Here is a 43,524-nt window from a genome sequence, read left to right on the forward strand (position 1 = left end):
ACGGCCACGGGCGTGCCCGGCCGGCTGGTGGTGACCAACCTGTTCCGCACCCTGATGCCGATCCTGCGGTACCCGACCGGCGACCGCGCCGAGTGGGTCGACGTCGAGCGCCGGCGGTTCCGGCTGGTCGGCCGGTCGGCCGAGGGCGCCCGGGTCGGGACGGTCGCGATGCCGACCGAGGAGATCCGCGCGGTGCTGATCACCGCCGACCCGGAGCACCACATCTCCGGCATGCAGCTGGTGCAGCGCCGCTGGGACGGACGGGACGGCCTGATCCTGCGCCTCGGGTACGTCGAGGAGCCGCCCGCCGGCCTGGGCGAGCGGCTGGTCGAGGCCGTCTACACCGCCCGCCCGCTCTACCCGGCCGAGGTGGAGCTCGGCGCGATCCACCACCTCACCGTCGAGTGGGTGCCGCGCTCCGAGCTGGTCACCAACCCGCGCACCGGCAAGCTCCAGCAGGTACTGGACGAACGCCCGCCCGCCTGACCGGCCGGCCCGGCCCGGGATCTCCCGCCGCGCCCCGGGCCGGGGCCCGGCGACACGCCGGGGCGGCGATCCCGGACGGGACGGGACACCCGCGCGGTGCGCGGCTAACGTGACGGCCATGGCCGGCGAACGAGATCTTCAGAAGCTGCTCAGCGGGATGCGCCCCGTCCTCAACCCCGGGCGGTACGTGTACTGCACACTTTCCGGCAGAGTCCCGGCCGGGCTGCGGCCGGTGGTGACGGTCGCGGAGGCGGAGGGCCCGACCGTGGTGGTGGCGCAGGAGGAGGCGGATTCGCTGGGCCTGCCCTACGAGTACGTGGCCGCCTGGATCACCCTGGAGATCCACTCGGCCCTGGAGGCGGTCGGCCTCACCGCCGCCGTGGCCGGCTGCCTCGCCGAGGTCGGCATCAGCTGCAACGTGGTGGCCGGTTTCCACCACGACCACCTCTTCGTCGCGGCCGAGCACGCGGAGCCGGCCCTGGCGGCGCTCCAGAAGCTGGCGGCCGACCAGCCCTGACCGGAGCCCGCACCGAGAGCGCTCAGCGGCAGCGGCGCGCGACTGTCACCGCTGCGCAGCCTGGCCCTCGCGCCGTCGGCGGGCGGGGGGAGGACCGTGCGTTGGCTCGTGCGTAGGGCCGGGGACAGGGCCGGCCCGCGCAGGGCGGGCGGCCGGGTCGCTCGTACGGAGGTTCGACGGTGGGCACCTTCCGAAACCGCTGATTTTCGGCCTCCACACGACCTTCACGAACTCGTCGTGTACACGACTGGTTACCCAAGGTAGTGTCAGCCTCTGCCAACTCGGAGGGGAATCCGATGGACCGCGAGAAGATCCCGAGAACAATCGCCGGCACCAGCACCTTCGTCACCGATCCCGAGGACGACGAGGACGACTGCCCCCGGCCCTGCTGCCGCGAGGTGGAGAGCCCCACGCACTGGGGCCAGTGGCTCCGGCCCGAATGAACCACCGCGCGGGCGGCCCGTACCGAGCACGCCTACGGACCGCACCGCCCGGCTCGGTGGCACCCCGGTGCCCCGCCGCCCCACCCGCCTCCCCGCGCGGTGCGGCAGGGCGCCCCGCTGCGGCCCGGACCAGCCGGCCCGGGCCGCAGCTGTCAGACCCCGGGTCCATGCTGGACACCGTGAAGATGCCCAGGACGACATGCGGCACCTGTCGGCGGACGATCGCCGCCCTGCCGGGCGGCGGCCCCGGCCAGTGGCGGCTGAGCCGCCACGACGCCCCGCACGACGGCGCCCGCCGCGCCGAACTGGTCTCCTGCTCGGCGAGCCTGCGCCCGGTGGAGCTGGAGGCACTCGACTTCCAACTGCCGCTCCCCCAGGACGAGTCCGAGCCGGCCGAGCCGATCCTGCTGTTCTGACACCCGGCACACCGCGAACCGCCCTGCTCAGCCCGTTGCGGGTCCTGAAGACGCGGAGCCTGTGCCCGCCGCACCCGCCGCCGTCGGCGGCAGCAGACAGGGCGTGCTGACGGTGAGCAGGAGCCGGTCGGGGCCACCGGCGGTCTCCGCGCTGACCAGGTACCTGCTCGTCGGCTCACGGGCGTCCAGCAGCGCGTCGATCCCGTCGGCGGCGGTCTCCCGGTAGCTGCCGACCTCGAAGCCCCGCTCCTTGAGCAGATCCCGGATGCGCCGGACGGCATCCGGGTGCTGCGCCAGCGGGACGGAGCCGGAGACGGAGTAACTCAGGCTGTAGCGGCCGTCGTTCGCGAGTTCGTCGCGCCTGCCGACGCACGGACTGAAGTGCGGGTTGACCGAGGACTCGGTGAGCCGGAAGCCGGCCCGCTGAGCCATGTACGCGGTCATGTGCTGCGCCCAGTCCTGCGCGGCGCTCTTCGCCATGACGGGCAGAGGCGCGTTCTCGGCGGAGTGGGACATGCAGCCTCCAAGGAGCAGGACGGCAGCCAGGACGGTACCGGCACGCCGGTGGCGCCCGGTTCCGCCGGACGCGGGGCACGGTCGCGGCGAGGCGCCGAGGCGGGCTTGGTCCATCGGGCGGGCTCCTCGGCCGGACTCGTCGGGCGGGCTCGTCGGGTGGACAGGACAGGCGGGGTGGATGAGGCCGATGGAGCGGGCGGACGGACGGGCGTCAGTGGGACGGCGCGGAACCGGGCCCCGGTATCCGCGCGACGGTGCCGGGCCGTTTGCCGACGATGATCCGCGCCTGGTTCCGCAGGCTCTCGCTCCCCGGGTCCCAGTAGCCGCTGTGGCCGTGGGTGTCCACCTCGACGGCGGTACCCCCGAAGCCGTCCAGCGACGGGCTCGGACCCAGGGTCAGCCCGCTCGCGTAGTCGGCGACCGGGTCGTCACCGGCCGCCTCGACCCAGACGTGACCGGGGTCGATGTTCAGGTCCCGGGCGTGTTCGCTGCCCATGCCGGGGCTTCCCACCGCGATGATGTCGTCCGCCCGCAGTCCGCCGCCGCGGGCGGCCACCCCGACGGCCGTCGATCCGTAACTGTGGCCCACGACCGTCAGATGGCCGTGGCGGCCGCCCTGCGCGACCCGGGTGCCGTCCACGAACCTGCGCAGGTCCTCGGCCCCGCCCTCGGCCCGGCCGGTGGTGGCCACACTCGGCGCGATCTCCGGTGCGTCGTAGCCCAGCCAGCAGACGACCGCCACCCGCTGACCCGGGTCGGCCCTGTCCAGGGCGGCGTTCTGGATGCTCCCGATCCGCTCGATCTGGCCCGGCATGCTCGCGAGGGTCGTCCCCGTGCCCGGCACCAGGATCGCGGTGTGGTCGGCGGTGTCGGGGTCGCCCACCGCGACGACGGCCCGGCCCTTGCCCTTCGCCGGATCGAGCCCGAGCAGGAGCAGCCGCCGCGAGCCGTCCCGCCCGTCCGCCCGGTCGAGCCGCTCGCTCAGTGCGCGCAGGGCGTTCTCGCGGACGCTGTACTCCTCGGCGGTCAACCCGGACCCGGTCGGCGTCCCGGCGTGCAGGGCGTCGAGCTGCTGGTCCAGGGTCAGCCGGTTGGCCTGGTCGCGGACGGTGGCGGGGAGCCCGTCGAGCATGCCGATCCGGCCGGGGTGGAGCGTCAGGTAGTCCTCCTGCCGCTCGGGGGTGAGGGACTTCCACCACTCGGCGTTCCTCCCCGGATCCCCGTTGTCCGGGATGTACGGCTCCGCCAGGCCGAGCGCCCGCTGCGCGTTCGCGGCGTCCCGGACGGACTCGGCGGCCGCGCCGAAGGCGCGGGGCCGGGTGAGGACGCTCGACCGCAGGTCACCCAGGGCGTTCCGGCCCTCGTCGCTCGCCTCCTGGGCCGCCGCGACCGCCGCGTCGATCCGGTCCTGCGCGGCGCGCCGCACGGCCCGGACGGCGTCGGCCGCCGCCCGGGCGTCCGGGTCGTGCCGGTCTGCCGCCGGCGGCACCGGTCCGGCCACCAGCCCCTCGCCGGAGACCTGGAGGCCGTTGGACTCGGCGAAAAGGACCGCGTTGCCGAGGTTGGTCCGCGCCTGGGACATCCGGTCGGCCACCGTGTCGAGCACCAGCGCGACGGCCTCGACCTCGACCCGGACCACGTCGTACTGCTGCTCGTCGCGGTCCAGCGAGGCGAACGCCGCATCGGCGTCGGTTCCCCGCCAGTCCGCCTGCCGCAGCGGCCCGTTGACCTTCGACCGGTGCTGGGCGAGGGTCTCCTCCAGCTGGCGCGACAGCGCGCGCCAGGACTTCGCCGCCGCGTGCAGCTCCTCCGGGTCGAGCGCCAGCAGGAGCGAGTAGCGCGAACTCACCGGGCGGCCGTGCCCGTCATGAGTTCCGCCACCGAGTGGTCGGTCCACTCGTGCCCCTGCGCGGCGGCCTCCAGACTGGCGGCCGTGTCGGCCAACCGGGCGCGCAGAGCGGCCAGCGCGGGCGCCCAGTCGGCACCGATCCGTTCGAGGGCCGGGCCGATCGACCAGCCCGCGAGCCGGGCCGTGGCAACGGAGTTGTCCCGCAGCGCGGCGTCGACCGGACCACCGAGCTCCTCACCGGCCGTCCGGGCGAACCCGGCCGACGCCCGCAGTTCGGCCGCATCGACCCTGAGCCCGCCACCCACCGGCACCCCCTGGACAGCCCGCCCGGCCCACCCCGACGGGCAGGCCCCTGAACGGGTACGGAGACAGCAGGGTATCCGAACCATTCCGGCTCCCCGGGCCCCTGGCACGCACCTGTCGCCCGTTCAGGTGACCCCGTGCCCGGAAGTTCCCGAACGGACGGACCGGCCGACGGGGTGTCGACCCCGCAGGGCGCGACCGCCTCACCGGGCGGCCGCGCACGTGCCCGGGCGGCACCTAGCCGGCCGAGGGCGGCGACAGCCGGTCAGGCGACCGTCGCCTTCTCGATCACCACCGGCTCGGTCGGCACGTCCTGCTGCCCGCCGCGCGAACCGGTACGGACGGCCTTGATCCGGTCGACGACGTCCTGGCCCTCGGTGACCCGGCCGAAGACCGCGTAGCCCCAGCCGGACAGGCTCTTCGCCGTGAAGTCGAGGAACCCGTTGTCCGAGACGTTGACGAAGAACTGCGCCGTCGCCGACTGCGGGTCGTTCGTCCGGGCCATCGCCACGGTGTAGGCGGTGTTCTTCAGCCCGTTGTCGGCCTCGTTCTCGACGGGCGCCTGGGTCGGCTTCTGCGCCATCTCCGGCGTGAAGCCGCCGCCCTGGATCATGAAGCCGTTGATCACCCGGTGGAAGACCGTCCCGTCGTAGTGCCCGCTGCGCACGTACGACAGGAAGTTCTCCACCGTCTTGGGCGCCTTGGCGTCTTCGAGCTCGATGACGATGTCGCCGAAGTTGGTGCTCAGCTGTACCGAGGTCATGGTGCTTCCTATTTCTACGGGGTGGATATGAGCCAGGCACAGCCTGCCAGGCCCCCTCGACGGCCCGAAGCACATTCCCCAGCGCGCCACCGGCCGGTGGCCGGCTCCCGGAAGGACGAGCGGGCCCTCTCCGAGCGGACCCGATGTGCGTACGCCGCTACCGTCGGCCGGCACCGCCCGCACCCGGGTGCGGTCGCTGGTCAGGAGCGCGCCACCGCCACACGACCGCCGCAGGGCACCCGGAATCGGACCGGAAAGGCCCGAACGAGTGGGAGTCCGTATGCCCTCCGGAGGACACAGAAAAGGCCCCCTGGCCTGCAGTTACGCTGGCCAGGGGGCCTTCCTTCGGATAGCCGACGGACGAGTCGGCCTGTACGCCGGGTTCTGTCTCCCGGGGCGCTTGCGCGGCCCGGGGAGGCGGTCATCCATCTAGGGCTGCCGTTGCCGACAGCCTCGTGCGGTCTACCCGCGGACTCGGGCGAGCAGCCCTCGGTCATCCGCGCACGGTGCCCGAGGGCACCGATCTTGACCTTGCTCCGGGTGGGGTTTACCTAGCCGGCCGAGTCACCTCGGTCGCTGGTGGTCTCTTACACCACCGTTTCACCCTTACCTGTGGCCGGAGCCGCAGGCGGTCTGTTCTCTGTGGCACTGTCCCGCGGGTCACCCCGGGTGGGCGTTACCCACCACCCTGCTCTGTGGAGCCCGGACGTTCCTCGGCGGGCCCCGAAAGGGACCCGACGCGACCGCCCGGCCGGCTCGTCCGCCGTACTGGTCATCGTAGCCGCTCGCCGGGGCCACTCCGTACTCCCGGCGGTTACGGGGCGGCGGTTACGGGGCCCCGCGCTCCGGGTCGAGCCGGAGGGCGACCTCGGCGGCCGTCCGGGCGGCCCACGGAGTGGTGGTGGCCAGGCCGAGCAGCGCGATGACCGCGCCGAGGCCGGTCACGATCCACCAGCCGACGTGGCTGGCTGCCGCGAAGCCGGTGGCGAACGGACCGGCGACGGCGGTGGTGACCACGGTGCCGATCACCGCGACGCCGAGCGACTGGCCGACCTGACGGCTCGTCGAGGCCACCGCGGCGGCGACTCCCGCCTGCGCCCTGGGCATGCCCGAGACGGCGGAGTTGGTGATGGGTGCGTTGACCATCCCGAAACCGACGCCGAACAGCGCGTACGCCAGGAGCAGCAGCGCCGCCGGGGAGTCCGCGGTGAGCCGGGTGAGCACCAGCCCGCTCGCCCCCAGCGCCGTGCCGGCGACCAGGAGCGGCAGCCGTGGCCCCCGGCGGCCGACGATCCGGCCGGAGAGCGGCGCGAAGACCAGCGTCATGGCGGCCATCGGCAGGGTCCACAGCCCGGCCACCACCGGGGTGTAGTGCCGGACGTCCTGGAGGTAGAGGGTGTTCAGGAAGAGGAACCCGCCGAGCGCCGAGAATGCGCAGACGGCCGTGACGGTGGCGCCGCCGAACGGGACGCTGCGGAAGAACCGCAGGTCGATCAGGGGCTCGGCGACCCGGCGCTCCCACCAGGGCAGCAGTAGGAGGGCGAGCAGCGCGAGGGAGCCGAGCAGCAGGATCACCGGCGAGGTCCAGCCGTGCCCCGGCCCTTCGATGATCACGGCGGTGCCCGCGCCGAGCAGGACCACCACCAGCAGTTGCCCGACCGGGTCCAGCCGCCGCGGCCTGGGCGCCCGCGACTCGGGTACGTAGCGGTAGGTCAGCGCACAGGCGGCCAGGCCGACCGGGACGTTTATCAGAAAGATCGACGGCCAGCCGGCCGCGTCCACCAGGAATCCGCCGATCAGCGGGCCCAGCGCCATGCTGAGACCGATCACGCCGCCCCAGACGCCGATCGCCTGGGCCCGTTCGCGCGGCTCGGTGAAGGTGTTGGTGATGATCGACATCGCGACGGGGTTCAGCATCGACCCGCCCACCGCCTGCAGGGCCCGGAAGGCGATCAGCAGCTCCAGGTCGGGCGCCAGGCTGCAGAGCAGCGAGCCGAGGACGAAGAGCAGCAGGCCGGCCTGGAACACCCGGCGGCGGCCGAGCCGGTCGGCGACCGACCCCGAGAGCATCAGCAGGGAGGCGAGCACCAGGGTGTAGGCGTCGATGGTCCACTGGAGGCCGGAGGCCGGGGCGTGCAGGTCGCGCTGGATCGACGGCAGTGCGATGTTCACCACCGTGTTGTCGAGCCCGACGATGAACAGGCTGAGACAGCAGATCGCCAGGATCAGCAGACGCCGACGGCGGCCCGGCGGGGCCTGTGCCTCCTGGCTGAGAACGGATACCACCACGTTTGCACCTTACTTCGCGCTTCTCGGGGACGGCGGCCGACTCCGGGCGGCTGAACTCCTGCGCCCGTTCGGCCCCGGGGCGGCCGCAGGAGTGCGGCCACCGGGGATACAGGTGGAACTGAGTACTCGACAGAGGTCCAGCGGCAGGCCGGTGGACCGCACAACAGAAAAAGGGGCCAGCCCATGCAAGGAGCGAAGGTCCTCCGCTCCGGCGGTGTCGTCCTCACCGCCGTCGTCCTCGGCGTCGTCCTGATCGCGGCGGCCGCCGTCACGGCGTTCTTCGTCACGCCGAGGTACGTGGCCCGGCTGCCGAGCGACACCGACGCCCAGCGCTCCTACGCCGGCGCGTTCCGGACTCTGCTCGACCCGCTGGCGGTGGCCAAGGGCGATCTGGTGGGCGCGCTGAAGCACAACGTGCCGATGTCCGTCGACCGACGCGTACGGGTGGAGCAGACCTCGGGGAACACCGCCCTGACCAGCGACGCCCGGACCACCAGTGCGGCCGGGGCCACGGTCGAGAAGACCACCTGGGAGTACGCGCTCGACCGGCGCAGCCTGGAGCCGGTGACGAAGCATCCGGGCGGCTGGTCCGTGGTCGACGCCCAGGGACTGACGGTGAGCTGGCCCTTCGGTGCGAAGAAGCAGAACTACACCGGTTGGGTGCCGGAGACGGCGAGCACCACACCGGTGACGTACTCCCGGTCGGAGACCCACGCCGGACTTTACACCTACGTGTACGAGGTGAAGGCGGGCCCCGCCCCGATCGCCGACGCACAGGTGCTGGCCGGGCTGCCCAAGGCGCTCCCGCAGAGCCTGCTGAAGCTCCTCGTCCAGCTCGGCCCGCTGACCCCCGCCGCGAAGCTGCAACTCGGCGCGCTGCTCCCGGCGCTGGGCGACCCGGTGCCGCTCTCGTACACCCAGCAGGGGAACGACACCTTCTGGGTGGAACCGGAGACGGGCGTGGTGGTCGACGTCGACCGCTCCCAGCAGCGCACGGCCGGGATCAAGAACCCGAACGGCGGGGCGTTCATCGAGCTGCTGCCGGTGAGCGACGTCGGCTACCAGCAGACTCCGCAGGCCGTACGGGACGCGGTGCACGACGCCCAGAAGGGCCGGAAGGCGATCGAGCTCTACAGCACCACCCTGCCCGGGATCGCTGCGCTGCTGGGCATCGTCCTGATCGCCGGCGGCGTGCTGCTCGGGCGCCGGAAACGAGTGGCGCAGCCCGGGGGCACCGAGGAGTCCTGACCGGGGCTCCCGCGACAGGCGGGCACCGGGTGCGCGGCCGCCCTGCGGCCGCGCGGCCGGTGCCCGTAGGTGTGCCGGTGCCCGTAGGTGTGCCGGAGGCCGTAGGTGTGCCGGAGGCCGTAGGTGTGCCGGAGGCCGTACGTACGCAGGCGCGAGCGCGCGGACGGGTGACCGGGCGGGTGAGTAAGGTGGCAGGGTCCAATGCCACAAAGTGTTGAGGAGTGCCGCTGTGCTGGTCCTGTTGCCGCCGTCGGAGGGGAAGGCTGCTTCCGAGGCCGGGGTGCCGCTGGCGCTCGACGAGCTCTCACTGCCCGGGCTGTCCGGGGCACGGGCCGCGGTGCTGGACGCGCTGGTCGAGCTCTGCTCGGCGGACACGGACACGGCGCAGCAGGTGCTCGGGCTGAGCCAGGGGCTGCGTGGCGAGATCGCCCGGAACACCGGGCTGCGGGCGGCGGGGGCCCGGCCGGCCGGCGAGGTCTACACCGGGGTGCTGTTCGACGCGCTGGGGCTGGCCAAGCTGGACGAGGCGGCCTACGCGCGGGCGGAGCGCTCGCTGCTGGTGTTCTCGGGGCTGTGGGGCGCGCTGCGGGTCGGGGACCGGATTCCGCCGTACCGCTGCTCGATGGGGGTGAAGCTGCCGCCGCTGGGCGCACTGGGCGCCTACTGGCGGCGGGAGATGGCCCAGGTGCTGCCGGACATCGCGGACGGACTGGTGCTCGACCTGCGCAGTGCCGCGTACGCGGCGGCCTGGAAGCCTGCGGGCGAGGTCGCAGCGCGGACGGCCGGCGTGCGGGTGCTGCAGGAGCGCGAGGTGGACGGGGTGCTGAAGCGCTCGGTGGTGAGCCACTTCAACAAGGCCACCAAGGGGCGGCTGGTGCGCGACCTGCTGGTCGCGGGTCTGGAGCCGGCTTCGCCGGGCGAGCTGGTGGACGCGCTGCGGGAGCTGAACTACCGCGTCGAGGTCTCGGCGGAGGGGTCGGCACGCAAGCCGTGGCTGTTGGATGTCGTGGTGACGGAGATCCACTGACTGGGATCCGCTGACGGGGATCCACTGACGGGTGCCCAGCGACGGATATCAGACATCAGGTATCAGATGACAGAATCTGAAATCTGTCATCTGATACCTGATGTCCGTCGACCGATACCGAGCAGCTGTCGTCGGTCAGCCGGCCGACAACAGCCGACGGCGGGCCGGTGAGTCCACCGGCCCGCCGTCGGCTGCGCGCTCCCCCGCCACCCGTCAGCGCAGGTGGCTCGTGTCGTTGAGCAACCGCACCGAGGCGTTCCCGTCCGCGTAGTACTGGACCGCGCAGAAGGACGCAGCCGACAGCTCCATCCGGTACAGCGAGTCCGGCGGGGCGCCCAGCGCCAGGCGGACCAGCGTCTTGATCGGGCTGACGTGCGAGACCACCAGCACCGTCTTGCCCGAGTACCGGGCGAGGAGCTTGTCGCGGGCGACCCCGACCCGGTGCGTGAGGGTGGTGAAGCTCTCGCTGCCGCCCGTCGGCTTGGCCTTCGCCGAGCCCAGCCAGGCGGCCAGGTCCTCCGGGTGGCGCTCCTGCGTCTCGGCGAAGGTGAGCCCCTCCCAGTCGCCGAAGTCCAGCTCGCGCAGGCCCTCCTCGATCCGTACGTCGAACCCGAGCCGCGTCGCGACCGCTTCGGCGGTCTGCCGGGTCCGCTGCATCGGCGAGCTGACGATCGCCTGGATGGTGCCGCGTGCGGCCAGCTCCTCGGCGGCCCGGGCCGCCTGCCAGAGCCCCTTCTCGGAGAGGGCCGGGTCGCTGCCGCCGCTCCCGGAGAAGCGCTTCTCCGGCGTGAGCGGCGTCTCCCCGTGCCGGAGCAGCACGAAGGTGGTGGGCGTCCCCAGGTCCGCGGGCCCGGCCCAGCCCGCCTTGGGCGCGGCCGGTGCGGGCAGCGCTTCTTCCGGCACGGGAGCGGACACGGCGGCGGCGCGTACCTTGGGCTCCCACTGGCGGCCCAGCCTGCCCGCGTCCATCGCCTCGTTGGCCAGCCGGTCCGCGTCCTTGTTCCGCTCGCGCGGGATCCAGGTGTAGGTGACCTGGGAGCGCGGCAGGACGGTCCGGGCCTCGGCGGCCAGCGGCTGCATGTCGGGGTGCTTGATCTTCCAGCGCCCGGACATCTGCTCGACGACCAGTTTGGAGTCCATCCGGACGTCGACACCGGTGTCCGGGTCCAGCTCGCGGGCGGCCCGCAGGCCTGCGATCAGGCCCTTGTACTCCGCCACGTTGTTGGTGGCGTGCCCGATGAACTCGGCGGTCTCGGCGATGATCTGTCCGGTGTCGCTGTCCCGGACGACCGCGCCGTAGCCGGCCGGGCCCGGGTTGCCCCGGGAGCCGCCGTCCGCCTCGACGATGAACCTCCGACCGGCCATCGGGTCAGGCGCCCGACTCGGCGGTGCGGACCAGGATGCGACCGCAGTTGTCGCAGCGCACGACCTCGTCCTTGGGCTCGGCCTTGATGGCGTTCAGGTCGGAGACGGCGAACTCGACCCGGCAGCCCTCGCAGCGCCGCTGGTACAGGCGGGCCGCGCCGACACCGCCCTGCTGCTCGCGCAGGCGGAGGTAGAGCTTCAGCAGGTCGGCCGGGATGACGGCGGCGACGGCCTCGCGGTCGCGCTTGACCTTCTCGGCGTCGGCGTCGATCTCGGCGAAGGCGGCCTCGCGGCGCGCCTCGGCCTCCTGGAGGACGACGGTGGAGTGGTCCAGACGGGCCGTCAGCTCGGTGACCCGGGTCTGCGAGGACTCCATCCGCTCCATGATCTCCAGGACCACGTCCTCCAGGTCGCCCTGGCGCTTGGAGAGCGAGCCGATCTCGTGCTGGAGGTTCTCCAGGTCGCGGGGTGAGCCGACCGCGCCGGAGTCCATCCGCTGCTGGTTGCGGGCGGCCCGGGCGACGACCTGCTCGACGTCGCCCTCGGCCTTGGCCAGCTCACGGGTGGTGTCGCTGAGCTGGGCCTGGGCGGCCACCACCAGCGAGGTCAGGGCGGTGTGGTCGGCGTTGGCCTTGTCGATCTCGGCGTGCTCGGGCAGGCTGCGGCGCCGGTGGGCCAGCTGGTCGAGGCGGGAGTCGATGGCCTGCAGGTCGAGCAGGCGGATCTGGTCGGCGGGCGCGGCGTTCAAGCGGAGAGCTCCTGTGAATCGGTCAGTTCAGGTCGGGTTCGAGGGGTGCGCGGTGACGACGGCGCACGGCGTCAGATCATCTGGGCGTCATCTGAGCGGCGGTACGTCCTCACCACGCGGGCCGTCACCGGCCACGGGGGTACTGCTGGTCACGGGTGCACCGGTCGCGGTCGCAGCCGCTTCGGTCGCAACGCCACCGGTCGCAAGGGCATCGGCCGCAACGGCGTCGGCGGCGGAGGTGCCCGCCAGCGGGATGCGGGTCATCGGCGCGACGGCCGTCCACGGGTCGGTGACCCGGTGCGAGATCCGCGTCTCCAGCTGCCAGCCGTGCTTGTCCGCCGCCGCGCCGAGCCCGGCGGCGGCGAGCTTCAGCCACGGCCACTCGGTGGCCCAGTGCGCGGCGTCCAGCAGCGCGACGGGAGCCGTCTCGGTGGCCTCGGAGGCCGGGTGGTGGCGCAGGTCGGCGGTGACGTAGGCGTCGACGCCGGCCGCCCGGACCTCCGCGAAGAAGCTGTCGCCCGAGCCGCCGCAGACCGCGACCCGGCTGATCAGCCGGTCGGCGTCGCCGGCCACCCGGACGCCCGCAGCGGTGGCGGGCAGCCCCGCGGCGACCTGGGCGGCGAACGCGGAGAGCGTCAGCGGCGGCTCCAGGACACCGATCCGGCCGGTGCCCCGGCGGCCCGACGGGTCGGTCGGGTCGGCGATCAGCGGCCCGAGGACCCGCAGGCCCACCGCCTCGGCGAGGGCGTCGGAGACGCCCGGGTCGGCGTGGTCGGCGTTGGTGTGCGCGACGTGCAGGGCGATCCCGGCGCGGATCAGACCGTGCACCACCCGGCCCTTGAAGCCGGTCGCGGCGACGCTGGTGGTGCCGCGCAGATAGAGGGGGTGGTGCGTGACCACCAGGTCGGCGCCCCACTCCACGGCCTCGTCGACCACCGTCTGGACCGGGTCGACGGCGAACAGGACCCGGCTGACCTGGGCCTCGGGATCCCCGCAGACCAGGCCGACGGCATCCCAGGATTCCGCCCACCGCGGTGGGTAGAGCTCTTCGAGCGCGCTGATGACGTCGGACAGATTCGGCACCTGCTGAGACTACCGCGCGCAGCGGGCCGGACGGGCCTCGGCGATCCGCCGCCGGACCGGGCCAGGGCCGCGCCGGGGCCGCGCCGGGATCGCGCCGACGTCGTACGGGGGGTCGCACCGGAGCCGCACGGAAGCCACGCGGCGGCCGTGCCGGGGTGCCGCGCCGACGCCCCGTACAGCTGCGCGTCAACCGGCACGCGGAGCCGCGCGGAGCCCGACGGAGCCGGACGGCGGGCTGCGCAGGCCCTCGGTCGGCAGGCCCGCCATGGGGCTCCTGCCCACACCGGACGGGTCCCGCGCATTCGAAAACGAAGCCAGATCACCCTTACGAGTGAAGTGACCGGCTGGGCGTTGAGCAACACCCGTCCCGAAAGTAACTTCAGTGGTGCGAACGAGAGTTGCCCGGACCAGGGGGGTCGGGAAGGCACTCCGCCGAGCTTCATCCGTCCGGGCCCCGGGCGCTGCGCCGATCACGCGGAGCGCCGGTCGAGGGCCCGACCGGCGGACGTGCCCGGGGCGGCTCCCGTACTTCCGAAGACCGATCCAGCCGGGTGTCCGCGCAGCGGGCAGCACCGGCGACGCGACGAAGGGGTGTGAAGCAGATGGGGGCGGGCACACCGCTGCGCATGGCTGGGGGGCCGGGATCGGTGGCCGACGCGCCGGATGCGGACGGCACGTTGGTGGAGGTGGCGTGGGCGGCCGTGGCCGGTGCCGGGACCGGGGAGGTCGACGGGTGGGGGTTCACCGTCGAAGGCTTCTGGTGCACGGTGCGGCCGTCCACACCCGAGACGGCGCCGGGCCCGGCGCCACAGCCGCCGGCACCCGAGCAGGGCTGGAAGCTGCACGTCAGTGCGGCCTCCGCGGCGGCCTCGAAGGTGCTCGCGGCGGTCGCCGGCGTCCTCGCCGCCGACCCGTGCCCCTTCAAGTTCACCGCCGACCGGGAGAAGCTCCACGAGATCAACTCCCGGAACAGCGAACGCGGCTCGGCGGGGAAGTTCATCACCGTCTACCCGGCGGACGAAGCGCAGTTCCGGCGGATCGCCGAACGGCTGCACCTCGCCACCGAGGGCCTGCCCGGCCCCACCGTGCTCTCCGACCGGGCGTACGCGCCGGGCAGCCGGGTGCACTACCGCTACGGAGCCTTCACCGGCCGCGCCGAACTCGGCAACGACGGCGCCTACCGCTCGATGCTGACCGGACCGGACGGCACCAGGGCCGAGGACGTCCGCTCCGCGAGCTACCGCTGTCCGCCGTGGGCGGTCGACCCCGTCGAGGGGAGGGGGTCGACCGGCTCCGGCGCGGTACCGAGGGCCCGGACGGCCGGTGTGCTGCTGGGGGGCCGGTACGCGCTGACCGCCGCCGTGCGGCACAGCACCAAGGGCGGCGTCTTCCTCGGCCGGGACACCGTGAACGAGACGGAGGTCGTGGTCAAGCAGGCCCGCGCACACATCGAGGTGGACCGCTCCGGCACCGAGGCCCGGACCGCGCTGCGGCACGAGGCCGCGCTGCTGGCCCGGCTCGACGGGCAGCAGCTGGCACCGCACCCCGTCGAACTGGTGGAGCAGGGCGACTCGCTCTTCCTCGTGCAGGAACGGATACCCGGCCAACCGCTGGGCACCTGGGTCGCGTCCCGGCTGCGCCGTGACGGCACACCGGACGTGGACTGGGCCGAGGCCGGCCCGATGGCGCTGGCACTGGTCGACCTGGTCGAACGGGTGCACGCACAGGGGCTGGTGCTGCGCGACCTGTCCCCCGGCAACGTGATGGTCCGGCCGGACGGCGGACTCCGGCTGGTCGACCTGGAGCTGGCCGCCCCGGCGGGCGGCACGGCGGGTTCGGCCGGTACGCCCGGCTACCGGGCCCCCGAGCAGGGCCCGGCCAGCACCTCCACCACCGCCGCGTACAGCGCGGACCTGTACGCACTGGGCGGGCTGCTGTTCCTGCTCGCCACCGGACACGACCCGCTGCTGCCCGACGACCTCCCGGCGGCCCGCCCGGTCGCCGAACGCCTGGGCCGCTGGCTGGAGCTCGCCGCCCGCAGCGGCGGGACGGCGCAACGGCTGGCGCCGCTCGTCCTCGCCCTGCGCGCCGAGCAGCCCGAACACCGCTGGAGCCTCACCCAGGTCCGGGACGCGCTGGCCGACCCCGCTGCCGTACCGACCGCCTCCGGTGCCGTACGGACCGCAGACGACACCGCACCACCTGCCACCGGCACCACCCCGGCGGAGCGCGGAACCCCGGCCGAGGACGTGGTCGGCCGCCTGATCCGCGACGGCCTGCGGCACCTCGCCGCAGGCGCGACGCCCGAGCGGTCCGACCGGCTCTGGCCGGTCGTGCCGGCGGGACAGCTCACCGATCCGTGCAACGTCCAGCACGGCGCGGCCGGGGTGCTCGCCCTGCTGGCCCGCGCCGCCGTCACCCCCGCTCTCCCCGAGCCCGAGCGTGAACTCGCCCGGTCGGCGGCCCGGTCGGCCGCCGAGTGGATCGAACGGCGCTGCGCCGCCGAACCCGTGGTGCTGCCCGGGCTGCACTTCGGCCGGTCCGGCACCGCCTGGTCGCTGCTCGACGCCGCCGAGGCGCTGGCGGAGCAGGAACTGGCCGACCGGGCCGTCACGATGGCCCGCCGGGTGCCGCTGCACTGGCCCAACCCCGACATCTGCCACGGCGCGGCAGGCAGCGGCCTGCTCCAGCTGCGGCTGTACCGCGCGACCGGGTCGGCGCAGTACCTCGACCGGGCGGTCGAGTGCGCCCGGGGCCTGCTGGACGCAGCGCAGCGCGAGCCGTACGGCGTGGTCTGGCCCGTGCCGAAGACCTTCGACTCCGGTCTCGCCGGTGCGACCCACCTCGGCCACGGCCACGGGGTGGCGGGCGTCAGCGCCTTCCTGCTCGCCGTCCACGATGCCCTGCCGGGCAGCGAATCCGTGCTCAGCGATACCCCGCTCGGCGACACCAGGATCAGCGACACCAAGCTCCGCGACACCCTGCTCGCCGCTGCCCGGGAGGGCGCCGCGACGCTGGCCGCGACCGTCCGGTACGACGGCGCGGGTGCCTGGTGGCCGCAGAGCGCCGACGATCCGGCGGCCGTCAAGTTGGCGCACTGGTGCAGTGGTTCGTCCGGCATCGGCAGCTTCCTGATCCGGCTCTGGCGGTCGACCGGCGACGGTGACGCCCACGGGCTGGCGCTCGCCGCCGGGCAGGCGGTGCTCGACGGCCGGTGGCACAGCGGGGTCTGCGCCTGCCACGGCCTGGCGGGCAACGGCGAGTACCTGCTGGACCTGGCGGAGGCCACCGGCGAGAGCCGGTTCCGGGACGGCGCCGAGCAGCTCGCGGAGCTGGTCACGGCTCGGGCGGCGCTCCGGGACGGGCTGCTCGTCCTCCCGGACGAGACGGGCACCGGCTGCGCACCGGCCTACGGCACCGGCACCTCCGGCCCGCTCGCCTTCCTGCTCCGGCTCCGCCACGGCGGCCCCCGGCTCTGGCTCGACCCGCTCTCGGCGCCGGTACCGCTGCCGGTACCGCTGCCGGTACCGGACCGGCGATGACCCCGGGGCATCCAGCCCCCTCGTCCCCGTACCCCGTCCCTTCCACCACCCGACTCCCAGGAGGTGAGCCCACGATGAGCATCGCCACCCGCACCACCACAGCCCAGGCGCTGCGCCGGCTGAGCTTCACCTTCGCCTCCGACGGCTCGCACGCCGCCTGCCTGGCGGCAGGCGCCGACGGCGGCTGGTACGTGGAGAGTTGGCGGCTGCCCGCCGACGGACCGGCCCGGCCGACGGCACTGCCGCTGCCCGGCAACCGTTCGGAGAGCCTCCGCTCGCAGCTGGTCTCGCTGCCGGACGGGCGGGTGCTGGTCTGCCGCCACGACGGCGACCGGCACGACCTGGTCCTGCTGACCGGGGCCCCCGGCAACGTCCCTGGCAACCCCGACGGCGGAGCTGCGCCCGGCGCCGAGCAGCTGCTGGCCACCCTCCGGATGCCCGGGCTGCGGCTGCTGCCGATGCCCGGTGCCGGCCGGGCCGGCAACCTCCCGATCGCCCTCGCACTCGGCACCGACACCCAGCCGGTCACCACGGCCTGGCTGGTCTACGCCGACGGCTCGGAGCCCCGGCAGATCGCCGAGCTGCCCGGACTGCACGGGGGCGGCGTCTGGCTCGACCACACCGGACGGCTGCTCGCGCTGGACCGGGTCGCCTCGGGGGTGGTCAAGTCCGTCGCCTTCGACCTGGACCTCGGCCGGGTGACGCCGCTGCTGGAGATCGCCGAGCGCAGCAACGACCGGCTGGTGCTCTTCGATCCCGACACCCGGCTCGCCATGGTCCGCAGCGACGCCCCCGGCGCGGACCGGCTCGGCTGGGGTGTGCTGGGCGGCGCGGAGCCACTGCGCTTCCCGGAGTGCCTGCACGTGCCGGGGATGTTCCTGCGGCCGGTCGCCCTCGGGCCGGCCACCGGAACCGCTGCGGCGCCGTCGGGAGCAGGTGCGGTGCCCGGAATCAGCGCGGTGCGCGGGGCCGGTGCGGTGCCCGAGGCGCTCCGGGTGGTCCTCCAGATCGACCACGGCGCCGCCTCGGCGCTCGCGGTCTGGAGCCCCGCCGGGCACCGGCTCGACCCGCTGCCGGTGCCGCCGGGCCGGCTCGGTGCGGTCGGCCACTGGTCGGACACCGGCCTGCGGATGCCCTACTCCGCGCCCGACCACCCGGCGGCGCTCGCGACCCTCGACGTGGACACCCTGCTCGCCCTCGGCCCGGCCTGGGCCGGCGCGAGCGGCCCGGTCCCGCTGCGGCTCGCGCCGCTCGGACCGCTCGGGCCCGTCCGTACGGACGACCCGGTCGGCGGGCCCGGCGGCGGCCCGGCCGTCCGGTCCGGTGGTGAGCCCCAGGCCGGACCGGTCCGCCATGCACCACCCGGCTGGCGGCTGGACGGTAGCGCCGCCCCGGCCGACGGCAGCCGCTGGCACCCCGCCCGGAGCCTGGACCTGTCCGGCCCGGCGGGTCCGATCGAGGCCGTGGTGTACGGCGGCGAAGCCTGGCTGAGCGCCCGGCACCTGGTGCTCGCCCTGCACGGCGGCCCGGCGGACGCCTGGCGGCTGGAGTTCGACCCGGCGTTGCAGCGGATGGCGGCCGAGGGCCTGGCGGTGCTCGCGCCCAATCAGCGCGGCAGCACCGGGTACGGCGTCGAGCACGCGATGGCCATTCGCGGTGCCTGGGGCGGGCCCGACCTCGCAGACATCCTGCATCTTCTCGACGACCTGTCAGGTCAGCGTGCAGCGCTGGGACTTGAACCACCGTCGCTGTTCGGCGTGAGCTACGGCGCGTTCCTCGCCCTGCTCGCCGCCGCGCACGCGCCGGTCGGGCAGGTCAGCCGCTGCGCCGTGGTGGCACCGTTCCTGTCCGGCGCCCGGCTGCTGGCCGAGGCCGCACCGCCGGTCCGGGCACTGACCACCCGGCTGGGCGGAGCCGAGCCGATCGAGGACGCCCTCGGCCCACGGGACGCACTGCAACTCGCGTACCTGCTGAACGCACCGCTGCTGGTCCTGCACGGCGACCGGGACGAGGTGGTGCCGGTGAGCCAGTCCCGTTCACTGCGGCACGAGTTGCTGCGCCTGGGGCGGGCCGAGGGCGCCGACTTCCGCTACGTGGAGGCCGCCGGAGCCGGGCACGAGGTGCTGGCCGAGGAAGGGGCGGCCGTGCTCCACGAAGTGCTGGCCGCCTTCCTCCGCACCGGACGGCCCACCTGAGACTTCCCGGCCGGACGGCAGCCGCTGACGCTGCCACCGGGCCCGGGAGCAAGACCTGCGGTGGAGGGGTTCCGCCGCAGCCGCCACTCCTGAGTGGCATCACCACCGTCGGCCGCACCGTGCGGCCGGCGGACAACAAGGGGAGGACCCAATCATGCAGAACATCATGGACTTCGAGACCGACCTCGCCGCGCTGCAGGACCTGCCGGAGACCGAGTCCGTCGAGCTGACCGGCCAGGGCGGCGGCTGCCAGTACACCTGTCTGATCCTGACCTGCCTGATCTTCACCATCAGCTAGTAGCCGCAGGCAGGCAGACCGGCACCTCGGGCCGTGCCACACACCCTCGCCATGGGTGGGTGGCACGGCCCCGGCGCAACACCACCCGCTACCACCCGCCACACACCCAGCACCGCCCGCTCAGCACCGCCCGCCGTGCAGCACCCGGCGAAGCGCAACCCACCTCGACTCGACAACACTCGACAACAAAAAGGGGATACGTCATGCGCGGCTGGCCCCTGGTACTCACCCTGGCCGTTCCCGCCGAGGCCGCCGCCACGCTCGCCCTGCCGGGTACCGTCGCGGGCGCGGTCGACGCCTCGCTCGGCGGTGAGGCGACCGGGCCCGCCGTGCTGCTGGGCGCCGTCCTGCTGGCCGGTGCGGCGGCCGGGGCACTGGCCGCGGCGGCCGGCCCCGCCTGCACCGCCGACGCCACGGTGGCGCTCCGCAGCCGGCTGCTGCAGCACGTGCTGGCGGTCGGGCCCGCCCCGCACGGCCTGCCGAGCGGGGACCTGACCTCCCGCCTGGTCGGTTCGGCGGCGGACGCGGGCGGCGCCTTCCCGGCCCGGCTCGGCACGTTCACCGCCCTGCTGACCTCGCTCGGCGCCGTCGTCGGGCTCGGGGTGCTCTCGCCCTGGCTGGCACTGGCCTTCTTCGCCGGGGTGCTGCCCGGCATCGTGCTGATCCGGCTCTTCCTCCGGCAGGCCGGGCAGGTCTTCACCCGGTACCAGGAGGTCCAGTCCGAGCTCGCCGCCCGGCTGACCGGCGCGCTCGGCGGCCTGCGGAGCATCCACGCGGCCGGCGCCGAGGAGCGGGAGGCCGCCCAGGTGCTCGGCCCGCTGCCCGAACTCTCGGCCGCCGGGCACGCGTTGTGGTCCACCCAGCGTCGTACGGTCTGGCAGGCGACGCTGCTGGTGGCCGTGGTGGAGCTGGCTGTCCTCGGCACCGCCGGATGGCAGGTGGCGTCCGGCGCCCTGCCGCCGGGCGCTCTCGCGGCGGCGGCCGGCTGGGCCGCGCTGGGGGTGGGCTTCTTCGAGCAGGTCGAGGCGCTGGCCGGGGTCGCGCACGCCCGGGCGGGGCTGCTGCGGGTCGAGGAGGCGCTCGCGCGACCGGCACCGCGCCCGGGAACCCGTCAACTTCCGGACGGCCCGGGTGAATTGGTCTTCACCGAGGTCGTGGTCCGGGACGGCGGTGCCACCCTGCTCGGACCGCTGAGCCTCACCGTCCCCGGCGGTCGCACCGTCGCGCTGGTGGGCCGGTCCGGGTCGGGGAAGTCGCTGCTGGCCGCGCTGGCCGGGCGGCTCCGCGAACCGGACGGCGGGTCCGTCCTGGTCGACGGCGTCCGGGTGGACGAGCTGAGCGTCCCCGAGCTGCGGCGGGCGGTGGGCTTCGCCTTCGAGCGCCCGGTGCTGGTCGGCGCCACCGTCGCCGAGGCGCTGGAGGGCGCCGGTCCGCCGGAGACCCGCGCCGCACACGCCGACGGCTTCCTGGCACTGCTGCCGGACGGCCCCCGGACGCCTCCGGACGAGCTGCGGCTGTCCGGCGGCGAACTGCAACGCCTCGGCCTGGCAAGGCTGCTGGCCCAGCGACCACGGGTGATGGTGCTCGACGACGCCACCTCCAGCCTCGATCTGGCCACCGAGCACCAGGTCACCCGGGCACTGGCCGAAGCCACCCGGGGGCACACCCGGCTGATCGTCGCCCACCGCGCCGAGGCGGCGGCCCGGGCCGACCTGGTCGCCTGGCTGGACGCGGGCCGCCTGCGCGCCCTCGCCCCGCACGCCGAGCTGGCCACCGACCCCGACTACCGGGCCGCCCTGGTCGGCACGGCAGCGGGTCATCTGTCCAACCTCCCGCCCGGTCACCCGTCCGCTCCGCCGAAGGTCCGCTGATGGCCCGCCACCGCGAGTCCACCCGGGCGCCGGGCTGGGCCCTGCTCGCCAGCCAACTCACCAGCACCAGAAGCTCGTTGATCCGGGTGCTGGGCTGGTCGGGGGTGGAGGCGCTGCCCGCACTGCTCTCCGGCCTGCTGGTCTCGGCCGCCGTCGACCAGGGCTTCCTGGCCGGCCGGCCAGGCGTCGGCTGCCTCTGGCTGACCGCGCTCGGCGCGGCCTACGCCGTCCGTGCCTACGCCGCCCGCGCGGCCTTCCCGCACGTCGCAGCGGTGGTCGAGCCGCTGCGCGACGCCCTGGTCGTCCGGGTGGTGCGCGGAGCGCTCGCCCGGCCCGAGCCGGACCCGGCCGCCGTCGCCCGGCTGACCGAACAGGTCGAGTCCGCACGGCAGTTGACCGCCACCCTGCTGCGCACCCTGCGCGGCGTGGGGGTGACACTGCTGGCGGCCCTGCTCGGGCTGGCGCTGCTCGCACCCGTCGCGCTGCTGCTCGTCCTGCCGCCGCTGCTGGTCGGCGGACACCTCTTCGTACGGCTGCTCGGCCCGCTGGTGGCGCGGCAGCGGGCCGTGGTGCTCGCCGACGAGCAGGTCGCGGCGCAGACCGGCCGGGCCTTCGCGGGGCTGCGCGACATCACGGCCTGCGGCGCGCAGCAGCGCGTCGGCGACGCCGTCGAGGCCGCCGTCCGAGCGCAGGGCACGGCCGTCCGGGCGCTCGGCCGGGCGGCGGCACTGCGCTCGCTCTCGGTCGCACTCGGTGGGCGGCTGCCGGCACTGGCCGTGGCACTGGCGGCGCCCTGGCTGGTCCACGGGCACTGGCTGACCACCGGGCAGGTGCTCGGTGTGGCGACCTACCTGCTCCAGCAACTGGAGCCGGCCGTAAGGACATTGGCGGGCACGGTCGGCGGGTGGGTGCTGGAGCTCACCGTCGTACTCGACCGCCTGGCCGCGCTTCCCGTACCCGCATCCGCACCCACAGCCGGCGCACCCACCGACCCCGCCGATCCCACCGACGCCGGTGCTACGGTGCGGCCCGGAGCAGCCGGCCCGGCCGTCCGGGTCACCGGGCTGCGGCACGCGCACGGTCCGGCGGCGCAGCCCGTACTGGACGGCTTCGAGCTGGAGCTTGCGGCGGGCGAGCACCTGGCCGTGGTCGGCCCGAGCGGCGCGGGCAAGTCGACGCTGGCCGCGCTGCTGGCGGGTGTGCTGGCGCCGCAGCTGGGCGAGGTGTCGATCGGCGGGGTCCGGCCGCACGAACTCCCCGGCCCGCTGCGGGCCCGGCAGTTGGCGCTGGTGCCGCAGGAGGCCTACGTCTTCGCCGGGACGGTGCGGTCGAATCTGAGCTGGCTGGACCCGGAGGCCGGCGAGCAGCGGCTGGCCGAGGCGGTCGCGCTGCTGGGCGCCGCCGAGCTGGTCGCCCGGCTCGGCGGTCCGGACGGGGTGATCGCGGACCCGGCGGCGCTGTCGGCCGGTGAGGCCCAGCTGATCGCCCTGGTGCGGACGTACCTCTCGCCCGCGCCGGTGGTCGTGCTGGACGAGGCGACCTGTCATCTGGACGGCGCCGCCGAGGCCCGGGTGGAGGAGGCGTTCGCCGCCCGGCCCGGCACGCTGGTGGTGATCGCGCACCGGATCGGCTCCGCGCTGCGGGCCGACCGGGTACTGCTACTGGACTCCGGCCGGGGGCTGATCGCCCGGCACGGCGACCTCCAGGTGCTCTCGCCGCTCTACCGCGAACTGGTCGGGCACTGGCTGGGATCCGTCCCGGAGGCCCGTCCGGAAGCCCGTCCGACAGCCGGACCGGGGCCGGAACCGCAGGCCCCCGTCCGGGCGTCCGTTCGACCGAGGTCCTGACGATCTCGTTACACACACGTCCGACTCGGCCGCTATGGTGGCCCCCGAACAAGCCGTGACGCTCCCGGCACAGGCACGTCCCACACCGTCGGGCGTGCCTCGGCCCGAAGGACCGGCCGCCCCGCCGGCCTCGCTGATCAGCACCCCGCACCCGCACGGAGAAGACGAACCTGATGTCCGAAACCCTCACCGACTCCACCGAGCACGACAGCGCCACGTCCGGCGCCGACGAGGCCGCAGCCGTGGACGCCGCGCACGGCCGGCACCGGGGCGTGACCGCGTCCGACGACACCACGGAGGTCGACGCGCACGGCCGTCACCGCCGCTGAGTCGCCGGCCCGCCGGCCGGAGGGGCTGTCCTCCGGCCGGCGGGCCACCGCCGCCGAGCGGCGCCGGGCCCCTCGGCCCGGCGGGTTCACCGTCAGTCCAGCGTGATCACCGTCCGCAGCGCCTCACCGCTGCGCATCTGCGCGATCGCCTCGTTCACGTCGGCCAGCCGGACCCGGTGGGTGATCATGCCCTCCAGGTCGATCCGCCCGGCCCGCCAGAGCTCGGTCACCAGCGCGGCCGTCCGGCGGACGTCGCCGCCGCCGTACATCGACGGCAGGATCCGCTTCTCGTTGAAGAAGAGCTCGGCCATGCTGAAGCCGACCTGGTCGTCCCGTGCCCCCGCGCCGATCACGATCACCGCTCCGCCGCGCCTGGTGGCGTCGTACCCGGCCCGTACGGTGGCCGCGCGGCCGACGGCCTCGAAGACGTAGTCGTACCCGCCGGCCTCCAGCTCCCTGGCGACGGCCTTCAGCCCGTCCGGGGCGACGGTGTCGGTGGCCCCGAAGCCGAGCGCCCGCTCGCGCCGGGACTCCACCGGGTCGACCACGGTGATCCGCGCCGCGCCGCAGACCCGGGCGCCCTGGACGGCGGCGATGCCGACCCCGCCCGCGCCGATCACGGCCACCGAGGAGCCGGGCTCGACCCGGGCGGTGTTCACGGCCGCGCCCACACCGGTGGTCACCCCGCAGCCGATCAGCGCCGCCAGCTCGTACGGCATGTCGGCGGGCACCTTGAGCACACTGCCCGCCGGGACCACGGCCTCCTGCGCGAAGGTCCCGGTCCCGTAGAAGCCGGACGCCGCCACGGAGTCGCCGAAGCTGAACCCCGGCGCGCCGAGCCGCCGCAGGCTGCTGACGCAGAGGTGGCCCTGGCCGCGCAGGCAGTGCGGGCAGACCCCGCAGGGCGGCATCCAGCAGAGCACCACCCGGTCGCCGACCGCGACCCCGGCGACACCCTCGCCCACCTCGGTCACATCGCCGGCGCCCTCGTGCCCCGGTACGAACGGCGCGGGCTGCGGCAGCACCCCGCTCATCGCCGACAGGTCAGAGTGGCACAGGCTGGTCGCCCGCAGCCGCACCCGTACCTTCCCGGGCCCGAAGCCGACCGTCTCGACGTCGTCGCGGACCTCCAGCTTGTCCTGACCGGTCTCGTGCAGGATCGCTGCGCGCATCTGGCTTCTCCCGGGATCACGTAAGGGAAGCGCCTGGCGCTTCCGTCGGCCCGCTTGCTGCGGCCCCGTCAAGAGTGTCGTGCGAAGGGATCCCCGTCGAGAAGGCGGGTCGGCGGGCCGGGCGGGCCGGGCTCCCCGCGCCGGGGAGAACGGGTTCCGGAGCTCCCGTCCGAGGCGCCGGGACGGTGCGGCCGGGGCATCGGATGCCGCCCCTCCACCCCGGTTCCACCGGACCTTCACCAGGCTGGCATGATCACCCCTCATGCACAGACCCAGCGCCGCCCAGGCCGTCGACTGCCCCTCCTGCGGGAGCAGTCTGGACGTCGACGAACGCTTCCCCGCCTGGTGCCCCGGCTGCGAGTGGAACCTGTCGCCCGCCGCCGGACCCGCGCCGCACCGGACGCCGCGTCAGCAGCGCGGGCACCTGCGCGCCGCACGGCGGCGGGCCGCGCGCGAGGCCCTCGTCCGGGCCCGGGTGGAGAAGCTGTACGAGTCGCTGACCGAGGATCCGGCCCGGCGCCACGACGCGAACTGGTTCGGCGCCGCCGCCATCGCGGGCGCCGTCCATCTGCTGACGCTCGCCGTGTTCACCGGCTCGGTCCTGCTGGTCTGTGACGACCGCTGGCCGGTCCGCGTGCTGGGCGTGATCGGGGTGGTCGTCGCCGTGCTGCTGCGCCCGCGCCTGGGACGGGTGCGGAACGACGCGAACGCGCTGCGCCGCGACGAGGCTCCCGCGCTCTACGCCTTGGCCGACCGGGTCGCGGCGGCGGTGGGCGGCAAGCCCGTGGACGTGATCCGGGTGACCGGCGCCTTCAACGCCTCGTTCGGCCGTCTGGGCCTGCTCCGCCGGAGCGAGCTCACCCTCGGGCTGCAGCTCTGGACGGTGCTCACACCGCAGCAGCGGGTCGCCCTGCTGGGGCACGAGTTCGGACACGGCGTCAACGGCGACTCCCGGCGCGGCCTGTGGCTGGACTCGGCCCTCCGTACGCTGAGCACCCTGCACACCATGCTGCTGCCCGACCGGCGCGGGTCGCAGCGTGGCGCGATGGTGCTGTTCGCCCTCGTCGCGGGTGTGGCGCAGGGCCTGGTGTGCCGTCTGATCCGCGTGGTCCTGCGCCTGCTCCACCGGCTCACCTCCCGCTCCGGCCAGCGCGCCGAGTACCGGGCGGACATCCTGGCCGCCGAACTCGCCTCGACCGAGGCCGCGCGGGGCATGCTGGAGACGCTGCTGCTGGAGCAGAGCGTGCAGACCGTCCGCCTGCGACTGCGGGCCACCCCCAGACCCCGCCGCACGGGCGGCTCCGGTACGCAACCGCCCGCCGTCGACTTCTGGACGACGCTCGCCGAGCAGGTCGCCGACGTCCCCCCGCTGGAGCGCGAGCGGCTGCGCCGGCTCAGTGCCCGCGACCTCGGCGCGGTCGACGTCTCGCACCCGCCGACCCACCTGCGGATGCAGCTGCTCGACCAGCGGCCGAAGGGTCTGCCGTCCCTGGAGCTCGGCGACGCCGAGACCACCGCGATCGAGGCCGAGCTCGCCCCGGCCCGCAAGCGGCTGGCGGCGGCGCTGCTCGGCTGAGCCGCCCGACCGGACGGACGACCCGTCCGGAGAACCACCCGAAGAACACCCCGGAGAACCACCCGCAGCAACGCCCGCCCTACCGTCCAGTAGGGTCCAGCGCGAGGAACCCACGGCACACAGCAGCAGGGAGCAGCACCATGACCATCCCCCGGGAGAGCACCGGCCCGGCGCCCGAGGTGCTCGCGGCCTTCGAGGCGGCGACCGGCTTCATGCCGCTGGACGAGGGCCTGGCGCTGTACGCGGCGGCGGTCGGGGCGGCGGAGCGGACGGGTCTGCCGGTGCTGGAGATCGGCACGTACTGCGGGCGGTCGGCGATCCTGCTCGCCGACGCCGCCCGGGCCACCGGGACGGTCGCGCTGACGGTGGACCACCACCGGGGCTCCGAGGAGCAGCAGCCGGGCTGGGAGTACCACGACCCGGGCCTGGTCGACCCCGAGGTCGGCCGGATGGACACCCTGCCGCTGTTCCGCCGCACCCTGCACCACGCGGGCCTGGAGGACCACGTGATCGCGCTGGTGGGCCGGTCCCCGCAGGTCGCGGCCGTCTGGGGCGGCAAGCTGGCGCTGGTCTTCATCGACGGCGGGCACACCGACGAGCACGCCACCGGCGACTACGAGGGCTGGACGCCGCACCTCGCCGAGGACGGGCTGCTCGTGGTGCACGACGTCTTCCCCGACCCCGCCGACGGCGGGCAGGCGCCGTACCGGGTCTACCTGCGGGCGCTCGCGGAGGGCTTCGAGGAGATCTCGGTCACCGGTTCGCTGCGGGTGCTGCGCCGGGCGGGTGCCCGCAGCAGCGAGTGACGGACAGCTCGTGGCCAAGCTGCGCAGGCTCCTGCGGACGGCCCCGCCGATGCTCTAACGTCGATCCGCGACGACCGCTCCTCCGGGTGCCGCCGTACCGTCCGCCCGCCCGGGCCGGGTACGGTGTCGGCGAACACCCGGACGAGACGGCCGTCAACGGCGCGGGACGACAGCGGGGGCGAGGGCCAGGCTTTGACCGACCAGGACAACACCGCGCCAGCGGTCTGGGACCCCGCCGCGCGCGGCGGCGCGGGCGGCTGGGTACGGCGCAAGCCGTCCCCGGAGCAGTCTCAGCCGCCGCAGCCGCCCCAGCCGGGGTTCGGGCCTCCCATGACCCCGCAGGCGGCCGCCCAGGCCTTCCCTCCGGCCTTCCCCGGCCCCCCGGCCGGGGCCGTGGGTGACCAGGGCCCGCCGCTGGGCGCCCGCCCGTACTTCCCGCCCCCGCCCGGCCCGGCCGCCGCAGCCGCCCCGGCGGGCTACGGCTACCCCCAGGCGCCCCCGGCTGCCCCGGCTGCCCCGGCCGGCTACGGCTACCCCCAGGCACCGGCCGCTCCCCCGGCCGGCCCGCCCGCCAACGGCTTCCCGCCCGGCTTCGCACCCCAGCCCGGCCAGCCGCCGCACCAGGGCTTCCCGCCCGCCGCGTACCCGCCCGCAGGCGCCCCGGCCCCCGGTTTCGCACCCGCCCCGGACTTCCCGCCACCCACGGGCTTCCCGGCCGGGAACGGCTTTGCCCCTGGGACCGGCTTTGCCCCGGGGAACGGCTTCCCGCCCGGCAACGGCTTCCCGCCCGAAGAGGAGTACCGCCCGTACGAGGAGCTCGCCCCGTACGAGGAGGAGCGCCCTCGCAGCCGGACCCCGCTGTTCGTCGCGCTGGGTGTGGTGCTGGTCGTGGTCCTCGGCGGCGGCACCGTCTGGGCGCTCCAGGGCGGCGGCGGCTCGACCGCCCAGGCGAAGCCCGCCCCGGCCGGTCCCGCCTCGCAGGCGGCGCCGGCCCAGCCCGCCCCGTCGCAGCCGGGGACGCCGGACGGGAGCGCTCCGACCGCCTCGCCGAGCGCGTCCGCCTCGGCCAACGGCGCGAACGCCGCCACCGAGGCGAAGGCCGTGGACGACCTGCTCGCCCGGGGCGAGAGCGCCAAGGCGCCGATCGGCAACGCGGTGGCGAAGGTGGACAGCTGCCCGGCGAAGGCCGAGGTGGACAGTGCCGCGCAGGTCTTCACGGACGCCGCCTCCCAGCGCGACCAGCTGATCAGCGACCTCGCCAAGCTCAACCTGGCCGACCTCCAGGGCGGAGCCGACGCCGTGCAGTCGCTGAAGGCCGCGTGGCAGCAGTCCGGGGACATCGACCGCGCGTACGCTGCGTGGGCCCACACGGTCAGCAGCCAGGGCTGTGCGGGCGGCTCCGTGCCGAAGACCGCCGACCTGAAGCGGGCCAACGACCTCAACCCGCAGGCCACCCAGTCCAAGAAGGACTTCGTGGCGAAGTGGAACCCGCTGGCGGGCACCTTCAACCTGACAGTTCGCACCTGGGACAGGATCTGAACCGCACGTGACCGGCACCACTGACGAGCGCCCCGGCAACCGCCGCTCGACCCGCTTCCGCCTGACCGTCCTGGTCTGCGCCGTCCTGCCGATGTCCTTCGCGGGCTGGCTCGGCTGGCAGGCCCTGGCCGGACAGCAGCCCGCCAGGACGGCGGCCGGCCCGGTGCCGGGCGCGGTACCGGCCCCGGTCACCGCGCCCTCCGGCCCCACGGCCGGCCCCACGCCGACGCTCACCCCGACCCTCACGCCGACCCCCACGCCGACGGCGTCCCCGGCCCCGGCCGGGACCGCGACGGCGGGCCCGCTGACCGGCCGTACGGTGCTGATCGACCCCGGGCACAACCCGGGCAACGTGAACCACTCCGCCGAGATCAACAGCCAGGTGGACGTCGGCAACGGCCACAAGGAGTGCGACACCACCGGGACGTCGACCGACGCGGGCTACAGCGAGGCCGACTACACCCTCGACGTCTCGCGCCGGGCCCGGACGATCCTGCAGGCGCTCGGGGCGAAGGTGGTGTTCACCCAGGACGGCGACCGGCCGTGGGGGCCCTGTGTCGACGAGCGGGCCGCGATCGGCAACGCGGCGCACGCCGACGCGGCGGTCTCGGTGCACGGCGACGGCGCACCGGCCTCCGGCAGCGGCTTCCACGTGATCATGCCCGCCGAGGTGACGGCCGGGAAGGCGGACACCTCGGCCATCGTGGCACCGTCGCACCGGCTCGGGCTGCTGCTCCGCGACAGGTTCAAGGCCGCCACCGGCGAGCCCTACTCGGACTACCTCGGCGAGCAGGGGCTCGACACCCGCAGCGACCTGGGCGGGCTCAACCTCTCGCGGGTGCCGAAGGTGTTCATCGAGTGCGGCAACATGCGGAACGCGGGCGACGCCGGGCGGATGACGGACCCGCAGTGGCGCCAGCGGGCCGCCCAGGGGATCGCCGACGCGCTGGCGGCCTTCCTGAGCACCGCTCCCACCGGAACGAACCCCGCCGGAACGGCCCCTGCGGGCACCGGTTCCGGCGGTGTCTCCGCGGGCTGAGCCGACCCGCCCGGAGCCCGATCCGGAGGCCGCTGTGCATCCGGCAGCGACTTGGCCATAGGCTTTTGCCCCGTTACCGCCGTCCACGACACACCAACGAGGGGAACGTTCGTGAATCTGCGCGCTCTCACCAGGGGAGACGCCGCCGTCGCAGGTGCGGCCGTCCTACTGCTCATCTCTTCCTTCCTGCCCTACCGCTCCGTCTCCCTCTGCATCCTGAAGAGCTGCACCACCGTCAGCTCCAGCGCCTGGACGTCGGGGCTCCTGCCGATCCTCCCGTCGGTGTTCCTGCTCGGGCTCGCCGCCGCCGCGCTGACCCTGCTTCAGCACTTCCAGGGCGAGAGCGCGAGCACCCGTCAGGTGCTCGGCCTGCGGCTGGACCAGTGGGGCATCGCCCTCGCGGTCGCCGCCCTCTGGACCTCGGTCTGGTCGCTCGGCGCCGGCAACCTCGGCATCGGCGCCTACCTGGCGTTCCTCGCGCTGCTGGTGCTGGCCGGCGCCGCGGCCGGCGGCCCGCTGGTGCCCGCGCTGAAGGCCCCGCTGCTGAGCGACAAGCCCGCCGCGCCCCAGGTGCAGGGCTACCCCGGCGCCCAGGGCGGCTACCCCGGCGCCGGCCAGCAGGGCCAGCCCGGTCAGCAGCAGCCCGGCCAGTACGACTACGGCTACCAGCAGGGCGCGCCGATGGGCCAGGGCCAGCCCCAGGCGTACGGCGGCCAGCCGCAGCAGCCGCAGCCCGGCGGGTACGAGCCGCAGGCGGGCGGCTACGGCTACCCCGCCCCCGGCCAACCGCACGAGCAGCTGCACCAGTCCCCGCTGCCCACGCCGGCCCCGGCACCCGCGCCGACGCCCGCTCCGGCGCCCGCGCCCACCCCGGCGCCCGCTCCGGCCGCCGACTTCGCGCCGTTCTGGTTCGCCGTGCCGGTGCCCCGTCAGCTGACCCCGAAGGACAACCCGGCCGGCCCGCCGGTCGGCGAGCTCGTCCCGGGCACCTGGTACCTCGCGGTCGAGCAGCGCGGCGCGGCCCTGGTCGCCCAGCTCCAGGACGGCACCCACGGCCTGCTGAGCGACACCTCGGGCATCCAGCGCGGCTAGCCTCCGGCTGGGGAGCGCCACATCGGGGGCGCGGAGAACTGTGCTGCCGTAAAGGGCTGATCGCGCAGTTCCCCGCGCCCCCTTTTCGTTACCCATACGCGTTCGGAAACCACAGCAGGGGCGCGAGGAACTGCGCGCGCAACCGTGCATCTTCGTCGTGCCTCGGTCGCGCCGTTCCCCGCGCCCCTGCTGTGGTTGCTCGGCTGCACGGCGGAGCCGCTAGCAGCAGTCGCCGACGACCAGCCCGCTCGGCAGCTGCTCGCCGCCGAAGACCGCGACCGTCGCCGGGTCCCCGCCGAGCGCCGCGACCGCGAGCAGCAGTGCGCCGGCCGTCCAGGTGGTGCGCTCCTCGGGCCAGATCGCGTCGTCCTCGAAGACGTACCCCGTCCAGTACGAGCCGTCGGTGTGCCGCAGGTGCTGGATCCAGCGCAGGATCTCCACCGCGCGGTCCGACTGGCCCACCGCCCAGAGGGCGAGGGCGAGTTCGGCGCTCTCGCCGCCCGTCACCCAGGGCCGGTCGCTGACGCACCGGACGCCGAGGCCGGGCACGACGAAGCGCTCCCAGTCCTGCTCGATCCGCTGCTCCGCCGCCGCTCCGCGCAGCGCGGTGCCCAGGACGGGGTAGTACCAGTCCATCGAGTAGCGGTCCTTGTCGAGGAACCGCTCGGGGTGCAGGGCCACCGCGTGGCCGAGCCGTCCGGCCGCCAACTCCCAGTCGGGCTGCGGCTCTTCGAGGTACTCGGCGATGGCGAGGCCGCAGCGCAGCGCGTGCAGGATGCTGGAGGAGCCGGTGAGCAGCGCCTCCTGGGGCGCGGTGCCGTCCTCGTCCAGCCGCCAGGCGATCGGGCCGCCGGGCAGCCGCAGCGCGACGGTGAAGTCGAGCGCACGGCGGACGGTGGGCCAGAGCCACTCCAGGAAGGCGTCGTCCCCGGAGCTGAGGTGGTGGTGCCAGGCGCCGACGGCTATGTACGCGCAGAAGTTGGTCTCCTTCGACGCGTTGGTCACCTCGCCGTCCGGTCCGCCGTGGCCGTAGGAGTAGGCCGCGTACCAGGAGCCGTCCGGGTTCTGGCGGGAGGCCAGCCAGCGGTAGGCGGCCTCGGCGGCGGCGTGCTCGCCCGCCGTGTCCAGGGCCATCGCGGCCTCGGTGTGGTCCCACGGGTCCAGGTGCCCGCCCCGGAACCACGGGATCGCGCCGTCGGCCTGCTGGTCGGCGAGGATGCTGCGCACGGTGGCGGCGGCCTGCGCGGCGTCCAGCACGCCGTCCAGCAGCAGCGCCTCGGGGACGGCGGCGGTCACGCCCCGGCCTCGTCCACGAGGTGGCCGGCGGGACGGTTCGGCTTGGTGGCGTACGCGACGAAGCTCTTGCCGATCGCCGGGTTGAGCGCCTTCTCGGCCGCCTTCAGGACGGTGCTGATCACCGGGGTGCCGACGATGTCCCAGACCAGCAGCTGGTGGTACGCCTTGACCGGGAGCGCCTTGTCGTTGTCGACGCCGACCGCGCACTTGATCCACCAGTACGGCGAGTGCAGCGCGTGCGCGTGGTGGGTGCCGTACGGGTTCAGGCCTGCCTCGCGCAGCTTGTCGAGCAGTTCGTCACCCCGGTAGATCCGGATGTGGCCGCCCTCGTTGGCGTGGTACTCGTCGGAGAGCGCCCAGCAGATCTTCTCCGGCAGCCAGCGCGGCACGGTCACGGCGAGCACGCCGCCCGGCTTCAGGACGCGGACCATCTCGGCCAGCACGCCCTTGTCGTCCGGAATGTGCTCCATCACCTCGGAGATGATGATCTTGTCAAAGCTCTCGTCCTCGAACGGGAGCGCCAGCGCGTCACCCTCCATGGCCACCGCCGAGGCGCCGGCCGGGGCCTCGCCGGCCTCCTTCATGGCGGCGAACCACTTGCGCACCTCGGCGATCTCGTCGGCGCTCTGGTCGAGGGCGACCACGTCGGCGCCGCGCCGGTAGCACTCGAACGCGTGCCTGCCCGCACCGCAGCCCAGGTCGAGCACCCGGTCGCCGGGGGCGAGCGGGAAGCGGGAGAAATCGACGGTCAGCACTGCGGGGCTCCCATTCGTTGCTGCTGTACTTCTGCACTTCGGTACTGTGGTGCCGCACTTCCCTGCGGTACCGCTGAGTTGACGCTGCGTCAGGCGACGTAGCGCCAGCCCGCCCCCGCCCGGGCGCGCCGCCCGGCCCCGGTGGCGATGGCCGCACGGTAGCGGTCGGCGGTCAGCTCGGCGGCCCGCTGCCAGGTGAAGCCGGCCAGCACCCGCTCCCGTCCCGCCACGCCGAGCGCGGCCCGCAGCTCGGGGTCGTCCAGCAGCCTGCCGAGCGCGGCGGCCAGCGCGCCGGCGTCGCCGGGCGGCACCGCGAGGCAGGTCTCGCCGTCCGGGCCGGACACCTCGGGGATCGCCCCGCCGGTGGTGGCGACCAGGGCGGTGCCGGTGGCCATCGCCTCGGCGGCGGGCAGCGAGAAGCCCTCGTACAGCGAGGGGACGCAGGCGACCTCCGCCGAGCGGTAGAGGTCCACCAGCTCCTGGTCGGTCAGCCCGCTGCGGAACTCGACGGCCGACTCCAGCCCGAACCGCCGGACGGCCTCCGCCACCGGCCCGTCCGCACGCTGCTTGCAGACCACCACCAGGTGCGCCTCGCGCTCGGTGCGGAGCTTGGCCAGCGCCTCGATCAGGTAGACCAGCCCCTTGAGCGGGACGTCCGCGCTGGAGGTGGCCACGATCCGGCCGGGCACCACGGCGATCTCCTCGGAGGGTGACCAGAGCCGGGTGTCCGCGCCGATCGGCACCACCGAGATCGCGCCGGGGGCGGCCCCCAGGTGCTCGGCGATCTCGGTCTTCGAGCTGCCGGAGACGGTGATGATGTGCTCCAGCCGCCGGACGACCCGGCGCTGCATCCGGGTGAAGGCGTACCAGCGGCGCAGCGAGAGCCGTCGCAGCGCGGTCGGCGCGGCGTCCAGCTCCAGCTGCCGGTCGACGGTGACCGGGTGGTGCACGGTGGTGACCAGCGGGAAGCCGTGCCGCTCCAGGCCGAGCAGGCCGTAACCGAGGGTCTGGTTGTCGTGGACGACGTCGTAGCGGCCCTTGTGCCTGGCGAGGTACTGCCGGGCCCGCAGCGAGAAGGTCAGCGGCTCGGGGAAGCCGCCGGTGCGCATGCCCGCGACCTCCAGCACGTCCACCAGGCCGCGGTACTCGCCGAGCGCGGGCGTGCGGAAGGGGTCGTCGGCGCGGTAGAGGTCGAGACTGGGCAGCTCCACCAGCCGGACCGATCCGGGGCCCTCGACCTCGTCCAGCACCGGGAAGGGCTGGGCTCCGATGACGTCCACGTGGTGGCCGAGCCGGGCGAGCTCGCGCGAGAGGTGGCGGACGTAGACACCCTGGCCGCCGCAGAAGGGGTCACCCCGGTAGGACAGCAGGGCGATCCGCAGCGGGGGCGGCAGCGCGGTCATCCTGGGCTCCTGTCCCTACCTCACCCGAGCGGACACCGGCGGTAAAGTAGATCACGTTTCATGGTGGTGCGGAGTGGTTCGGAGCTCATCGTTGGGCAAGTGAACAATGAGAGACCTCGAAGATACCGGCCCGTAGCTTCCCCTTCCGCGCCAGGGCTGGTGATTCACGCCACGCCGAGCCACCGTCCCGCACCTGACGCCGCGCCTTGGGAGCCCCGTTGACCACCGACATCGCGCCAGGCGGCCCCGGCACCGCACCGGAGACCGCACCGGGCACCCTGCCGAGCCCGGCCCGCCCCCCGGGGCCCCCGCCGGGCATCACGGCGGGCATCACGGCAAGCGCCCCGTTGACCCCGCGCCAGGCCGAACGCCGCACCCGGATCCTGCGCGCCGCCACCACGCTCGCCGTCCGGGGCGGCTACGAGGCGGTGCAGATGCGCGAGGTGGCCGAGGGCGCGCAGGTCGCGCTCGGGACGCTCTACCGGTACTTCCCGTCCAAGGTGCACCTGCTGGTCGCGGTGATGCTGGTGCAGCTGAGCCGGCTCCAGGAGCAGGTCCGCCGCCATCCGCCGACCGGCGAGGAGCCGGCCGGCCGGGTCGCGGAGACGCTGACCACGGCCTTCCAGGCGCTCCAGCGCGAACCCCGGCTGGCCGAGGCGATGGTCCGGGCGCTCTCCTTCGCCGACCGCTCGGTGAGCGCGGAGGTGGACGAGGTCAGCGGCCTCACCTCGGCCATCATCCTGGACGCCGCCCAGCTCGGCGCCCCGCCGACCACGGAGCAGCAGGCCGCCCTCCGGGTGATCGGCCACACCTGGCACGCGACCCTGCTGGGCTGGCTCTCCGGGCGCACCTCGCTGACCGAGGTCCGCACCGACCTGCACACGGCGGCCCGCCTGCTCACCCTGGGCTGACGCGCGGCCGGCGCCCGGGCGGCCGACGACAAACTGGTACGTGTTCCAGCTCGCCGGTGGCCGAAATCCACGCACCGCGGGCCCGGGCCGGACGACCCGCCCGGAACGGCCGGATAGAGTCGTCAGCGCTCAGTACACCGCACAAGAACTTGATCCGCTCCATCCGCTTCTCACCCGGGGAAAGCCGGTGCGACTCCGGCGCTGACCCGCAACCGTGACTCCGCCCCGCGCCCACGCGCTCCGGCGGAGGAGTCGGAGTACCCGGGGAGAGGCGAGCGGCAACGCCGGGCTCCGGCCCGGCCCCGTCGAGGTCTACGGGCGGCCCGTCACGGGCCGCTGCACCGCTCACCGAAAGGCAACCCTCCGCCATGCTCACCGCTGCCCGCCTGGGCGCCACCGCACTGACCGGCCTGCTGCTGGCCGGCGCCGCCGCCGCACCGGCCCTGGCCGACACCACCGCCTCCCCCGCCCCCGCCGCCGTCCCCGCCGGGCTCTACGGCAAGGGCGACCCGACGTACGACGGCGTCTGGCGCCAGTCGCTGGCGCTCACCGCGCTGGCGGGTGCCAAGGTCGTCCCCGCCGACTCGGCGGTCGGCTGGCTGACCGGCCAGCAGTGCGCGGACGGCGGCTGGCCGTCCTACCGCGCCGACACCGCCGCCGCCTGCGACGCCAAGACCGAGGACAGCAACGCCACCGCCGTCGCGATCCAGGCCCTCACCGTGCTCGGCGGGCACCAGGACGCGGTCGCCAAGGGCGTCCAGTGGATCAAGACCAACCAGAACGCGGACGGCAGCTGGGCCTACAACCCCGGCACCCCCGGCGACGGGAACTCCACCGGGCTGACCGTCAGCGCCCTGCTCGCCACCGGGACGGACCCGGCCACGGTGAGCCGCAACGGCAGGAGCGGGTACGACGCGCTGGGCGCCTTCCAGCTCGGCTGCGCCGCCCCCGCCGACCAGCGCGGCGCCTTCGCCTTCCAGCCGGCCGCCGGTGGCGCGCTCGCCGCCAACGCGCTGGCCACCTCTCAGGCGACCCTGGGTGCGGCCGGCGGCAAGATCCCGGTCACCAACACCAACCGGGTGGACGCCGCTCCCAAGCCGCTCGCCTGCACGGCCGGCGGAGCCGTCGGCGCGGTGCCGCGCGCCGACTCCGCCGAGGCCGCCTCGGCCTACCTGGTCGGGCAGTTGACCGCCAACGGCCGGCACCTGATGCTGACCACCCCCGGCGCCACCCCGACCCCCGACTTCGCCGGCACCGCGTGGACGGTGCTCAGCCTGGTCCAGTCCGGCCACCCGCAGCAGGCCACCGGCGCGGCCGACTGGCTCGCTGCCAACGGCTACGCCTGGGCCGCCAAGGGCAAGTCCGGTACGGACGCCTCGGCCGCCGCCGACCTGCTGCTGGTCGCCCAGGCCGCCCAGCTGGACCCGCACCGGTTCGGCGGCAACGACCTCGTCCAGCTGCTGACCGACGCCGGCCCCGCGCCCAAGTCGCTGCCCTCCGCCTCCCCCTCCACCGAAGGCAGCGTCAAGGCGTCCGGCAAGGCCTCCGGCGGCAGCGGCCTCTCGACCCAGTGGGTGATCGGCGTGGGCCTGCTGATCGGCGTCGGCGGCGGGCTGCTGATCAGCCTCAACCGCAAGCGCGGCAACCGGCAGCAGCCGGGCAAGGGCGCCACGCCCACCCCGTCCGCCAAGTCCGACAACGGCGACGACCGGAAGTGACACCCGCACCGAGCCGGACGGCGGCGACCACCCTGGCCGCCGCCGTCCTGGCCGCTCTCACCGCCTTGCTGCCGCTGCTCGCCTCCACTCCGGCGTACGCCACCGGCTACCGCTACTGGTCGTTCTGGAAGTCGGCCGGCACCGGCTGGAGTTACCAGCAGTCCGGCCCGGCCACCTACATCCCGCCGGACGGCGGCGTGGACGGCTGGCGCTTCGCGGTCAGCCCGGGCGGCGGGCAGAACGCCGCCCGGCCCACCGCCGCCGGGGACTTCGGCGCGATCTGCGGCGCGACGGCGGCCCCGCCCGGGAAGAAGCGGGTCGCGGTGGTACTGGACTTCGGCGTCCCGGCCGACGCGCCGTCGGGCGCGACGCCGCCCGCACCGCGCACCGCCTGCGCCGCCGTACCGGCCGCCGCGAGCTCCGCCGAGGTGCTCGCCGCCGTGGCCCCGCCGCTGCGCTACGGCACGGACGGCATGCTCTGCGCCATCGCGGGCTACCCCCTCACCGGCTGCGGCGAGACCGTGTCCGACCACCCGGCCCGGCAGAGCTCCCCCACCGGGTCGGGCCCGGCCGTCGGACTGGCCGCCGGGGCCGCACTGGTCGTCCTGCTCGGCGGCGCCGCGATCCACCAGGCGCGTCGCCGCCGCAGGTAGCCGCCGCACAAAGCCGTCGCACGCAGCCGTCGCATGCAGCGACCGCCCCCCGGCAGCCGCAGCAACCCACCCCAGGAAGTCCCGTGCCCAAGCTCCGTACCACCCGCTCGCCCGTCGGCCCGCGCCATCTGCACCCCGGCGCGTGGTGGCTGTGGGCGCTCGGCCTGGGTGCCGCGGCCTCCCGCACCACCAACCCGCTGCTGCTCCTGCTGGTCGTCGGCGTCGCCGGGTACGTCGTGGCGGCCCGGCGCGGCGACGCGCCGTGGGCCCGCTCGTACGGGGCCTTCCTGAAGCTGGGGCTGGCGGTGCTCGGCCTGCGGCTGGCCTTCGCGGTCTTCCTCGGCTCGCCCGTCCCGGGCAGTCACGTCCTGCTCGACCTCCCCCAACTCCCGCTCCCGCACTGGGCACAGGGCGTGCGGATCGGCGGGAGGGTGACGCTGGAGGGGATGCTCTTCGCGCTCTACGACGCGCTGAAGCTGGCCACCCTGCTGGTCTGCGTGGGCGCCGCGAACGCACTCGCCAGCCCGGCCCGGCTGCTGCGGGCACTGCCCGGCGCACTGTACGAGGCGGGGGTGGCGGCCGTGGTCGCGCTGACCTTCGCGCCCAACCTGGTCGCCGACGTCCAGCGCCTGCGCGCCGCCCGGCGACTGCGCGGACGCTCCGACAGCGGTGTGAAGTCGCTGCTCAGCGTGGGCCTTCCGGTCCTCGAAGGGGCACTGGAACGCTCGATCGGCCTGGCCGCCGCGATGGACAGCCGGGGCTTCGGCCGCACCGCCGACGTGCCGCGCGGCACCGCCCGGACCACCGCCGTGCTCACCCTGGCGGGGCTGCTCGGGGTCTGCGTCGCCAGTTACGGGCTGCTCACGGCGGACGGCTCCGCCTGGGCCCTGCCACTGCTGCCGGCCGGCCTGGCGGCGGCGGCCGGCGGACTGCTGCTCGGTGGCCGACGATCCGTCAGATCCCGTTACCGGCCAGACCCCTGGGCCGTCCGGGAGTGGCTGGTCGCCGGTTCGGGGGTGGCCGTCGCCGGGCTGACGGTGTGGCTGTCCGGGCTGGATCCGGCCGCCTTCGCGCCGTCGGTCGTCCCGCCCGCCGCACCCCGGCTGCCCCTGCTGCCCGCCCTCGCCCTGCTGATCGGCCTACTGCCCGCCGTCGTCGCACCCCACCCGCCCCGGAGCGCCTCGTGATCACCTTCGAACAGGTCTCGGTCCACTACCACGACACCGCCGGACCCACCCTGCGCGGCGTCGACCTGACCGTCCCCGAGGGTGAACTCTGCCTGCTGGTGGGGCCGTCCGGCTCCGGCAAGTCCACCCTGCTGGGCACCGTCAGCGGGCTCGTCCCGCACTTCACCGGCGGCGTGCTGCACGGCCGGGTGACGGTCGGCGGCCGGGACACCCGCGCCCACCGGCCGCGCGACCTCGCCGACCTGGTCGGCACGGTGGGCCAGGACCCGCTGGCCCACTTCGTCACCGACACCGTCGAGGACGAACTCGCCTACGGCATGGAGTCCTTGGGCCTGGCCCCGGAGGTGATGCGGCGCCGGGTCGAGGAGACCCTCGACCTGCTCGGCCTCGCCGACCTGCGCGGCCGTGCGCTCGGCTCGCTCTCCGGCGGCCAGCAGCAGCGGGTCGCGATCGGCTCGGTGCTCACCACCCACCCGAAGGTGCTGGTGCTGGACGAACCGACCTCCGCGCTCGACCCGGGCGCGGCCGAGGACGTCCTCGCCGTCCTGCAACGCCTGGTGCACGACCTGGGCACCACCGTCCTGATGGCCGAACACCGGCTGGAGCGCGTCGTCCAGTACGCCGACCAGGTGCTGCTGCTGCCGGGCGGCGGCGCGCCGCCGGTCCTCGGCGCACCCGCCGAGGTGATGGCCCACTCCCCCGTCCACCCGCCCGTGGTGGCACTGGGCCGGGCCGCCGGCTGGTCGCCGCTGCCGCTCTCCGTCCGCGACGCCCGCCGCCGGGCCGCCCCGCTGCGGGCCCGCCTGGACGGCCGTACGCCGCCCCCGGCACCGGTCGCGACGGGCGAACCGGTGCTCCGCGTCGAGCGGTTGGCCGTCAGCCGCGGGCCCGTACCGGCTCTGCGCGGCGTCAGCCTGGACCTGCGGGCGGGCGAGATCGCCGCCCTGATGGGCCGCAACGGCGCCGGGAAGTCCACCCTGCTCGGCTCGCTGGTCGGGCTGCACCGGCCCGCCTCCGGCACCGTCCGGGTGGGCGGGCTGACCCCGCACCGGACCCGCCCGCAGGAGCTGATCCGCCGGGTCGGCCTCGTCCCGCAGGACCCGCGCGACCTGCTGTACGCGGAGACCGTCGCCGCCGAGTGCGCGGCCGCGGACCAGGACGCGGCCCCCGCCGCCGGTCCGGGCACCTGCCGGGCGCTGGTCTCCCGCCTGCTGCCGGGGATCGACGACGCGCTCCACCCGCGCGACCTCTCCGAGGGCCAGCGGCTGACCCTCGCGCTCGCCGTCGTGCTCACCTCCCGCCCGCAGGTGATCCTGCTCGACGAGCCCACCCGGGGCCTCGACTACGCCGCCAAGAGCCGGCTGGTCGAGATCCTGCGCGACCTCGCCGCCGACGGCCACGCCGTCCTGCTGGCCACCCACGACGTCGAGCTGGCCGCCGAACTCGCCCACCGCACGGTCATCCTGGCGGAGGGCGAGGTGGTCGCCGACGGCCCGACGGCCGACGTGGTGGTCTCCTCCCCGGCCTTCGCCCCGCAGGTCGCCAAGGTCCTCACCCCGCTCCCCTGGCTGACGGTCCGTCAGATCACGGACGCCCTGGCCGCCGACACACCCCTGCCCGCCGACGCACCGGCCGCCCACGCACCGGAGTCGCTGTGACGAAGCCCCCGCTCACCCGGCCCGTGCCCCTGGGCCCGCGCTCCGTCACCGTCCTGGTGCTGATCTCCGCGATCGGCGTGGCCGCCTTCGGCTGGCCGCTGCTGGCCTCCGGCTCCTCCACCCTGGCGAGCCACTCCACCGACGCGCCCTGGCTGTTCGCCCTGCTGCTGCCGCTGCTGCTCGCCGTGGTGATCGCCCAGATCTCGGAGGGCCGGGCGGCGGGCGGCGGCGAAGTCGGCCTGGACGCGAAGTCGGTGGCGCTGCTGGGCGTCCTGGCGGCCGCCGGGGCGGCCCTGCGGCCGCTCGGCGCGGGCACGGCGGGCCTGGAGCCGATGTTCTTCCTGATGGTGCTGTCGGGGCGGGTGCTGGGCCCGGGCTTCGGGTTCGTCCTCGGCTCGGTGTCGATGTTCGCCTCGGCGCTGCTCACCGGCGGGGTCGGCCCCTGGCTGCCGTTCCAGATGCTCAGCATGGGCTGGGTCTGCCTGGGCGCCGGGCTGCTGCCGGGCCCGGCGACCCTGCGCGGCCGCCGCGAACTCGCCCTGCTGGCCGGCTACGGAGCGGTCGCCGCCGTCGCCTACGGCACCGTCATGAACCTCCAGGGCTGGCCCTACCTCGGCAGCCTGACCACCTCGGTGGCCTTCGTCCCCGGCGACCCGCTGACCGCCAACCTCACCCGGTTCGCCCTCTACTGCCTCACCACCTCGCTCGGCTGGGACCTTCCCCGCGCCGCCCTGACCGCCGTCCTCTGCCTCACCGTCGGCGCGCCGATCCTGCGCGCCCTGCGCCGGGCCGGCCGCCGCGCGGCCTTCGCCGCACCGGTGACCTTCAAGGACGTCTGACGGCGGCGCCCGCCCGGCGCCGTTGAGGGCCCTGCCGGGTCTCTCCGGTAGGGCCCTCAACTCGTACTGCCGGACCGTGGTTACGGGATTCGAGCCCCCACGGCCTCTCCGCCCGGAGTCACGGGCGCGGTGGTCGCCGAGGTCGTCCGTGCGGGTCACGGATCCCGCCGGGCGCGCCGGTGGTCACTGCTGGACGGGCGGGTACGGTCGCGTTACGGACGACCGGTCCGGGCGGGGGGCCGTCCCGCGGAGGTGAAGGCCTTGTGGTGCGGGCGGCCGCCGTCCCGTTCGGCGCACGCCTCCTGCTGGAGGATGACGGCGATCTCGTCGACATCGTCGTTGACGTCGAAGAACCCCTGGATGTTCGGGGCCGCCGCGCCGTTGACGCCGACGAAGAAGGTGTAGAGGTGGCCGTCGTCCGCCTCCAGGTAGCCCGCGTACGTCTGCGCGTTGATGGCGAGCTGCTGGTTGAGCAGGTCGAAACCGATGATGGTGCCGGGCTTGGCGAAGACCTTGCCCTTGGCCGGGCAGTCGGTGGCGCAGAAGAGAGCGCCCGTGCCGGACACGCCGAGGATCGGCAGTGAGGTGCGGAAGGCATCCGCGTCGGGGGTGTGCAGCCAGTACGCGAGCAGCTGGTTGAGGCCCTCGGGCGTGACGCGGTCGACGGGGACGTCGCCGCGTCCGTCCGCCTGCTGGAACTGCGTGGGGTCGACGTTCGCCGTCTTGGTGAGGAAGTCGTGGACGACCGGGAAGCCGTCGAAGCAGTTCTTGCTGCCGACGGTCACGGCCATGTTGCACAGGGCCAGGTTGGCGCCGAGGTTGTGACTGACGTTCAGGATCAGCTTGGCGTAGTCGCGGTACGGCGGCGAGACGAAGGCTGCGACCTGGGGATCCCCGGCGTACGAGGCGGGCAGCGTGGCGTCCGGGTTGGGCCCGGTCGGCGGGGCGGTGACGGTGACCCCGGCGCGGCCCAGCGCCTCGATCAGGGCCGTGCGCCCGAAGGCGTTGGGGTCCTGGACCTGGGAGATCTTCAGGGCGGGCGGGGAGTCGGCGGCGATCGTGCCGGAGAGCGTGATCTTCGTGCCGTCGGGGGACGCGGCGACCTGGATGTCGGTGGTGCCGCCGGCCGCCACCGTCCGGACGTCGGAGGTGACCTGGTAGGGCGCGACCTGCGGGCGCCAGCTCAGCTGGGCGGGCTGCCCGGGGGAGGTCGGCGTGCTCAGCAGGTCGATGACGTTGTCGTTGATGATGAGGGGCGTCGGCGTGGGGCTGATCGGCGGGGGCGCGAACAGCCGCGAGTCGATGACGACGTCGCCGTCGACCGTGGTGATGCCCGAGTCGCGGACCTGGTGGGCGATCTCGTCGAGTCCGGCGAGCGGGTCCTCCGGCGTGAGGGTGGCGCCCGGGATGTCGTCTGCGTAGGTGTGGTCGATGGGGGTGAAGTCGACCGACCCGTCCGGCTTGGTCCGGCCGCCCATGGTGAGGTCGCCCTGGGCGAGGAGCGCCAGGTTCCCGGTGAGGGTCGATCCGTTGCGTTGGCCGATCGCGTTCACCGGCGTGGTGAAGCGGTGGTCCGGGCCGAGGGCGTGCCAGGCACTGGAGATGGTGATCAGCTTGACGGTCGAACCCGGCATGAAGAACTGGTCGGGGTTCATGGAGTGGACGGTTCGCCCGCTCTCGGTGTCGACCTCCAGCAGGCCCCACTGCGCGTGCTTGTACGCGGGCTTGTTCATGATCGCCGTGATGTCGGGCCCGAGGTCGCTGTGCGGGCTCTCCGCAGGTGCGGCGGCAGCTGTACCGGCCACGACCGCGAGCGTGACGCCGACGGTGGCCCAGGCCCGAAGCCGACCACGGATCCTTGATCTCATTCGTTCAGCCGTTTCTGGAGTCGCAAGCCCCTTTGACAGGGCACTCACGGCGCATGGTAGGTACGCGGACTCCGGGGGCGCGGCTGCTGCGCGGTGTGCTGACGGCGTGGGGTGTGAAAGTCATTCGGTCGGAGGAAGGGTGATCACCCATCCGGGTCGGGCCGAACGGTGGACGGGCCGTCGGCGGGGCACCGGGGTGGAGGCACCCCGCCGGGGCCGTACGGTCCGTCAGGCCTTCGGGCCGGTCGACTGGACGACCTCGAAGGACCACAGGGTGGAGCCGGACGCGGCCGGGCGCTGCGGGGCCTCGCCCTCGGCGGGCGGCGGGCCCTGGCGGTGGGCCGCCTGCATCGGGCCCTCCATCCAGGCCTTGAAGTGCTCCTCGCTGGCCCAGCGGGTGTAGACCAGGTACTGCTCGGTGCCCTCCACCGGGCGCAGCAGCTCGAACCACTCGAAGCCGTCGGAGCCTTCGACCGCCCCGGCGCGCGAGGCGAACCGCTGCTCCAGGCTCTCCCGCATCTCCGTCGGCACGGTCAGCACGTTGATCTTTACGACGCTACCCATCAGGCACCTCTCACTGTCTCGTCACTGTCTCGGTCCGAGCGGGCGCCCCTCAAAGGGACCGCCCCACGGCACAGCGTACGAAGTCGCCGGCGGCCCGACGGACACCCGTCGGCGGATCGGGTGCGCGCAGCCCCGGTCCCCCGGCGTCTCCGGGGGGGAGCGGGCCCCGGCAGCGGGACGGACCGTTGCCCGTGCTGCGCCGCGTCGAAGTGCGAATAAGAGCTCGCGCAGATAGGCAGCGCGGGGAGACCCGGAAACAAGGCGGGCACAGGTCCCGGTGATCATGGAGTTACGACGCTCTGTGATCACTGGG

General features: G+C 74.6%; 37 protein-coding genes and 1 other RNA gene (1 of these 38 cut by a window edge). 23 read left to right on the forward strand and 15 right to left on the reverse strand.

The window, feature by feature from the left end; all coding sequences use genetic code 11:
• From ABD330_RS16215 to ABD330_RS16230, 4 genes are all read left to right on the forward strand, one after another.
• Positions 1–486, forward strand: the final stretch of a protein-coding gene (locus ABD330_RS16215; RefSeq protein WP_344465481.1) for a phenylacetate--CoA ligase family protein. Its footprint begins 771 nt before the window's first position; the window shows 486 of its 1,257 coding nt (coding positions 772–1,257); its start codon lies beyond the left edge, outside the window; its stop codon occupies positions 484–486.
• Positions 487–604: 118 nt separating this feature from the next.
• The gene (locus ABD330_RS16220; protein ID WP_344465483.1) at positions 605–1,003 is read left to right on the forward strand and encodes an ACT domain-containing protein; all 399 of its coding nucleotides are present in this window, start codon (positions 605–607) and stop codon (positions 1,001–1,003) included.
• Between the two features lie 296 nt (positions 1,004–1,299).
• On the forward strand, positions 1,300–1,446 hold the full coding sequence (locus tag ABD330_RS16225) for a hypothetical protein (RefSeq protein WP_344465485.1): 147 nt from the start codon (positions 1,300–1,302) through the stop codon (positions 1,444–1,446).
• Between the two features lie 185 nt (positions 1,447–1,631).
• Positions 1,632–1,862: a hypothetical protein gene (locus tag ABD330_RS16230; protein WP_344465487.1), complete on the forward strand. Its 231-nt coding sequence runs from the start codon at positions 1,632–1,634 to the stop codon at positions 1,860–1,862.
• A 27-nt stretch (positions 1,863–1,889) separates the two neighbouring features.
• Here ABD330_RS16230 and ABD330_RS16235 read toward each other — a convergent pair whose 3' ends face one another.
• The 6 genes from ABD330_RS16235 to ABD330_RS16260 all read right to left on the reverse strand — a co-directional run bounded on the left by ABD330_RS16235 (position 1,890) and on the right by ABD330_RS16260 (position 7,582).
• Positions 1,890–2,378, reverse strand: coding sequence for a hypothetical protein (locus ABD330_RS16235; protein ID WP_344465489.1), 489 nt, complete (start codon positions 2,376–2,378; stop codon positions 1,890–1,892).
• A gap of 211 nt (positions 2,379–2,589) precedes the next feature.
• Positions 2,590–4,227, reverse strand: a complete 1,638-nt coding sequence (locus tag ABD330_RS16240; protein ID WP_344465492.1) for an alpha/beta hydrolase — start codon at positions 4,225–4,227, stop codon at positions 2,590–2,592.
• A complete protein-coding gene (locus ABD330_RS16245; protein ID WP_344465494.1) occupies positions 4,224–4,532 on the reverse strand; it encodes a type VII secretion target in 309 nt (102 codons plus the stop codon). Before ABD330_RS16245 ends, ABD330_RS16240 begins: the two co-directional genes overlap by 4 nt.
• A 263-nt stretch (positions 4,533–4,795) precedes the next feature.
• Entirely contained in the window at positions 4,796–5,293 is a 498-nt protein-coding gene (locus tag ABD330_RS16250; protein WP_344465496.1) for a peptidylprolyl isomerase, read from the reverse strand.
• A 357-nt stretch (positions 5,294–5,650) separates the two neighbouring features.
• Positions 5,651–6,052: RNase P RNA component class A (gene rnpB, locus ABD330_RS16255), an RNA gene on the reverse strand.
• Positions 6,053–6,121: 69 nt separating this feature from the next.
• Positions 6,122–7,582 (reverse strand): MFS transporter, encoded by a 1,461-nt coding sequence (locus ABD330_RS16260; protein ID WP_344465498.1) that lies wholly within the window; start codon positions 7,580–7,582, stop codon positions 6,122–6,124.
• 183 nt (positions 7,583–7,765) lie between these two features.
• Here ABD330_RS16260 and ABD330_RS16265 point away from each other — a divergent pair, with 183 nt between their 5' ends.
• Complete coding sequence (locus ABD330_RS16265; RefSeq protein ID WP_344465500.1) at positions 7,766–8,830, forward strand: porin PorA family protein; 1,065 nt, start codon at positions 7,766–7,768, stop codon at positions 8,828–8,830.
• Between the two features lie 229 nt (positions 8,831–9,059).
• A complete protein-coding gene (yaaA, locus tag ABD330_RS16270) occupies positions 9,060–9,857 on the forward strand; it encodes a peroxide stress protein YaaA (RefSeq protein WP_344465502.1) in 798 nt (265 codons plus the stop codon).
• Positions 9,858–10,070: 213 nt separating this feature from the next.
• On the opposite strand, the gene ABD330_RS16275 is transcribed toward yaaA, so the two are convergent.
• From ABD330_RS16275 to ABD330_RS16285, 3 genes are all read right to left on the reverse strand, one after another.
• Positions 10,071–11,222 (reverse strand): bifunctional RNase H/acid phosphatase, encoded by a 1,152-nt coding sequence (locus ABD330_RS16275; protein WP_344465504.1) that lies wholly within the window; start codon positions 11,220–11,222, stop codon positions 10,071–10,073.
• A 4-nt stretch (positions 11,223–11,226) separates the two neighbouring features.
• Positions 11,227–11,970 (reverse strand): zinc ribbon domain-containing protein, encoded by a 744-nt coding sequence (locus ABD330_RS16280; protein WP_344465506.1) that lies wholly within the window; start codon positions 11,968–11,970, stop codon positions 11,227–11,229.
• 87 nt (positions 11,971–12,057) lie between these two features.
• Positions 12,058–13,053: a Nif3-like dinuclear metal center hexameric protein gene (locus ABD330_RS16285; protein WP_344465508.1), complete on the reverse strand. Its 996-nt coding sequence runs from the start codon at positions 13,051–13,053 to the stop codon at positions 12,058–12,060.
• 626 nt (positions 13,054–13,679) lie between these two features.
• On the opposite strand from ABD330_RS16285, the gene lanL reads away from it, so the two are divergent.
• The 6 genes from lanL (at position 13,680) to ABD330_RS16315 (ending at position 23,135) form a co-directional block, all read left to right on the forward strand.
• Entirely contained in the window at positions 13,680–16,595 is a 2,916-nt protein-coding gene (lanL, locus tag ABD330_RS16290; protein WP_344465511.1) for a class IV lanthionine synthetase LanL, read from the forward strand.
• 74 nt (positions 16,596–16,669) lie between these two features.
• Positions 16,670–18,790, forward strand: coding sequence for an alpha/beta fold hydrolase (locus tag ABD330_RS16295; protein WP_344465513.1), 2,121 nt, complete (start codon positions 16,670–16,672; stop codon positions 18,788–18,790).
• A gap of 154 nt (positions 18,791–18,944) precedes the next feature.
• Positions 18,945–19,088, forward strand: a complete 144-nt coding sequence (locus ABD330_RS16300; protein ID WP_344465515.1) for a VenA family class IV lanthipeptide — start codon at positions 18,945–18,947, stop codon at positions 19,086–19,088.
• Between the two features lie 203 nt (positions 19,089–19,291).
• Positions 19,292–20,959, forward strand: a complete 1,668-nt coding sequence (locus tag ABD330_RS16305) for an ATP-binding cassette domain-containing protein (RefSeq protein WP_344465517.1) — start codon at positions 19,292–19,294, stop codon at positions 20,957–20,959.
• Positions 20,959–22,806 (forward strand): ATP-binding cassette domain-containing protein, encoded by a 1,848-nt coding sequence (locus ABD330_RS16310; RefSeq protein ID WP_344465519.1) that lies wholly within the window; start codon positions 20,959–20,961, stop codon positions 22,804–22,806. The genes ABD330_RS16305 and ABD330_RS16310 overlap by 1 nt, the downstream gene beginning before the upstream one ends.
• A 173-nt stretch (positions 22,807–22,979) precedes the next feature.
• The gene (locus tag ABD330_RS16315) at positions 22,980–23,135 is read left to right on the forward strand and encodes a hypothetical protein (RefSeq protein WP_344465521.1); all 156 of its coding nucleotides are present in this window, start codon (positions 22,980–22,982) and stop codon (positions 23,133–23,135) included.
• Between the two features lie 92 nt (positions 23,136–23,227).
• Here the strand turns inward: ABD330_RS16315 and ABD330_RS16320 are convergent, their stop codons facing one another.
• A complete protein-coding gene (locus ABD330_RS16320) occupies positions 23,228–24,307 on the reverse strand; it encodes a Zn-dependent alcohol dehydrogenase (protein ID WP_344465523.1) in 1,080 nt (359 codons plus the stop codon).
• A gap of 262 nt (positions 24,308–24,569) precedes the next feature.
• On the opposite strand from ABD330_RS16320, the gene ABD330_RS16325 reads away from it, so the two are divergent.
• The 5 genes from ABD330_RS16325 to ABD330_RS16345 all read left to right on the forward strand — a co-directional run bounded on the left by ABD330_RS16325 (position 24,570) and on the right by ABD330_RS16345 (position 30,359).
• Positions 24,570–25,883, forward strand: coding sequence for a M48 family metalloprotease (locus tag ABD330_RS16325; protein WP_344465525.1), 1,314 nt, complete (start codon positions 24,570–24,572; stop codon positions 25,881–25,883).
• Between the two features lie 140 nt (positions 25,884–26,023).
• The gene (locus tag ABD330_RS16330; RefSeq protein ID WP_344465527.1) at positions 26,024–26,689 is read left to right on the forward strand and encodes a class I SAM-dependent methyltransferase; all 666 of its coding nucleotides are present in this window, start codon (positions 26,024–26,026) and stop codon (positions 26,687–26,689) included.
• 192 nt (positions 26,690–26,881) lie between these two features.
• Positions 26,882–28,228, forward strand: coding sequence for a hypothetical protein (locus tag ABD330_RS16335; RefSeq protein WP_344465529.1), 1,347 nt, complete (start codon positions 26,882–26,884; stop codon positions 28,226–28,228).
• Positions 28,229–28,235: 7 nt separating this feature from the next.
• The gene (locus ABD330_RS16340) at positions 28,236–29,267 is read left to right on the forward strand and encodes an N-acetylmuramoyl-L-alanine amidase (RefSeq protein WP_344465531.1); all 1,032 of its coding nucleotides are present in this window, start codon (positions 28,236–28,238) and stop codon (positions 29,265–29,267) included.
• A 111-nt stretch (positions 29,268–29,378) separates the two neighbouring features.
• Positions 29,379–30,359, forward strand: a complete 981-nt coding sequence (locus ABD330_RS16345; RefSeq protein ID WP_344465533.1) for a hypothetical protein — start codon at positions 29,379–29,381, stop codon at positions 30,357–30,359.
• A 219-nt stretch (positions 30,360–30,578) separates the two neighbouring features.
• On the opposite strand, the gene ABD330_RS16350 is transcribed toward ABD330_RS16345, so the two are convergent.
• The 3 genes from ABD330_RS16350 to ABD330_RS16360 form a co-directional block, all read right to left on the reverse strand.
• Positions 30,579–31,655, reverse strand: a complete 1,077-nt coding sequence (locus ABD330_RS16350; protein WP_425555549.1) for a prenyltransferase — start codon at positions 31,653–31,655, stop codon at positions 30,579–30,581.
• Positions 31,652–32,410 carry a class I SAM-dependent methyltransferase gene (locus ABD330_RS16355; protein WP_344465535.1) on the reverse strand — a complete coding sequence of 253 codons (759 nt, stop codon included), beginning with the start codon at positions 32,408–32,410 and terminating at the stop codon, positions 31,652–31,654. The genes ABD330_RS16350 and ABD330_RS16355 overlap by 4 nt, the downstream gene beginning before the upstream one ends.
• An 89-nt stretch (positions 32,411–32,499) precedes the next feature.
• A complete protein-coding gene (locus ABD330_RS16360; protein ID WP_344465537.1) occupies positions 32,500–33,813 on the reverse strand; it encodes a glycosyltransferase family 4 protein in 1,314 nt (437 codons plus the stop codon).
• Positions 33,814–34,091: 278 nt separating this feature from the next.
• Here ABD330_RS16360 and ABD330_RS16365 point away from each other — a divergent pair, with 278 nt between their 5' ends.
• The 6 genes from ABD330_RS16365 to ABD330_RS16390 all read left to right on the forward strand — a co-directional run bounded on the left by ABD330_RS16365 (position 34,092) and on the right by ABD330_RS16390 (position 40,779).
• Positions 34,092–34,724, forward strand: a complete 633-nt coding sequence (locus tag ABD330_RS16365) for a TetR family transcriptional regulator (RefSeq protein ID WP_425555552.1) — start codon at positions 34,092–34,094, stop codon at positions 34,722–34,724.
• A 368-nt stretch (positions 34,725–35,092) separates the two neighbouring features.
• Positions 35,093–36,442, forward strand: coding sequence for an SCO2321 family membrane protein (locus ABD330_RS16370; RefSeq protein ID WP_344465539.1), 1,350 nt, complete (start codon positions 35,093–35,095; stop codon positions 36,440–36,442).
• On the forward strand, positions 36,439–37,095 hold the full coding sequence (locus tag ABD330_RS16375; RefSeq protein WP_344465541.1) for an SCO2322 family protein: 657 nt from the start codon (positions 36,439–36,441) through the stop codon (positions 37,093–37,095). Before ABD330_RS16370 ends, ABD330_RS16375 begins: the two co-directional genes overlap by 4 nt.
• A gap of 83 nt (positions 37,096–37,178) precedes the next feature.
• Entirely contained in the window at positions 37,179–38,282 is a 1,104-nt protein-coding gene (locus ABD330_RS16380; protein WP_344465543.1) for a CbiQ family ECF transporter T component, read from the forward strand.
• Positions 38,279–39,940, forward strand: a complete 1,662-nt coding sequence (locus ABD330_RS16385) for an ABC transporter ATP-binding protein (protein WP_344465545.1) — start codon at positions 38,279–38,281, stop codon at positions 39,938–39,940. The genes ABD330_RS16380 and ABD330_RS16385 overlap by 4 nt, the downstream gene beginning before the upstream one ends.
• Positions 39,937–40,779 carry an ECF transporter S component gene (locus ABD330_RS16390; RefSeq protein ID WP_344465547.1) on the forward strand — a complete coding sequence of 281 codons (843 nt, stop codon included), beginning with the start codon at positions 39,937–39,939 and terminating at the stop codon, positions 40,777–40,779. The genes ABD330_RS16385 and ABD330_RS16390 overlap by 4 nt, the downstream gene beginning before the upstream one ends.
• A gap of 212 nt (positions 40,780–40,991) precedes the next feature.
• Here ABD330_RS16390 and dacB read toward each other — a convergent pair whose 3' ends face one another.
• Entirely contained in the window at positions 40,992–42,584 is a 1,593-nt protein-coding gene (dacB, locus tag ABD330_RS16395; protein ID WP_344465549.1) for a D-alanyl-D-alanine carboxypeptidase/D-alanyl-D-alanine endopeptidase, read from the reverse strand.
• A 291-nt stretch (positions 42,585–42,875) separates the two neighbouring features.
• A complete protein-coding gene (locus ABD330_RS16400) occupies positions 42,876–43,211 on the reverse strand; it encodes an antibiotic biosynthesis monooxygenase family protein (RefSeq protein ID WP_344465551.1) in 336 nt (111 codons plus the stop codon).
• Positions 43,212–43,524 lie beyond the last annotated feature (313 nt).

This window comes from Kitasatospora kazusensis (assembly GCF_039529945.1).
Lineage (GTDB): Bacteria > Actinomycetota > Actinomycetes > Streptomycetales > Streptomycetaceae > Kitasatospora > Kitasatospora kazusensis.

Coding starts and splice junctions, on each gene's coding strand:
- ABD330_RS16220 (WP_344465483.1), top strand. CDS start 605: ATGGCCGGCGAACGAGATCTTCAGAAGCTGCTCAGCGGGATGCGCCCC.
- ABD330_RS16225 (WP_344465485.1), top strand. CDS start 1,300: ATGGACCGCGAGAAGATCCCGAGAACAATCGCCGGCACCAGCACCTTC.
- ABD330_RS16230 (WP_344465487.1), top strand. CDS start 1,632: ATGCCCAGGACGACATGCGGCACCTGTCGGCGGACGATCGCCGCCCTG.
- ABD330_RS16235 (WP_344465489.1), bottom strand. CDS start 2,378: ATGTCCCACTCCGCCGAGAACGCGCCTCTGCCCGTCATGGCGAAGAGC.
- ABD330_RS16250 (WP_344465496.1), bottom strand. CDS start 5,293: ATGACCTCGGTACAGCTGAGCACCAACTTCGGCGACATCGTCATCGAG.
- ABD330_RS16265 (WP_344465500.1), top strand. CDS start 7,766: ATGCAAGGAGCGAAGGTCCTCCGCTCCGGCGGTGTCGTCCTCACCGCC.
- ABD330_RS16275 (WP_344465504.1), bottom strand. CDS start 11,222: ATGGCCGGTCGGAGGTTCATCGTCGAGGCGGACGGCGGCTCCCGGGGC.
- lanL (WP_344465511.1), top strand. CDS start 13,680: ATGGCTGGGGGGCCGGGATCGGTGGCCGACGCGCCGGATGCGGACGGC.
- ABD330_RS16295 (WP_344465513.1), top strand. CDS start 16,670: ATGAGCATCGCCACCCGCACCACCACAGCCCAGGCGCTGCGCCGGCTG.
- ABD330_RS16300 (WP_344465515.1), top strand. CDS start 18,945: ATGCAGAACATCATGGACTTCGAGACCGACCTCGCCGCGCTGCAGGAC.
- ABD330_RS16305 (WP_344465517.1), top strand. CDS start 19,292: ATGCGCGGCTGGCCCCTGGTACTCACCCTGGCCGTTCCCGCCGAGGCC.
- ABD330_RS16310 (WP_344465519.1), top strand. CDS start 20,959: ATGGCCCGCCACCGCGAGTCCACCCGGGCGCCGGGCTGGGCCCTGCTC.
- ABD330_RS16315 (WP_344465521.1), top strand. CDS start 22,980: ATGTCCGAAACCCTCACCGACTCCACCGAGCACGACAGCGCCACGTCC.
- ABD330_RS16320 (WP_344465523.1), bottom strand. CDS start 24,307: ATGCGCGCAGCGATCCTGCACGAGACCGGTCAGGACAAGCTGGAGGTC.
- ABD330_RS16325 (WP_344465525.1), top strand. CDS start 24,570: ATGCACAGACCCAGCGCCGCCCAGGCCGTCGACTGCCCCTCCTGCGGG.
- ABD330_RS16330 (WP_344465527.1), top strand. CDS start 26,024: ATGACCATCCCCCGGGAGAGCACCGGCCCGGCGCCCGAGGTGCTCGCG.
- ABD330_RS16360 (WP_344465537.1), bottom strand. CDS start 33,813: ATGACCGCGCTGCCGCCCCCGCTGCGGATCGCCCTGCTGTCCTACCGG.
- ABD330_RS16370 (WP_344465539.1), top strand. CDS start 35,093: ATGCTCACCGCTGCCCGCCTGGGCGCCACCGCACTGACCGGCCTGCTG.
- ABD330_RS16400 (WP_344465551.1), bottom strand. CDS start 43,211: ATGGGTAGCGTCGTAAAGATCAACGTGCTGACCGTGCCGACGGAGATG.